This is a genomic window from Sphingomonas azotifigens NBRC 15497 (assembly GCF_002091475.1).
Lineage (GTDB): Bacteria > Pseudomonadota > Alphaproteobacteria > Sphingomonadales > Sphingomonadaceae > Sphingomonas > Sphingomonas azotifigens.
In genome coordinates this window covers 1-56,417 of the sequence record NZ_BCTR01000011.1, presented here as the reverse complement: position 1 = coordinate 56,417, position 56,417 = coordinate 1, and the positions used below count along the sequence as shown (strand labels likewise).

The window sequence follows — 56,417 nt, the reverse complement described above, 5'->3', positions numbered from 1 at the left end:
GTCGAACGGCAGCGTGCGGCCAAGCTTTTCGGAGAGCGCGCGCAGGATCGTCCAATCCTCGCGGGCCTCGCCCGGTGCGAACACCGCGCGATCGGCGCGCTGCACGCGGCCTTCCAGGTTCACATAGGTGCCCGGCTTCTCGGCATAGGTGGCGCCCGGCAGGATCACATCGGCATGATGCGCGCCCTGGTCGCCATGATGGCCGATATAGACCTTGAAGCTGCCGGCGAACTTCGAGAAGTCGACCTCGTCGGCGCCCAGGAAGAAGGCGAGCTTCGGCGCGGCCGCAACGATGTCGGCAATGCCGCCCTTCTGCGCATAGCCGAGCATCAGGCCCGCCATCCGCGCCGCCGCGGTGTGGACGACGTTGAAGCCATTCCACGCCGCCTCGGTCTCGGTCGCGGCGCGCTGGAAGGCACCCGCGATCGCGAGCGCGGCACCATGGCCGTTCTTCAGGGCACCCGGGCCGAGGATCAGCGCCGGCTTCTTGGCATTGTCGATCGCCTGGGCGAGATTTTCCGGCAGGCTGTTCAGCAGCCCCAGATCGTCGCCCAGCCACTCGACCTTGTAGGTGAGATCCACCTGCGGGCCGATCGCGAACACCTTGGCGCCGCGCTTGATCGCCTTGCGCACGCGGGTGTTCACCAGCGGCGCTTCCCAGCGCAGGTTGGTGCCGACCAGCAGGATCGCATCGGCCTCTTCGAGCGCCGCGATGGTGGTGTTGAACGCCACTGCCGCCAGGCTCGACGTGTCGTAGGCCATGCCGGTCTGGCGGCCTTCGAGCAGGTCCGAACCGAACGCCTTCACCAGCGCCTTGGCGGCATACATGGTCTCGGCATCGAGCAGGTCGCCGGCGATCGCCGCGACGCTCGAGCCCGCCGTGGCGGCCACGCCCGCAATCGCGTCGAACGCTTCTTCCCACGTCGCCGGGACCAGCTTGCCGTCCTTGCGGACGAACGGGCGGTCGAGACGGCGGCGGACCAGCGCGTCGACATGGTAGCGGGTCTTGTCGTGCGCCCACTCCTCGTTCACGTCCTCGTTGATGCGCGGCAGGACGCGCATCACCTGGCGGCCGCGGCTGTCGAGGCGGATGTTGGTGCCGACCGCATCCATCACGTCGATCGACAGGTTCCGCTTGAGCTCCCAGGGGCGATATTCGAACGCGACCGGCTTGTGGGTCAGCGCGCCGACCGGGCACAGGTCGGCGACATTGCCCGAAAGCTCGCTCTTGAACGCCTTTTCGAGATAGGTTGTGATCTGCATGTTCTCGCCGCGATAGATCGCGCCGATATCCTCCACGCCAGCCACTTCCTCGCCGAAGCGAACGCAGCGGGTGCACTGGATGCAGCGGGTCATCACCGTCTTGATGATGGGACCCATATACTTCTCGGTGACCGCGCGCTTGTTTTCCTCATAGCGCGACTGGCCACGGCCATAGGCGACCGACTGGTCCTGCAGGTCGCACTCGCCGCCCTGATCGCAGATCGGGCAATCGAGCGGGTGGTTGATCAGCAGGAATTCCATCACGCCTTCGCGCGCGGCCTTCACCATCGGGCTGTCGGTGCGGACTTCCTGGTTGTCGGCAGCCGGCAACGCGCACGAAGCCTGCGGCTTGGGCGGTCCGGGCTTCACCTCGACCAGGCACATGCGGCAATTGCCGGCGATCGAAAGCCGTTCGTGATAGCAGAAGCGCGGGATTTCCTTGCCCGCGGCCTCGCAGGCCTGAAGCACGGTGGCGCCCTGGGGCACCTCGACTTCGATTCCGTCTACTTTGAGCTTGGGCATTATTCCGTCTCTTCCGTCAGATCGAGGCGACGCTCGATCCGATCGAGCCGATGGTTGATAGCGGTAATCTCGGCCTGCATCCCGAAGATCGACGTGGTGATCCCACGGGTGAAATCCTCGAGCGCGGAAACGCGAACCGCCAAAGACGTCATGTCACGCCGCACCGACGCCAGATCGCCCTGCATCCGTTTCAGGATCTCGAGCATCAGGTCGGCGCGGTCGTCGGTCACTCGGCGGCCTCCATCAGCGGCGCCGCGCCGCCCGCCTTGCGCTCGGTGATCCGGCGCTCGATCTCGGGGCGGAAATGGCGGATCAGGCCCTGGATCGGCCAGGCGGCCGCGTCGCCCAGGGCGCAGATGGTGTGGCCTTCGACCTGCTTCGTCACCTGCTGCAGCGTGTCGATCTCGCTGATGTCGGCGTCGCCGGTGCGCAGCCGCTCCATCACGCGCCACATCCAGCCGGTGCCTTCGCGGCACGGGGTGCACTGGCCGCAGCTCTCATGCTTGTAGAAGTAGGAGAGCCGACTGATCGCGCGGACGATGTCGGTCGACTTGTCCATCACGATGACGGCAGCGGTGCCGAGGCCGGAGCCGAGCGCGCGCAGACCGTCGAAGTCCATCGGGCAGTCCATGATCTGGGCTGCCGGCACCAGCGGCACCGACGAACCGCCCGGGATCACCGCGAGCAGATTGTCCCAGCCGCCGCGGATGCCGCCGCAATGCTTTTCGATCAGCTCGCGGAACGGGATCGACATGGCCTCTTCGACCACGCACGGCTTGTTCACATGGCCCGAGATCTGGAAGAGCTTGGTGCCCTTGTTGTTCTCATTGCCGAAGCTGGCGAACCACTCCGGCCCGCGCCGCAGGATCGTCGGCGCGACCGCGATCGACTCGACATTGTTGACCGTGGTCGGGCAGCCATAGAGGCCCGCACCTGCCGGGAACGGCGGCTTGAGCCGCGGCTGGCCCTTCTTGCCTTCCAGGCTCTCGATCATCGCGGTCTCTTCGCCGCAGATATAGGCGCCGGCGCCGCGATGGACGAAGACGTCGAAGTCATAGCCCGAACCGCAGGCATTCTTGCCCAGCAGGCCGGCGGCATAGGCCTCGGCGACCGCCGCGAACAGCGTCTCGGCTTCGCGGATATACTCGCCGCGGATGTAGATATAGGCCGCCCGCGCGCGCATCGCGAAGCCCGCGACCAGCGCGCCTTCGATCAGCAGGTGCGGATCGTGGCGGATGATCTCGCGGTCCTTGCACGAGCCGGGCTCGGACTCGTCGGCATTGATGACGAGGAAGCTCGGACGCTCGGGCGTCGGGTTCTTCGGCATAAAGCTCCACTTCATGCCCGTCGGGAAGCCGGCGCCGCCCCGCCCGCGCAGGCCCGAGGCCTTGATGCGGTCGATGATGGTGTCCTGCCCAAGCTCCAGCAGCGCCTTGGTGTTGTCCCACGCGCCGCGTGCACGCGCCGCGTCGAGATGCCACGACTGGTAGCCGTAGAGATTGGTGAAGATGCGGTCCTTGTCTTCCAACATCAGCCTTCAGCCCCGTCGCGGAGTTCGAGACGCCGTTCGATGCGGTCCATCCGCAGTTCGAACCGGTCCATCCGCTTGATCAAATTACTCATCTGCACTTCCACTCCGGCGACGCGATGCGACGCCGTCGCCACCAGATCCTCGACACCCGCCACGCGACCCTTGAGATCGCTGAGATCCAGGCCGATCGCGTCCACCTTCGCGCTGATCCGCTTCAGCAGCTCCAGCGTGTGGCTCGCAATGTCCTGGGGTATGGCGGTCATCAGCGCCCCTTCCCTACCAGCTTCTGGACGAACAAGTAGAAAATCACCGCAAGCCCGATCAGCACGGCGATGCCGATCAGGTGAAACGCCAGCTTGAGCACCCATCCCAGCACGACGATACCGCCGATGATCGCCAGGATGGTAATGATCAGGCTGTTCGATCCACCCATTACCATTCGCCCCGATAGTCATGGTTCTCGCCGACCATCGCGGTAAGCGTCGTCGGTCCGCCCAGCGGCTCGACGGTGTGGCGGCCCGGCTCCTGCGTGCCGGTCTTGGGGCTCTCGCCCTTGGCCAGCGCGTCGAGGATCGCGAGGGTGCGATCATAATCGAGATCTTCGAAATTGTCGTCGTTGATCTGCACCATCGGCGCCGACGCGCAATTGCCCATGCACTCGACCTCGGTGAGCGTGAACAGCCCGTCCGCGGTGGTGTGGCCCTTCTTCAGCCCGCGCGACTTGCACGCGGCCATCACGTCGTCCGACCCGCGCAGCATGCACGGCGTCGTGCCGCAGACCTGCACATGGTAGCGGCCGACCGGCACCAGATTGAACATGGTGTAGAAGGTCGCGACCTCGAACACGCGGATATAGGGCATGTCCAGTTCGCGGGCGACGAACTCGATCACCGGAACCGGCAGCCACCCTTGCGTGTTCGTCTCGGCACCCACCTGGCGCTGCGCCAGATCGAGGAACGGGATGGTGCACGACATCTGGCGGCCCGCCGGATAGCGCGCCATGATCTCGCGCGCCTTCTCGGCATTGGCCGGCGTCCAGGCGAAATTGCCCCAGCGCGCGCGCACTTCGGCTTCGTCGGGGAGTTGAGGAGCGTCAGCCATCAGCGGTCACATTCACCGAAAACGATATCCATGGCGCCCAGGATGGCGGTGATGTCCGCCAGCATGTGCCCCCTGGACATGAAGTCCATCGCCTGCAGGTGGCTGAACGCGGTCGGGCGCACCTTGCAGCGATAGGGTTTGTTGGTGCCGTCCGACACCAGATACACGCCGAATTCGCCCTTGGGGCTTTCGGTCGCGACATACACTTCGCCCGCCGGCACGTGATAGCCTTCGGTGAAGAGCTTGAAGTGATGGATCAGCGCTTCCATCGACTGCTTCATCTCGCCGCGCTTCGGCGCACCGACCTTGCGATCGAGCGTCAGGACCGGGCCTTCCGGCATGTCCTGGATGCACTGCTTGATGATGCGGGCCGACTGGTAGACTTCCTCGACGCGGACCATGAAGCGATCATAGCAGTCGCCGCGGGTGCCGACCGGGATCTCGAAGTCGACGCGGTCGTACACGTCGTACGGCTGCGCGCGGCGGATATCCCAGGGGATGCCGGCGGCGCGGATCATCGGGCCGGAGAAGCCCCACTTGATCGCGTCCTCGCGGCTCACGATCGCGATGTCGACGTTGCGCTGCTTGAAGATGCGGTTCTCGGCGACCAGGCTGATCGCGTCGCCGAACAGCTGCGGCAGGCGCGTGTCGAGCCATTCCGCGATGTCGTTGAGCAGCTTGACCGGCACGTCCTGGCGAACCCCGCCGACGCGGTAATAGTTCGAGTGCATGCGCGCACCCGAAGCCCGCTCGAAGAAGTTCAGGCAGTCCTCGCGGATCTCGAACATCCACAGGTTCGGCGTCATCGCGCCGACGTCCATCACGTGCGAACCCAGGTTCAGCATGTGGTTGCAGATGCGGGTCAGCTCGGCGAACAGCACGCGCAGATACTGGCCGCGCAACGGCACCTCGAGATCGAGCAGTTTCTCGACCGCGAGCACATAGCTGTGCTCCATCGCCAGCGGCGAGCAGTAATCGAAGCGATCGAAATACGGCAGCGCCTGGGTGTAGGTCTTGTACTCGATCAGCTTTTCGGTGCCGCGGTGGAGCAGGCCGACATGCGGATCGATGCGCTCGATGATCTCGCCGTCCAGTTCGGTGACGAGACGGAGCACGCCGTGCGCCGCGGGATGCTGCGGGCCGAAGTTGATCGTGTAGTTCGCGATCGAGGTATCGCCCGTCGCCGGGTCGATGTCGCGCTCCATGATCTTGTCGACGGTATCGCTCATTTGTTCTGCCCTTCGCCCTTGGTCGGGACGACGTCCGGATCCTTGGGCTTTTCGCCGGGCTGGTTGCCCGGGTGCGGCTGACCGGCGCCGGTCTGGGCCGGGGTATCGGTGGTCTTGGCTTCCTTGACCGGCGGCGTCGGCACCGGCGCGGCGGGCGCCTTCTCGTCGCCGGGGAGGACGTACTTGGCGCCTTCCCACGGGCTCATGAAGTCGAAGTTGCGGAAGTCCTGCGCCAGGCTGACCGGCTCATAGACGACGCGCTTCGCCTCTTCCGAATAGCGCACTTCGACATACCCGGTCATCGGGAAGTCCTTGCGCAGCGGATGCCCCTGGAAGCCATAGTCGGTCAGGATGCGACGGAGATCGTCATTGCCCGAGAACAGCACGCCATACATGTCGTACGTCTCGCGCTCGAGCCAGCCGGCGACCGGCCAGATGTCGGTCACGCTAGGCACCGGCTTTTCCTCGTCGGTGGTGACGCGGACGCGGATGCGGTGGTTCCGGGTGAACGAGAGCAGCTGGTAGACGACGTCGAAGCGCTCAGGCCGCTGCGGATAGTCGACACCGGCGATCTCGCTGAGCTGCTGATATTCCAGGCCCGGCGTGTCGCGCAGCGCGATCATCGCGTCACACAGCTTCTCGCGGACGACGGTGAGCGACACCTCGCCCACGGCATCCTTCGCCTCGACCAGCATGTCGCCGAGCGCGGCCTTGGCCGCCTCGATCACGCCGTCGTTGGCGGCATAGCGGGGAGCCGGCGCCCTCACCGGTCCAGGCTCCCGATGCGGCGGATCTTCCGCTGCAGCTGCATCACGCCGTAGAGCAGCGCCTCGGCGGTCGGCGGGCAGCCGGGGACGTAGATGTCCACGGGCACCACGCGATCGCAGCCGCGCACGACGCTGTAGCTATAGTGGTAATAGCCGCCGCCATTGGCGCAGCTGCCCATCGAAATCACGTATTTCGGTTCCGACATCTGGTCATAGACCCGGCGCAGCGCCGGCGCCATCTTGTTGCACAGCGTGCCCGCGACGATCATCACGTCCGACTGGCGCGGCGATGCGCGCGGGGCGGCACCGAACCGCTCCATGTCGTAGCGCGGCATGTTGACGTGGATCATCTCCACCGCGCAGCACGCCAGACCGAAGGTCATCCACCAGAGCGAGCCGGTACGGGCCCATTGGAACAGCTCCTCGGTGGAGGTGACCAGGAAACCCTTGTCCGAAATCTCGGCATTGATGTCGTTCAGGAAGCCGACGTCCGGGAGCGTACCGGCCGGGGGCGGCGCCGAAAGCTCTACTCCCATTCCAGGGCTCCCTTCTTCCAGGCATAAATCAGGCCGAGCGCCAGCTCGGCGACAAAGATCATCATCGAAAACCACGCGGTCCAACCGAGTTTGAACACGCTCACCGCCCACGGATACAGGAAGGCGGCTTCCAGATCGAACACGATGAACAGGATCGCGACGAGGTAGAAGCGCACGTCGAACTGGCTGCGCGAATCCTCGAAGGCGGGGAAGCCGCACTCATATTCGGTGAGCTTTTCCGGCGTCGGCTTGTTCGTGCCGGTGAGGCGCGACACGAGCATCGGCAGGAACACGAACGTGCCCGAGAGCAACAGGGCGATCCCAAGGAATATCAGGATCGGCAGATATTGTGACAGGTCGACCAATGGCCTTCTCTTCTCGCGACTGCGGAATCTTGGGGGGCTTCTAGGACCATGAAACCAGTGCGGCAAGGCCCCGAACCGGTGAGAATCATTCGCAATTGTTAAGCCGCGCTGAATGGGTCCGAAGCGGCTTCAGCCAAGCGTATGAATTCGGATGGAATGCGCGGTTCCGTCGACCGGCGCCTGGGCCGGTCACTGCCATGCTCACGCTCCCCCGCCCTGCTTCGCACGGCGTGACAACCCAGGCATTTCAATGTCTTACGAACAAAGACTTCGATAACGCGACGGGAACAACGTACATTTCGGCCTCCGTACGCGCACGGAGATGCCTCAGCGCAGCGCGTTGGCGACCAGCTTGTGGAGCTTCGAATGGAGGCCGTCGTTCGCCGCGAGGAACTGGTTGCGCTGCATCGCCATGTCCTGGCCGCGATAGTCCGTGACGAAGCCGCCGGCCTCCTTGACGAGCAGCATGCCCGCCGCGACGTCCCACGGCTTCAGGTCCGATTCCCAGTAGCCGTCGAACCGGCCCGCCGCGACCCAGGCGAGATCGAGCGCGGCCGAGCCGAGCCGGCGGATGCCCGCCACTTCGGGTGCCACCGCACCGAAGATGCGGCTCCACTCGGCGAAATTGCCATGGCCCATGAACGGGATGCCGGTCGCGATCAGGGCCTCGGACAGGTCGCGGCGCGACGAGACGCGCAGCCGCTGGTCCTGCAGCCAGGCGCCGCGGCCCTTCTCGGCCCAGAAGCTCTCGTCGGTCAACGGCTGGTAAACGAGACCATGGGTGATCTCGGGCTTGCCCTGGCTGCCGTTCGGATCCTCGACCGCGATCGCGATCGAGAAATGCGGGATGCCGTGGAGGAAATTGGTGGTGCCGTCGAGCGGATCGACGATGAAGCGCGGCTTGTCGGGATCGCCCGGCAGCTCGCCGCCCTCTTCGGCGAGGATGCGCCAGTCGGGACGCGCCTTGCGCAGTTCCTCGATCAGCGTCTGCTCGGCGCGCTTGTCGGCCATGCTCACGAAATCGGCCGGGCCCTTGCGGCTGACCTGCAGGTGCTGGACCTCGTTGAAGTCGCGACGCAGCCGCGGGGCCGCCTTGCGTGCGGCACGGTCCATGACGGTGAGAAGGCCGGAATGCGCTACCATATCAATCTCTCTCCCTGCCGCTGCTGCGGGGGACTAAGGAAGGCCTGACCCGAAAACGGGAAAAGGGGACGCAGGCCTGCCGTCCCCTTCCCTTCGCATGTTCGGCCGAAGCCGGCAGATCAGTCCGCGCGGCGGACGTAGGTCTGCTCGTACACGTCGACGACGATGCGCGTGCCCGATGCGATGTGCGGCGGCACCATGATGCGCACGCCGTTGTCGAGCACAGCCGGCTTGTACGAGGACGAAGCCGTCTGGCCCTTCACCACCGCATCGGCCTCGACGATCGTCGCTTCGATCGTGTCGGGCAGCTGCACGCTGATCGGCTCTTCGTCATAGAGCTCCATCAGCACGTCCATGCCGTCCTGCAGGAAGGCCGCCGCCTCGCCGAGCAGGTCGCGCGGCAGCGTCGTCTGGTCGTAGGTTTCCTTGTCCATGAACACGAGCATGTCGCCTTCCGGATACAGGAACTGGAAATCCTTGGTGTCGAGGCGCACGCGCTCCACGGTCTCGGCCGAGCGGAAGCGAACATTGTTCTTGCGGCCGTCGCGCAGGTTCTTGAGTTCGACCTGCATATAGGCACCGCCCTTGCCGGGCTGGGTGTGCTGGATCTTGACGGCGCGCCAGATGCCGCCCTCATATTCGATGATGTTGCCGGGACGGATGTCCACGCCGCTGATCTTCATGGATCGTGCCTGTATGTGAGAAAGAGCTGAGCGGGGCCCTTTAGCTCCGCCCGGGCTTTCCCGCAAGCAGCGGATAGGGATCGACGTTGGTGCCCTGCCACCAGCCCTCGCCGGGCGCCATGTGCTTGACCTCGAAATGCAGGTGCGGCGCGCCGCCATCGGCGCTGCCGCTGGTGCCGACGGTGGCGATCGGCTGGCCTTGGCGGACGGCCGTGCCTTCTTGCACGCCGATCGTGTCGAGATGCGCGTAATAGTGCACCGTCCCACCGTCGGGGGTGCGGACATAGAGCGTGTGGCCGCCGAGATCGCTCTCGAACTGCTTCTCGACCGTGCCCGACGCCGCGGCGAGCACCGGCGTCCCCTTGGGCGCGAGGATGTCGATCGCATGGTGCTCGCGGCTGCCGTCGCCGCGGGGCTCGCCCCAATTGTCGCGCAGCGCCGACGCGGGGACGCCCTGCACCGGGAGGATCAGCCCGGAAGACGCTGCCGGCGCGGCCACCGGCTTCGGGGCCGCAGCCTGGACGCGCGGCGCCTGCCCCGCCGGCAGGAAGCGCACGCGCGACACCAGCAGCGCGAGCAGCGCCACCACCACCAGCCCCGCGATCAGGCCGAAGCGACTCATGGCCTTGCTCCGAACAGCCGCGACAGAAGAGCACCGCCCACCTGAACGCCGTCATCCCGGCGAAAGCCGGGATCCATTGGGGTCACCGTCGCAGCGCCAGCTTCGACCGAAAGGCGAATGGATCCCGGCTTCCGCCGGGATGACGATCGCGAGGCGGATGGCTTGGCCGCACCGCGCACGGCGCTATTCCTGGAAGATCGCCGGCGTCCCCGGCTTGACCATCAGCGCAACCCGGGCGGCATCCCAGTTGGTCAGGCGGATGCAGCCATGGCTTTCGGTGCGGCCGATCGTCTGCGGCTCGGGGGTGCCGTGGATGCCGTAATGCTCCTTGGACAGGTCGATCCACACCACGCCCACCGGCCCGTTCGGCCCCGGCGGCAGCATCGCCGGGTCGTCGCCCTTCTTGGCGTCCCAGAACAGCTTGGGATTATAGTGGAACTTGGGATTGGTATCCACGCCGTTGATTTTCCACCGGCCGATCGGCAGCGGATCATGCGCGCTCCCCATGGTGGCGCTGAACTGCGCGAGCAGCCGGTTGCCCGCGCCATAGACCTTCAGCACCCCCTCGGACTTGTCGACGACGAGGTGATCCGCCTGGGGCTGGCGCGGATCGACGTTGAGCATGTTCAGCGTCTGGCGCCATTCGGGCTTCCAGTCCGCCGGATAGCTGCGCGAGCCCGGCAGCGCGTTGGGCAGCCGCAGCATCGTCCCGATCTTGATCGTCGTCACGCCGGGGTTGAGCGCGGTGATCACCTCCGGCGTTGTGTGGAACATCTCCGCCAGCTTCTCGAGCGGATTGCGATAGCCGAGCGTCGTGAGCCTGGCCTGCTGATCGAGATCCTTGGGGATCGGATCGACGAACGGCCCCTGCATCGTCGCCGCGCCGACCGCGAGCGTGCGCACCGGCCGCAGCGCGCGATACTGGTGGAGCACCGCCAGCGTCGCCGGGTCGATCACCCCGGTCACCTTGAGCCCGCGGGCTTCCTGCAGTCCCCGCACCGCCGCGGTCAGCGACTGGCCCGCGCGCCCGTCCAGGATACCCGGCCCGAAGCCGAGATGGTCGAGGATCACCTGGGCATGGAGGAGGTTCATGTCGATCGGGGGCTTCGGGGCGGGTGCCTGCGCCAGCGCGGGCGATGCGGACAGCAGTGCAAACCCCAGGACCCATTTTCGCACGCAACCTCTCCCAAGCCGTCCATCGATCGGCGCTAAACGTTCGCACGCGCGCGCTGGTTGCGGACCGGGCAAACCCCGATGGACAAGCGGCGCTTGCCATGGCCTTATCAACGCAATGCAGGGGATTCTTTCAGAAGCGGAACAAGTGCTCGGCTCGCCGGTGCGCAACCTCGTTTCGATCCTGCTGTTCGTGCTCGCCGTCGCGGTGCTGGCGACGATCGGCTATATGGCCGCCGGCTGGAGCTTCGCCGACGCAAGCTACATGGTGGTGCTGACCATCTACACCGTCGGCTATGGCGAAGTCCGCCCGATCGACACGCCCTATCTCCATGCGCTGACCATGGGTACGATGGTGCTCGGCTGCACCGGCATGATCCTGCTCACCAGCGCGCTCGTCCAGTTCTTCACCGTCCTGCAACTGCAGAGTATTTTCGGAGCAACCCGCATGCAGAGCCGCATCGACAAGCTCGCCGACCATGTCGTGATCTGCGGCTATGGCCGGATCGGGGTGATGCTCGCCCGCGAACTGTCACGCGCCGCCGTGCCGGTGGTGGTGATCGAGCGCGGGCCCGAGCGCCGCGCCGAAGCCGAAGCGGCGGGCCTGTGCACGCTGCCCGGCGACGCCACCGAGGAGGACGTGCTGATCGCCGCCGGCATCCAGCGGGCGCGGGCGCTGGCGACGGTGCTGCCGGACGATGCCGCGAACGTGTTCATCACGCTGAGCGCGCGCAATCTCAACGCCGGGCTGGAGATCATCGCGCGCGGCGAGGCCCCCACCACCGAGCGCAAGCTGATCCATGCCGGCGCCGATCGCGTCGTCTTCCCCACCCATATCGGCGCCGAGGCGATGGCGCGGATGATCCTCTACCCGCACAGCCAGCAGGTGCATGGCGATGCGCAGCTCGCCCGGCTGCGCGGCGAGCTCGAGGCACTCGGGCTCGACGTCGAGCTGATCGAGGTCGCGCCCGGTGCCACCATGGCCGGGCTGAGCGTCGAGGAAGCCGAGCGGCGCGCCGAGGGCAGCGTGTTCATCGTCCAGATCGACCGCGCCGACGGCCGCTCGATCCCCCGCCCCGCCCGCGACGAGCGGCTCGAGCCCGGCGACAAGGCGCTGGTGGTGATGCGCGACGTCGCCGCCGGCGCCCGCGCGCTGTTCACCACCCGGCAGGAGATCCGGGTGGGGAGGAACAAGTTTTGAGGGGCCTTCTCCTTAGCCCCTCCTCCTGGGAGGAGGGGTTGGGGGTGGAGGGATCCCAGAACGCATGTTGGTCTCGGTGAGACACAGCCCCACCCCAACCCCTCCCCTGAAGGGGAGGGGCTTTTGCCTACCTAGCTTCAGCCCCCCTTCAGCTTCGACCCCATAAAGGCGCACCGATGGCGACATCCTCCCCCCGAACGACACGGCTCGCCTGGAAGCGCTGGGCTGCCGCCCTCGCCGGTCTGCTCGCCGCGATCGTGTTCGGGGTCTATTGGAGCGCCGGGTTCCTCGATCGCGATCCGGTCCATCTCTACGGCATGCCCGATCGCCCGGGCACCACGCGGGTCGCGGCGGTGTTCCTGTCCGGGGACATGGGGATCCGCTTCGGCATGGGCTCCTATGTCGTCGAGGCGCTGTCGGGCGCCGGGGTGCCGGTCTATGCCGTCGCGAGTTCCACTGCCTTCGCCCGGCGACAGACCCATGCCGACGTCCAGGCGCTGCTCGAAACCGCGATTCGAGAGGTCACCCGCCGGTCGGGCGCGACCCGGGTGGTGGTGATCGGCCAGTCGTTCGGCGCGGACATGGCGCGCGTCGGCGTCGCCGCGCTGCCGCCGGCGCTGCGGGCAAAGGTGGCGGCCCTGGTCCTCGTCGTGCCAGGGTCCGCTGCCTATTTCCGCGCCGATCCGCTCGGCTTCGCCTATGTCGGCGCGCCGGATGCCGACGCGGCCTCGGCGCGGAAGCTCACCTGGCTGCCGGTCACCTGCATCCGCGGCGCCGACGAGACCGACAGCCTGTGCCCCAGCCTGCTCGCCCCCAATGTCCGCCGGATCACCCTGCCCGGCGGCCATTTCCTGCGCATGGACCATGACCTGCTGGTGCGCACCGTGTTCGCCGCGCTCGCGCCGGTGCTCGACACGCATTTGGACGCCCCTGCACCCTAAGCGGCCGGGCCCGCGCCGCTCGATTGCCCCCCGCCCCGCGCGGCGATAAAGCCTTGCCGGACCAGTACCCTGAGGTGCCGGCCGGGGAGATCGATGCAGGCGAAAGCGAACGCGGTGGCGGAAGACGAGGGCAAGCCGGTGCGCGACCTGCGCGACTGGCTGCGCGGCCATCGTCGCGCGATCCTGATCCTGCTGGTGCTGGCGCTCGCGCTGCTCGGCTTCGAGGCGATGCGCGCGATCCTCCGCGAGGTGCGCCTGCGCGACGTCCGCCACGCGCTGCACCAGATCGAGGGCATCCGCCTGGCGCTTGCACTGGGCCTCACCACCGCCTCCTATCTGGCGCTGACGCTCTACGACTGGTTCGCGGTGCGCGCGATCGGCTACCGGCTGCCATGGCGCACGGCGGCGCTCGCCTCGTTCACCAGCTACACGATCAGCCACAATCTCGGCCTGTCGCTGCTCACCGGCGGCACCGCGCGGCTGCGCGCCTATGCCGCGGCGGGCCTGGACTTCGCCGATGTCGCCCGAGTGACGCTGATCGCCAGCGGCACCTTCTGGGGCGGCGTGTTCGCGGTAACGGCGGTGGCGCTGCTCGGCGCCGAGCATCCGCTCGCGCTGTTCGGCCAGACCGCGCCGCTGGCGCTGCTGCACGTCGCCGGGGCCGGTCTGGCGATCGCCTTCGCTCTGCTGTTCGTGGCGCGAGCGCGCGGCCTGACCGAGCTGCGCCTCGGCAGCGCCACCCTGCCGCTGCCGCTCCCGTCGCTGATGGCCGCCCAGATCGGCGTCGCCGCGATCGACCTTGCCTGCGCATCGGGCGCGCTGTTCGTGCTGGTACCGCATGCCGATCCGGCACTGATCGGCAGCTTCTTCCTCGCCTATGCGCTCGCCATCGTGATCGCGCTCATCACCCATGTGCCCGGCGGCATCGGCGTGTTCGAGGCCGTGATGCTCGCGCTGGTGCCGATCGGCCGCGGCGACCTGTTCGCGGCGCTGCTGCTCTACCGGCTGATCTACTATCTCCTGCCGTTGCTGGTCGCGGGTACGCTGCTCGTCGGCATCGAGGGGCGACGGCTTCGCCGGCCGATCGCCTCCGGGCTCGGAGTCGCGCACCGGATCGGCCAGGCGTTGGTCCCGCCGCTGCTCGCGCTGCTGGTGTTCGGCGGCGGACTGGTGCTGCTCGTCTCCGGCGCGCTGCCGCCCGCCCATGGCCGGATGCATCCGCTCCACGGCATCCTGCCGCTGCCTTTCGTCGAAGGCTCGCACTTCGCCGCGAGCCTGGTCGGCACCGCGCTGCTGCTGATCGCCCCGGCGGTGCAGGCGCGGCTGAAGAGCGGCTTCTACGCCGCGCGGTTGCTGCTGGTCGCCGGCGCGATATTCTCGATCGCCAAGGGCATCGACTACGAAGAAGCGACGGTGCTGCTGATCGTCGCCGGGCTCCTCCAATATGCCCGGCCCGGCTTCTATCGCAGCGCCGGGATCGGCTCGGCGCCGGTCGCGCGCTGGTGGTGGGCGGCGGCGCTGATCGCGCTGCTCTTGAGCGCCTGGGCCGGCTTCTTCGCCTACAAGCGGGTGCCGTACAGCGACGACCTGTGGTGGGACTTCGCCTGGCGCGGCAACGCCCCCCGGTTCCTGCGCGCAACGCTGGGCGCGACGATGCTGCTGGTCGGCTGGGCCTTCTGGCGGCTGATGTCCGCAGCCCCCCGGGTGCGCGAGCATCAGGCGCTCGATCCGCAAGTGGCGGCGCGCGCGATCGCGGTTACCAGCCGGGCCGATGCGATGCTCGCCTATACCGGCGACAAGGACTTCCTCGTCTCCACCTCGGGCGACGCCTTCCTGATGTACCGCGTCCAGGGCCGCACCTGGGTGGTGATGGGCGATCCGGTAGGCCCGGAAGAAGCCTGGTCCGAGCTGATCTGGGAGATCCGCCGCCGCTGCGATGCCGCGCGCGGGCGGCTCTGCCTGTTCCAGGTAAGCGCCGCGATGCTGCCGCTAGTCGTCGAGCTCGGCCTCCAGCCGCTCAAATATGGCGAGGAGGCCGTGGTCGATCTCCGCCAAGGCTATGATCTCAAGGGCGGCCAGTTCAAGTCACTGCGCTATTCGGTCAAGCGGGCGACCAGCGAAGGGCTGGTGTTCGAGGTGGTGCCCGCCGTGCAGGTTCCCGCCATTCTCCCCGAACTCCAGCGCGTCTCCGATGCCTGGCTGGCGGACAAGCCCGGTGCCGAGAAGCGCTTCAGCCTCGGCCGCTTCGACGCCGACTATCTCTCGCACTTCGATTGCGCCGTGCTGCGACTGGACGCCGAGATCGTCGCCTTCGCCAATCTGTGGGAGACGCCCAATCGCGAGGAAATCTCGGTCGACCTGATGCGCCACCGGCCGGACACCCCCTATGGCGCGATGGACCTGCTGTTCGTGCGGCTGCTGCAATATGGCGCGGCGCAGGGGTTCCAGCGGTTCAACCTCGGCATGGCGCCGCTATCGGGCCTCAAGCCCGGCCCGCTCGCGCCGATCTGGTCGCGGCTGGGGGCGGCGGTCTATGGCCATGGCGAGCGGATCTACGGCTTTTCGGGGCTGCGATCGTTCAAGCAGAAGTTCGGACCCGCCTGGGTGCCGCGCTATATCGGCACCTCCCCGGGCGTATCGGTGCCGCGGGCGCTGATTGACGCAGCGGTGCTGATCGGCGGATAGGCCCTTGGGTTCGGCGCCCAGCACCCCACATGCTGCGGCGCAACCAGGGAGACACGCATGGACCTCGCATTTCTCGGCCTCGGACAGATGGGCATCGGCATGGCCGGTGCGCTGCTCGATGCCGGCCACACGCTCACCGTCTGGAACCGCTCGCCCGACAAGGCCGAGCCGCTCACCAACCGTGGCGCCCGCCTCGCCCGTACGCCGCGCGAAGCCGCCGACGGCGCGCAGGCCGTGCTGACGATGGTGGCGGACGACGCCGCGCTGGAGGCGATCCTGGCGGGCGAGGACGGCATTCTCGCCGGCATGGCGCCGGGCGCGCTGCACCTGTCGCACAGCACCATTGCGGTGGCCACGGCCGACGCACTGGCGGCGCGGCATGCCGATGCCGGGCATCGGTTCGTCTCGGCGCCGGTGTTCGGCCGGCCGCCGGTCGCCGCGCAGGGCAAGCTCGCCATCGTCGCCGCCGGGGCGCCCGAGGCAATGGAGGCCGCCGCGCCGATCCTCGATGCGCTGGGCCGCGTCACCTATCCGATGGGCGACAAGCCCTCGGCGGCCAATCTGGTGAAGCTCGCCGGCAATTTCATGATCATGGCCACCGTCGAGACCTATGGCGAGGCGATGTCGCTCGGCGAGAAGGGCGGCGTGTCGCGCGAGAAGATGCTCGAGGTGTTCGCCGGCACGATCTTCGACGGCGCGATCCACAAGGTCTATGGCCCGCCGATCGCCGAGCGCCGCCACCGCCCGGCCGGCTTCGCTGCACCGCTGGGCCTGAAGGACATCCGTCTCGCGGGCGAGGCAGCCGAAGCGGTCGGCGCCAAGATGCCGCTGCTCGACCTGGTGCGCGCGCACCTTACCGAGACGGTGAAGACCGAAGGCACCGACGTCGACGTGACCGCGCTGGCCGAGACGATCGCCAAGCTTTGACCATTCTCCCTCCCCCCTCGCGGGGCAGGGAGGGGCCCGCCGCCGCAAGGCGGTGGGAGGGAGAGGGAGCGATTTGCATTCCGCAAATCGCGCGGCTGCTCCGCAGCCGCTCACCCTCTCCAAGCTTCGCTAGGCAGCAAGCTGCCAAGCTCCGCTATCCTCCCCCGTCAAGGGGGAGGAGCACGCGCTGCTGAGACGTGGCAAGTTCCGAATGCGAGGCGCCCTCCGCTACCGCGCCAGAGGACCTGAATTCAGGACAGGACACCCTTCCCCCCTGCCCCGATCCCGCGTACATTTCCCAGATGATCACTCGGCTTTTCCTCGCCCATCCCCGCAGCGTCGGCGAAAGCTATGGCGAGCATGCCGCCACTGCGGCCCGGTTCGGCGTGACGATGATGGTCGGCGGCGCCGCCTGCATCGTCCATGCGGTGCTGCCCTTCCTGTTCGTCCGCACCGCGAGCGACTCGGTGAAGCGGCTCTATGCCCAGATGAAGGCGCGCCAGCCCGCCTTTGCCGAACAGCAGCCCGCCTTCCGCCAGCCCGAGTGGCAGCTCGACTACGAAATCTGACGCCGGCATCGGGGGAGCCGCAACCATGATCGAACACGTCGCCATCATCGGCGCGGGCTTTTCGGGCACGCTCCAGGCGATCAACCTCATCCGCCACGAAGGCCCGCGCGCGACGCTGATCGAGCGCGCCCCGGTGGCGGGCACCGGCCTCGCCTATGGCGCCGCCCACCCGTCGCACCTGCTCAACGTCCGCGCCGCGAACATGAGCGCCTTTCCCGACGATCCCGCGCATCTCGTCCGCTGGCTCGAAGCGCGCGGCGTGGAGGACGCCGCCACCAGCTTCGTGCCGCGCCGCGTCTACGGCGAATATCTGCGCGAGATGCTGGACGAGGCGCTCGCCCGCTATCCGGACCGCCTGCGCCTCGTCCGAGGCGAGGTGGAGGACGTGACCTTCGACGGCGAGGGCGCGACGCTTCAACTGACCGACGGCACGCTGCGCGCCGATGCCGCGGTGCTCGCGGTCGGCAACCTGCCGCCACACGACCCGCCGGGCCTCGACCCCGCCACGCTTTCCGCCGAACGCTACAAGGGCGATCCGTGGGACCCGAGCGTGCCCGAGGGCCTTTCCGACAGCGAAACCGTGCTGGTGATCGGCACCGGCCTCACCATGGTCGACGTGGCGCTGCTGCTGGAGGCACGCGGGTTCAGCGGCAAGATCGTCGCGGTGTCGCGCCGCGGCCTGCTGCCCCGCCCGCATGGCCCGGGGCAGGACTGGGACAAGCTCCGCGAGCGGCCCCGCACCAGGGCATCCGCACTCGTCCGCGCGGTGCGCGCGCGGGCCGAGCAGGTCGGCTGGCGCAACGCGGTCGACGAACTTCGCCCCTTCACCCAGCCGATGTGGGCCAATGCCAGCGGGGACGAGCGCGCCCGTTTCCTCCGCCACTTGCGCCCCTGGTGGGACGTCCACCGCCACCGCCTCGCCCCCGAGGTCCATGCCCGGCTCCAGGCGCTGATCGACCGCGGCCAACTGGAGATACGCGCCGCCAAAACGCTGGGCTTCATCGAGGGCCAGGACGGCATTGCCGTCACCCTCCGCCCGCGTGGAGAGGATGCGCCGGAGACGATCCTCGCCCAGCGCATCGTCAACTGCACCGGCCCGCTCGGCGACCTCGCCCGCAGCCGCGAGCCGTTGCTCCAGCGCCTCGCCGCCCGCGGCGTGATCCGCCCCGATCCGGCGCATATCGGCATCGACGTCGACAACCAGGGCCAGACCATCGCCGCCGACGGCACTGCCAACGCGACTCTCTACGCGCTGGGACCCATGACCCGCGGCGCCTTCTGGGAGATCGTCGCGGTACCCGACATCCGCACCCAGACCTGGGCGGTCGCCCGCCGCCTCTCCAACGCACATTGGGTCGGCGGCGAGGGTCTGTGACGAACTGGTAACATTTGACACTAAATCGGGAAGTGCGGTATCAGGTCGGCCATGACCGATACCGCCAATCCGCTCGGCCTCAACGGCTTCGAGTTCGTCGAGTTCACCTCGCCCGATCCGGACGCAATGGCGCGCCAGTTCGAGCAGCTGGGCTTCGTCCCCACCCATCGCCACCCGCGCAAGAACATCACCCGCTACAAGCAGGGCCGCATCAACCTGATGCTCAACCGCGACGATGCCGGCCGCGTCGCCGCCTTCCGTGGCGAGCATGGCCCCTCGGCGAGCGCGATGGCGTTCCGCGTCTCGGACCCGGTGGAAGCGATGAAATGGGCGCTCGCCCATGGTGCCAAGCCGACCGACGAAGACGATACCGTCATCCAGGGCATCGGCGGCTCCTATCTCTATTTCATCCAGGACGGCCATGACCTCTATGCCGACTGGGCCGAGTTCCCGGGCTGGCGCGAAGCCGAGGCCGAGAACAGCGTCGGGCTCGACCTGCTCGACCACCTCACCCACAATGTCCGCCGCGGCCAGATGCGGGTGTGGAGCGAATTCTACCGCACGCTCTTCGGCTTCGAGGAGCAGAAGTATTTCGACATCAAGGGCAAGGCAACCGGCCTGTTCAGCCAGGCGATGATCGCGCCGGACAAGGCGATCCGCATTCCGCTCAACGAGAGCCAGGACGACAACAGCCAGATCGAGGAATTCCTCCGCGAATATAATGGCGAAGGCATCCAGCACCTGGCGCTCACCACCGACGACATCTACGACACGGTCGAGCGCCTGCGCGCCCGTGGCGTGCGGCTGCAGGACACGATCGAGACCTATTACGAGCTGGTCGACAAGCGCGTCCCCGGCCACGGCGAAGACCTCGAGCGGCTGCGCAAGAACCGCATCCTGATCGACGGTTCGGTGGAAAACGACGAGGGCATCCTGCTCCAGATCTTCACCGAGACGATGTTCGGCCCGATCTTCTTCGAAATCATCCAGCGCAAGGGCAATGAAGGCTTCGGCAACGGCAATTTCCAGGCGCTGTTCGAGAGCATCGAGCTCGACCAGATCCGCCGCGGCGTGATCAAGGTCGACGCCTGACAAGTTCGGAGAGGGAGAGAGCCGGGGGTGCCGCCGCAGGAACAGCATGGCATACCCCGGCCCCACCGAACGAACCAAAGCCGTGGTCGTGGCGTAGCTACCGCAGTTGCGCCGTTGTCCCCCTCACCCTTCCGCCGCTTCGCGGCTCCCTCCCTCTCCCACAAGGGGAGAGGGAGAAGTACGCCAAAACTCCCTCTCCCCTTGTGGGAGAGGGAAGGGGCCCGCCGCCGAAGGCGGTGGGAAGGGTGAGGGGGACGGCGGGTCAAATGCGACACCCTGCGTCCAGGGGTAGGAAAATGGAGTAGGATGCGATCGGCATGACCCACTATTTCCCCGGCTTCGGCAACCACGTCTCCACCGAGGCCGTGCCCGGCGCTCTGCCGATCGGCCGCAACAGCCCGCAGCGGCCGCCTTATGGACTGTACGCCGAGCAGCTCTCCGGCACCGCCTTCACCGCGCCGCGCGCCGAGAACCGCCGCAGCTGGCTGTACCGCCTGCGCCCCAGCGCCGAGCATCCGCCCTACCAGCCCTATGCGGGCGCCCCCCTGTTCTCGCCCCACACCCCGGCGAAGCCGCTCGCGCCCAACCGCCTTCGCTGGGACCCGATCCCCGCCCCCGCCGCGCCGGCCGACTGGATCGACGGCATGGAGACGATGCTCGCCACCCGCGATCCCGCCGATCTGGAGGGCGTGGTCGTCCACCGCTACGCCGCCAATCGCGATATGGACGCGCGTGCGTTCGTCAACGCGGACGGCGAACTGCTCTTCATCCCCCAGGCCGGCGCACTGGCGCTGCTGACCGAACTCGGCCGCATCGACATCGCCCCCGGCCAGATCGCCGTCATCCCCCGCGGCGTCCGCTTCCGCGTGCTGCTGCCCGAGGGCGCCGCCACCGGCTATGTCGCCGAGAATTTCGGCGCACCGTTTCGCCTGCCCGATCTTGGGCCGATCGGCGCCAATGGCCTCGCCAACCCGCGCGATTTCGAGACCCCCGCCGCCTGGTTCGAGGACCGCGACGAACCGTTCGAGCTTGTGCAGAAGTCGTTGGCAAATCTGTGGATAACCACCCTGTCGCACAGTCCGCTCGACGTCGTGGCGTGGCACGGCAACCTCGCCCCCTATCGCTACGATCTCGCCCGGTTCAACACGATGAACACGGTGAGCTTCGACCATCCCGACCCCTCGATCTTCACCGTGCTGACCTCTCCGACCACCGTGGCGGGCCGCGCCAACGCCGATTTCGTGATCTTCCCGCCGCGCTGGATGGTGGCGGAAGACACGTTCCGCCCGCCCTGGTTCCACCGCAATGTGATGAGCGAGGCGATGGGGCTGATCCACGGCGCCTATGACGCCAAGGCCGAGGGCTTCGCGCCCGGCGGCCTCTCGCTCCACAACCTGATGGCGGGCCACGGCCCCGATGTGGCCAGCTGGCGCGGGGCGACCGAGGCCGCGCTCCAGCCGCACAAGATCGACGGTACCATGGCGTTCATGGTCGAGACCTGCTGGCCCTATCGCCCGACCGAACATGCGCTGGCGCACGCCCAGCCGGACTATGACGCGGTGTGGGAAGGATTCCCCAAGGCACAGCTGCCGTGATCTGCTCTACCGCCGCAGCAGACGCTCCCCTCCCGCTTGCGGGAGGGGTAGGGGGAGGGACTGACGTGGCAGCAGCGCTGATAGCGCTCAGCCCCTCCCCTAACCCCTCCCGCAAGCGGAAGGGGAACGCAGACTTGGAAGTTTCCCCCACCGCATGACCGATCGACTGACGAAAACCCCCGCCGGCGTGACGCTCGGCCCGCTCGACCTGATCCCCGACGGCACCGCGCGCAACTTCGTGCTGGAGATGCGCGCCGGCCGCTTCCACGGCTTCGTCGTCCGCCGCGGCGGCCAGGTCTATGGCTATGTCGATCGCTGTGCCCACATGCCCGTGCCGCTGACCCAGCAGCTCGACGCCTATCTCACCCCCGACGCCAGCCATATCCAGTGCAGCTGGCACGGCGCGCTCTACACCGTGGAGGAGGGCCGGTGCGTCGGCGGCCCTTGCGTCGGCGCGCGACTGCTTCCATGGCCCGTAACCATAATCGACGGCATGATCGTGACCGTTGGAGAGGACAAAGCATGACCCCCGACTTCGACTTCGCCCTCGGCGATTCCGCCGACATGATCCGCGACACCACCGCGCGCTTCGCCCGCGACAAGATCGCGCCCTTGGCCGCGCGGATCGATGCCGAGGACTGGTTCCCGCGCGACGAACTCTGGGCCGCGATGGGCGAACTCGGCCTGCACGGCATCACCGTGCCGGAGGCCGATGGCGGCCTCGGTCTCGGCTATCTCGAACATGTCATCGCCTGCGAGGAAGTCGCCCGCGCCTCCGCCTCGATCGGGCTCAGCTACGGCGCGCATTCGAACCTCTGCGTCAACCAGATCGCCCGCTGGGGCAATGAAGCGCAGAAGGCCAAGTACCTGCCCAAGCTGATCTCGGGCGAGCATGTCGGCAGCCTGGCGATGTCCGAGGCCGGTGCCGGCTCCGACGTCGTCTCGATGAAGCTCAAGGCCGAGAAGGTTCAGGGCGGCTATGTGCTGAGCGGCACCAAATTCTGGATCACCAACGCGGCGTACGCCGACACGCTGGTGGTCTACGCCAAGACCGGCGAAGGCTCGCGCGGCATCACGACGTTCCTGATCGAGAAGGACATGCCCGGCTTCGCGATCGGCCAGAAGATCGACAAGATGGGCATGCGCGGCTCGCCCACCTCGGAACTGGTGTTCACCGATTGCGAAGTGCCCGAGGCGAACGTGATGGGCCCGCTCAACGGCGGCGTCGCGGTGCTGATGAGCGGGCTCGACTATGAGCGCACCGTGCTCGCCGGCATCCAGCTCGGCATCATGCAGGCCTGTCTCGACGTCGTGCTGCCGTACCTGCGCGAGCGCAAGCAGTTCGGCCAGGCGATCGGCAGCTTCCAGCTGATGCAGGCCAAGGTCGCCGACATGTATGTCGCGCTCAATTCCGCCCGGGCCTATGTCTATGCCGTGGCGCGCAGCTGCGACGCGGGCAAGACGACGCGCTTCGACGCGGCCGGCGCGATCCTGCTGGCCAGCGAAAACGCCTTCCGCGTCGCCGGCGAGGCGGTGCAGGCGCTGGGCGGCGCCGGCTACACCAAGGACTGGCCGGTCGAGCGCTTCCTCCGCGACGCCAAGCTGCTCGACATCGGCGCGGGGACCAACGAGATCCGCCGCATGCTGATCGGCCGCGAATTGCTGGGGGCGGCGGCGTGAGCGCGCTTCTTCTTAAGCCCCTCCCCTTCAGGGGAGGGGTTGGGGTGGGGCACTTCGCCCCCAGCCGCGGATTCGCTCGTCGGTCATCCCCCACCCCAACCCCTCCCCTAAAGGGGAGGGGCTAAGCAGCATGACCGCCCCCATCCTTCCCACCGCCGTCAACCCCGACAGCGACCAGTTCCGCGCCCAGGCCGCGCACCACCGCGCGCTCGCCGAGAAGCTCCGCGCCGATGTTGCGCAGGCCGCACTCGGCGGCAGCGAGTCCGCCCGCGCCAAGCATGTCGCGCGCGGCAAGTTGCTCCCCCGTGAGCGAGTCGAGCGGCTGCTCGATCCGGGCAGCCCCTTCCTCGAGATCGGCCAGCTCGCCGCCTGCGACCTCTATGACGGCGAGGTCCCCGGCGCCGGCATCATCGCCGGCATCGGCCGCGTCTCGGGCCGCAGCTGCATGATCGTCTGCAACGACGCCACCGTGAAGGGCGGGACCTACTACCCGATGACGGTGAAGAAGCATCTCCGCGCACAGGAGATCGCCGAAGCCAACCGCCTGCCCTGCATCTATCTGGTCGACAGCGGCGGCGCCAACCTGCCGCACCAGGCCGAGGTGTTCCCGGACAAGGAGCATTTCGGCCGCATCTTCTTCAACCAGGCGACAATGTCCGCGCAGGGCATCCCGCAGATCGCCTGCGTGATGGGCAGCTGCACCGCGGGCGGCGCGTACGTGCCGGCCATGTCCGACGAGAGCGTGATCGTCCGCAACCAGGGCACGATCTTCCTCGCCGGCCCGCCGCTGGTGAAGGCGGCGACCGGCGAGGAAATCAGCGCCGAGGATCTCGGCGGCGGCGACCTCCATGCCCGCCGCTCGGGCGTGGTCGATCATCTGGCCGAGAATGACGAGCATGCGCTGACCATCGTCCGCGACATTGTCAGCCATTTGCCCGCCGACCGCGTCCCCGATATCGCGCTGAAGGCCCCGCGCCCGCCCAAATACGCGGCCGAAGAGCTGTACGGCATCCTCCCCGCCGATGTCCGCGCGCCCTATGACGTGCACGAGGTGATCGCGCGGCTGGTCGATGCTTCCGAGTTCCACGAATTCAAGGCGCTGTACGGCAGCTCGCTGGTCTGCGGCTTCGCGCATATCTGGGGGATGCCGGTCGCGATCCTCGCCAATAACGGCGTGCTGTTCTCCGAAAGCGCGCAGAAGGGCGCGCATTTCATCGAGCTGGCCTGCCAGCGCCGCATCCCGCTGCTCTTCCTCCAGAACATCTCCGGCTTCATGGTCGGCGGGAAATATGAGGCGGAAGGCATTGCGAAACATGGCGCCAAGCTGGTGACGGCGGTGGCGACGGCAACCGTGCCCAAGCTCACCATCCTGATCGGCGGCAGCTTCGGCGCCGGCAATTACGGCATGTGCGGCCGGGCCTATTCGCCCCGCTTCCTGTTCAGCTGGCCCAATGCCCGCATCAGCGTGATGGGCGGCGAGCAGGCGGCGAGCGTGCTGGCGACGGTCCACCGGGATGCCGCGGGCTGGTCGCCGGAGGAAGCCGAGGCGTTCAAGGCGCCCATCCGGCAGAAGTATGAGGACGAGGGCAATCCCTGGCACGCCACCGCGCGGCTGTGGGACGACGGCATCATCGATCCGGCGCAAACCCGCGACGTGCTGGGCCTCGCGCTGGCGGCGACGCTCAACGCGCCGATCCCGGAGCGGCCGCAGTTCGGCGTGTTCCGGATGTGAGGGGCGAACCGGCCCCTCCAATTCCTCCCCGGCACGGGGAGGGGGACCGCGCGGCGCAGCCGCGTGGTGGAGGGGAAATGCCCGAAATCCTCCGCACGCCCCGCCGAGCGGTCGAACAGGCCCGCGAGGATCGCGCCAAGCTGGAGTTGCCGGAAGTTCTCCTCTGGCAGCAGTTGCGCAAGCGCCCGGGCGGGTTCAAGTTTCGCCGCCAGAACCCACAGCTCGGCTATCGGATCGATTTTGCCTGCCTGGAGGCCCGGCTCGCGATCGAAGTAGACGGCGAGGCCCATGCACGTGGCGACCGGCCAGAACGCGACGCTCGCCGCGATAGCAGCCTCGAGCAACGCGGCTTCGGTACGCTTCGCATCCCCGCCAGCGAGATCCTGCGCGACCTCGACGCCGTCCTGGTCCATATCGTTCGCGCCTGCCGCGCGCGGCTTCCCCTCCACCACCGGCTTTCGGCCGGCGGTCCCCCTCCCCGTTCCGGGGAGGAATTTCAAGGCTGAAACGCATGCTCCTCCCCCTCCTCGCCCTCACCCTGGCCCCGCAGACCGCCGGGCTGCCCCCGCCCGCTGCCAACCCGCCGCGCAGCGTGCCGTCGCCGAGCAAACTGCCCCCGGCCAACCCGCTCGCGCCGCCAGACGGCAGCGACGAACGGGCGGTGCTCGCGACGGTCGAGCGCCTGCTCGCCGGGATCAACACGCGCGATGCTGCGGCGGTGCGCAGCGTCTTGCGTGCAGAGGGCGGCGCGACGATCGTCACGGAAGCGGCGGATGGCGCCTCGGTCCGGTTCATGGCGTGGCCGGAATTACTGGCGCGCTTCGAGCCCGGGTCCGATACCTTCGAGGAGCGTATTTCCACGCCGGCGGTCGAAATCGACGGCGACCTCGCGATGGTGTGGGCGCCCTATGTCTTCCGGCTCAACGGCAAGGTGCACCATTGCGGCACCGACCATTTCAGCCTGGTCCGCGAGAACGGCGCCTGGAAGATCGCCAGCCTGAGCTGGAACCAGCGCACCACCGGGTGCCCGGCATGACGGCCCGCGACACGCTGTTCGTCCTCGACACCGACTGGGCCGACCCGGCCTATGGCGGCACGCGGCGCTTCTACTGCAAGGACTGCATCACCGTGGAGGGCCTGCTCGCCGCCTTCCCGGAGCGCGCCGCGAACATCGCGGTGATCCGCGTCGCCTGGCCGCGTCCCCGCGCCGCGGTGATCGCGCGGCTTGGCGAGGAAAACCAGAACCTCCCCGCGCTCGCCTTTGCCGAGGGCGGGTTCGCGAACGACATCGAGGGCGTGCTCGCCGCGCTCCACACCCGCCATGGCTTTCCGGAGCGCCACCCGTGAGGGGCTGTCCTACACAAGCGAAATCTGCCTAGGCTCGGCCATGGCCACCGGACCAAACATCGCCGTTATTTTCTTGATCGACATGCGCGACTTTCATCAAGTTCGCGCCGGCCGGGAGTGCCTATCATGCTGAAATCGCTGCTCATCGCCAATCGCGGCGAAATTGCCTGCCGCATCATTCGCACCGCCCGGGCGATGGGTTTGCGCACGATCGCGGTCTATTCGGACGCCGACTCGAACGCGCTCCACGTCCGCCAGGCCGACGCGGCCGTGCATATCGGCCCGTCCCCAGCGCGCGAGAGCTATCTGGTCGGCGACAAGATCATCGCGGCGGCCAAGGCGACCGGCGCGGAAGCCGTCCACCCGGGCTATGGCTTCCTTTCCGAAAATGCCGACTTCGCCGAGGCGGTCATCGCCGCCGGGCTGGTCTGGGTCGGGCCGAAGCCGGACAGCATCCGCGCCATGGGCCTCAAGGATGCCGCCAAGGCGCGGATGATCGCGGCGGGCGTGCCGGTCACCCCCGGCTATCTGGGCGAGGACCAGTCGCCCGAGCGGCTCCAGGCCGAGGCCGGTGCGATCGGCTATCCGGTCCTGATCAAGGCGGTCGCGGGTGGCGGCGGCAAGGGCATGCGGCGGGTGGAAAGCGCCGCCGACTTCGCCGACGCGCTCGCCAGCTGCAAGCGCGAGGCAGCCTCCTCCTTCGGCGACGACCGGGTGCTGCTGGAAAAGTACATCCTCAGCCCCCGCCATATCGAAGTGCAGGTGTTCGGCGACACCCATGGCAATGTCGTCCACCTGTTCGAGCGCGACTGCTCGCTCCAGCGCCGCCACCAGAAGGTGATCGAGGAAGCCCCCGCGCCCGGCATGGACGGCGATACCCGCGCGGCGATCTGTGCGGCGGCGGTGCGCGCGGCCAAGGCGGTCGACTATGTCGGCGCAGGGACGATCGAGTTCATCGCCGACGCCAGCGAAGGCCTGCGCGCCGACCGCATCTGGTTCATGGAAATGAACACCCGGCTGCAAGTCGAGCATCCGGTGACCGAGGAGATCACCGGCGTCGACCTGGTCGAATGGCAGCTCCGCGTCGCCAGCGGCGAGCCGCTGCCCAGGCGGCAGGAGGAGCTGTCCATCAACGGCTGGGCGGTGGAAGCGCGGCTCTATGCGGAGGATCCGGCCAAGGGGTTCCTGCCCAGCGTTGGGCGGCTCGAACATTTCAGGGTTGGTGGGTACCGCATCGAAAGCGGAATTGTCGAAGGGGGCGCGATCTCGCCCTTCTATGACCCGATGATCGCGAAACTCGTTGCCGCGGCGCCCACGCGCGAAGAGGCCATCGCCGATCTGCAAGGCATGTGCGCGACCTGCGACGTTTGGCCGATCCGGACCAATGCTGGGTTTTTGGCGAAGCTGCTCGACGCACCACCGTTCCAGGCCGGACAAATCGACACGGGGTTCATCGCGCGAGAGCAGGACAGGCTGGTTGCCAAGCCCGAACTCAGCGCGGATGCCCTCGACGCTGCGTTATGCCTTCTTTATCCGGCTGAGGAAGCGAGAACGCTTGCCAGCTCCGGGTTTCGCTTGAACGCGCAACCCAATCTAGGCGTACGGCTGCTGATCGACGACGCGCCTGTCGAAGCAGAACTTCCGCAAGACGTTTTCCCGCACGCGAACAACGCCGCGCGCGCTATCCCTTTGAATACGGGGGTGGTGAAGTTTCATCAGGGCTATGCCTTTTCGGTGCAGCCTTGGGCGTTCCGGTCTCAAGGATTGGGCACTGCCGCCGACGGCGCCCTGCTCGCTCCCATGCCCGGCCGCGTCACCGCGGTGGACGTCACGCCGGGCGCGCACGTCGCCAAGGGCCAGCGGCTCGTCACGTTGGAGGCGATGAAGATGGAGCACGCCCTCACCGCCCCGTTCGACGGCACGATCGCCGAACTTCCGGTCACCGCCGGCGGGCAGGTCACCGAAGGCACGCTGCTCGTGCGCGTGGAGAAAGCGGCATGATCTTCCGCGACGCCACCCTTGCCGACCTGCCCGCGATCGTCGCGCTGCTCGACGACGACGATCTCAGCCGCGGCCGCGAGGACGCCTCGCTGCCGCTCGATCCGCGCTACGAAATGGCCTTCGCCGATATCGATCGGGACCCCAATCAGCGGCTGATTGTCGCAGAACGGGACGGTGCGGTGGTCGGCACGATGCAGCTCAGCTACCTGCCCGGCATCGCCTTTCGCGGTGCGTGGCGGGGCCAGATCGAGGCGGTGCGGATCGCTTCCGCCCTGCGCGGCGAAGGACTTGGCGGGCAAATGATAGACTGGGCGGTAGCCGAGTGCCGCGCGCGCGGCTGCCGCATGGTGCAGCTGATGTCGCTGCAGAGCCGCGTCGACGCGCACCGCTTCTACGAAACGCGCGGCTGGACCAAGAGCCATTTCGGCTTCAAGCGGAAACTGGACGAGGACCAGGGCTGAATGGCACGCTTTTTCGACGAATGGCAGATCGGGGACCGTATCGAGCACGCGCTGCGGCGGACGGTGACCGAGACCGACAATCTGCTGTTCACCGCGCTCACCCACAACACCCAGCCGCTGCACCTCGATGCCGAGGCGGCGCGCGCGTCCGAATTCGGCCAGATCCTGGTCAACGGCACCTATACGTTCAGCCTGATGATCGGCGTCACCGTGGCGGACACGACCGCAGGATCGCTGGTCGCCAATCTCGGCTATGACAAGCTCGTCATGCCCAAGCCGGTCTTCCTCGGCGATACGCTGCGCGCCAGTTCCGAGGTGGTCGAGCTGCGACCGAGCAGGTCGCGCCCCGGTCAGGGCATCGTCACCTGGCGCCACCAGATGCACAACCAGCGCGACGAATTGGTCTGCGAATGCCTGCGATCGGCATTGCTGCGCAGCCGTTCGGCCTGACGCGCGTTTCGACCCGCGATGCAAGCTTTCGATGTGATCGTCATTGGCGGCGGGGCTGCCGGTATCGGCGCCGCCCGCACCCTTTTCGACGCCGGCAGGAACGTGCTGCTGGTGGAGGCCGATGCGCGCCTCGGCGGCCGTGCCCGGACCGAGCATGTCGACGGCATGGCGCTCGACCTCGGCGCCGGCTGGCTGCACTCGGCCGAGCACAATCCCTGGGTGGAGATCGCCGCCCTGCACGGTTTCGTGCTGGATCGCACGCTGCCGCGCTGGCGCGAGCAGTGGCGCGAGATCGGCTTCTCGCATGCCGATCAGCGCGACGCGGCCAAGGCGTTCGCTGCCTTCGAGAAGCGGCTGCGCAAGGATCCGCCGCCGGGCGACCGCGCCGGTGCGGCACTTGTGCCGGGCAGTCCGTGGGGGGCATGGATCGACGCAGTCAGCGGCTTCGTCAATGGAGTCGATACCGCCAAACTGTCGATTGCCGACTATCTCGCCTATGAAGACGCTGCGACCGAAACCGACTGGCGCGTCCCCGCCGGCTATGGCGCGCTGGTGGCGGCACAGGCGGCAGGCCTGCGCGTCGCGCTCGCCACCCCGGTGACGGCGATCGATCGCGCGGGCACGGCGCTCAAACTGCACACGCCGCGCGGCACGCTGGTGGCGGGCCAGGCGATCGTCACCGTCTCTACCGATATCCTCGCGCGCGGCGACATCGTACTCGGCGGCCATGACGACATCCTCCACGCCGCGGCGGCGCTGCCGCTCGGGCTGGCCGACAAGCTGTTCCTGGCGATCGATCTGGGCGCGGACGAGCTGGAGGCCAATGCCCATCTGCTCGGCGATCCGCGCAACGTCATCACCGGCACCTATACGCTCCGCCCGTTCGGCCGCCCGGTGATCGAGGCGATGTTCGGCGGCGAGGGCGCGCGCGAGATGGCCGAGCGTGGCCTGCAGGGCGCCGCCGACTTCGCGATCGAGGAACTCTGCGCGCTGCTCGGCGGCAAGTGGCGGCGGCGGCTGCGGCTGCTCGCGGGATCGGCATGGAGCCGCGAGACGCATGTCCGCGGCGGCTACAGCCACGCGCTGCCGGGTCGTGCCTCGGCCCGGGAGGTCCTCGCGACCCCCGTCGATCCGCGCATCCGCTTCGCCGGCGAGGCGTGCTCGGCAACGGAATTTTCAACCGTGCACGGCGCCTACAAGACCGGCGTCGCCGCCGCTCGCGCGCTGCTTGGCTAAGCCGCGCGGCGCTTCGCCGGCTCCGGATTGGAAAATTCCATCTCGTCGTCGATGCCGCCGAAGCTGAGCGCCATCAGGTCGCGCGTATAGCTCTGGTGCACCCGCCACGGCTTGCGGTGCCCCTGGCGGGGCAGCAGGGATAGCGCGCGCCGGACATAGCCCGAGGTGAAGTCGAGGAAGGGCTGCGCCTCCACCGGCCCGGCAGGCTGCGGCGTCACCTGCCGGATGCCGCGCGACGCCATCGCGTTCAGCAGCCGCGTGACATAGCGCGCGGTCAGGTCCGCCTTCAGCGTCCAGCTCGCATTGGTGTAACCGAAGGCGATCGCGAAATTGGGTACGCCGGAGAACATCATGCCCTTGTAGGTCAGCCGCTCCGACCAATCGACCAGCCTCCCGTCGACCATCACCGGGATGCCGCCCATCAGCTGGACCTCGAGGCCCGTCGCGGTGACCACCAGGTCGGCCGCGAGTTCGCGGTCGGATGCGAGCCGGAGACCGTCGGGCGTGAAGCGCTCGATCTGATCGGTCACCACCTCCGCGCGGCCTTCGCGGAGCGCGGCAAACAGATCGGCGTCGGGCACCAAGCAGAGGCGCTGGTCCCAGGGATTGTAGCTGGGGGTGAAGTGGGTGGCGACGTCATAGTCATGGCCCAACTCGCACCGCACCATCTCGACCAGCCGTTCCTTGGCCTTGGCAGGATGCCGCCGCGCCAGTGCGTAGAAATACTGGCCGAGCAGCACGTTCTTCCAGCGGGTGAGCCCATAGGCCAGCTTGGCGGGGAGCACGCGCCGCAGGGCATTGGCGATCCGATCCTGCGATGGCCGGGCGACGATATAGGTCGGCGAGCGCTGCAGCATGGTGACGTGCGCCGCCTGCTTGGCGAGTTCGGGCACCAGCGTCACCGCCGTCGCACCGCTGCCGATCACGACGACGCGCTTGCCCGCATAGTCGATATCCGGCGTCCAGAATTGCGGATGCACCACCCGGCCGCGGAACGCCTCGCGCCCCGGGAAGTCCGGCAGATGCCCGCGCGCGTAATTGTAGTAGCCCGCGCAGAGGAACAGGAAGCTGCAGCTGAACTGGCGTCGGCGGCCTGCGGCCACTACCGTCACCGTCCACAGCGCTTCTTCAGTCGACCAAGCGGCCTCGGTCACCTTGTGCTGGTAGCGAATGTGGCGATCGATCCCGAATGCCTGCGCGGTATCCTGCAGGTAGCGGAGGATAGCGTCCCCGTCGGCGATGGCTTTGGCGTCGGTCCAGGGCCGAAACGAAAAGCCCAGCGTGAACATGTCCGAGTCCGATCGGATACCGGGGTAGCGGAACAGGTCCCAGGTACCACCCATCCGCTCGCGACCTTCGAGGATCGCATAGGTACGGCCAGGGCAATGGGTCTGCAGGTGATACCCCGCAGCGATCCCCGACAGCCCCGCGCCCACGACGAGTACGTCGAAATGTTCGCGCATTGTTTGCCTCTCCTGCGAGGCATGGTTGCACGCCCTTCGACGTTCGCCAATCAATAATCCCGCGAATAGCGCAGCGTCGCCCCCGATCCGCCGAACGAACTCGTCTGCGACAACACGCTGAGCGCGCGCGACAGCGAGATTTCCAGCTGCGTCGCGGTGAAGCCGCGGGCATCGGTGATGATCTCGATATAGATATTGTTGGTGATGTACTTGCCCGCCGCCAGCGAGGTGCCGCGTCCGGTGGTATCGTCGGCACCGAGCACGCGCAGCCGATCGATACCCGTCGCCGACTTGAGCTGTCCGAGCGGGTTGAGCCCGCCGCCCGTTGCCCGCAGCGAGTTGAGCGCCGCGGCGAGCTGGATCGCCTCGGTCGCCGAGAGATTAGTCACGTTCGTCCCGAAGAACAGCCGCGACAGCACCTCGTCCTGCGGCAAGGCCGGGTTGGAGGTAAAGGCGATCTGCGGCTTCTGCGCGGTGCCGGTGATGTTGAGGATCGCGGTGACGCCCTCCGCCGTCGTGTTGGCCGAGATGTCGATCGTCGGGTTGGTCAGCTCCGCCCCCTGGAAGCTGATCACGCCCTTGGTCAGGTCGAAGCGACGGCTGGCGAAGCTGTAGGTGCCGCGCACCACTTCCATCGTGCCGCGGATCTGCGGGTTTAGCGTCGTGCCGCCGATCGTGATGTTCGCCTGCCATTCGGATTCGAGGCCCATCCCGCTCACCATCAGGCGATTGTCGGCGCGCACCCGGATCGCGAGGTCGAAATTGCCGAAGGCACGCGGCGGCTTCTTGGCCTGGGCCTGCTGGCTGGGATCGGCATCCCCCTTGCGCCGCACGCCGGTCAGCTCGGGAATTTCGGCCGCGCCCTGGCGGATGATCTGGTAGTTCGCCTCGGGGATGTTGATCTGCCCCTCGATCCGCTGGACATCGGCGCTCTTGGTGATGGTGAGCGTGCCGCTCGCCGTCGCGCCCAGTGCCTCGCTGCGGGCGAGACGGGCGTCGTCCAGCTTCACCGAGATCGCCATCGGAAAGCCCTCGGCCGAGGACAGGCCGACGCGGCCGCTGGCGCTGACGCTGCCGTCGCCCGCCTTGGCGCTCAGCTGGTTGAGCACAAAGGCGTCGTTGGAGAACTGGCCGTCGATCTTGAGATTGGTCAGCCGCGTGCCGGTGCCTTCATTGTCGTAGGTCAGGTTGTCGGCGCGCACGACGCCGTTGAGCTGCGGGCGATCGACCCGTCCGGTAAAGTCCGCCGCCATGCCGATCGCGCCGGTGAGCTGCTGGTTGGGCAGCCCGGCAAAGGCGAAGGGCAGTGCCGCCGGTCCGTTGTAGCGAATGCCGCCGGAGAGCGGCGCCGCCATCAGCCGCTCGGTCCAGCTGCCCGCGCCGGGCCCGAGCGGACGCAGCGTCGTGACGACGCGGCCGATGGTGGCGGTACCGCGGCGGATCAGCGCGCGCAGGTCGCCGCCATCGGGCAGCAGCTTGCCGACCACGCTGATATGCACGGGCGTCGAGACGCGGACGAGGCTGGAGCGGGTGAGATCGTCGATCTCCAGCCGCATGTCGGCGCTCGGGAACGCATCCGGCGCGGTCTGGGCGAAGTCGAGGCTGCCGGTCGCGGTGCCGCCAATGCCGAGGTCCGGCACGAAGGTGTTGACGATCGCCAGGTCGAGCTTGTCGAGCCGCGCCTGCAGCACGGTGCCGTCGCCATAGCGGCCGGCGAGGCGCAGGCTGCCCTGGTCGAAGTCGATCTGCGTCGGCAACAGCCGGTAGGTGCCATTCTCGATCGCAATCCGCGCGGCCTGGGGCGTGCGGAACTTGACCCCGCTCGCCTGCCCCTGGAGCGCCGCCGTCCACAGGGTCGGCGTCATCCGCCCATTGAGGGCGACATCGAACGCCACGCCCGACGAGCCGCTCGCGACCGCCTGCACGGTGCCGTTGCCGCCGCGATAGTCGATCTTGGCGCGCGCGGTGCGCAGCAGGAAGTCACCGCGCTTGAGATTGGCGACCTGCACGTCGGCGACGACCTGGGGCTGCTCGGCCAGCACGATGCTGGCATTGGCGATCGCGCGACCGATCGTAAGCTCGGCGACGCCCGGGATCGCCGCGTTGGCCGCGGTCGCCTGGATATCGGCACGCTGGAATTTGCCCTCGGCGCCGAGATTGGCGACGCCATCGACGCCTGATCCCCGGAAGCTCAACTGGCCGGCGAACGGTCCCGCGGGCGTTGCCTGCAGCTGGCCGGCGATGTCCATGCCCGCGAAGCGCGCGGCATTCACCTGGATCGCCAGCGCCTTGCCGGTCCGCACCAGCACATCGGCGTTGAACGGCCCGTAATTGCTCTCGCCGGTGGCGGTCACCGCATAGGCATCCCCGCGCCCGACCACCTTGGCCTCTACCTTGGCGAGCCCGACGCCAAGCCCCGGCTTCTCGGCACGCAGCAACAGCTGCGGCGCGTTGAGGGTCCCGCTCACCTGCGCGCTCAGCGGGCCATATTGATCGGAGACGGCGTCCGCCGTGATCCGGATCGGTCCCGCGGGGTCATAGGTCCCCTGCCCCCGCAGCACCCGGAATTGCGGCGCCTTGAGGCGAACATCGGCGATGCCGATCACCCCGCGCGGATCGAGGTTCAGCCGCGCCGAGGCGACCGTGTTGCCGCCCAGGAAGTTGCGGACGCCTTCGTTGAACAGCTTGCGGGTGCGCCCCGCGACTTTCCCGCGGATCCCCCAGCCGCCGCCCGGGGCGGTGTAGAGCTCGGCATCGGTGTTGAGGTCGACCACGCCGACCCCTGCGATCGTGTAATCGTTGATCCGCCCCTTGAGCGCGCCGGTATAGCGCCCCTTGGCCATGTCGGCAGCGACGATCGCGGTCGCGTCGATCTTGTCCGACTTCAACCGCAGATTGTCCGAGAGGATGCGGCTGCCCGAAATGGCGAGATCGCCATTGACCGTCACGTTGGTGACCAGCCCACCCGCCGCGGCATTCAGCCCCGAGACCCGCGCCGCCCGCGCACGCACTGGCACCAGGATGCGATCCGAATCCACGCGGGCGCGGCCCTCGGCATAGAGCTGCTCGACCACCGTCTCGCCAAAGCCGATCGCGCCGGCGGAGAGCTTGTAGTCGACCATCGGCGTCGCGAAGGCGCCTTCCAGCGCGAGCGAGGCGCGCACCGATCGGCCGACCAGCTTCGGCGCGATCGTACCCGGCTTCAGCAGCAGCGCGTCGACATGCACGCCGTGGAATTGGTTGTTGCCGAGATCGACAAGGCCCCGCGCCTGCGCCGAAAGCGCATCCGACTTGAGCTTGATCACGCCATCGGCCTTGCGATCGGCCCAGCGGAAATCGGTGTCGAGCCTCAGCCCCGGCGCGGTCAGCCGCTCGACCGGGCCTTGCAGATAGCGCCCGGGATGCGTCATGCCACGGATCTGGAACCGGCCATTGTCCGCCGTCACGTCCAGGTCGGCGAGGCTTCTGCCACCCAGCGTCGCGATCCCCTTGCCCTGCCAGTGCTTCCAGTCGCCCGCACCCTGCACGCTTGCCACCAGCGGCGCCTGCAACCTGGCGAGCCCCGCGACCAGACCGCCCTTGGGCGCGCTCAGCCGCAGATCGATGTCGAGGCGGTTAGCCGCCGGCACGGCGTCGAGCTTCAGTGCCAGCCGATCGCCGCCTGCCACGCCGCGTGCGGCGATGGTGCCGGCATCGGCGACGATCTGCGCACGCCCGTCGGAGAGATGCGCCGAACCGCGCAGCTGCGCAATGTGCCGCTGACCGTCCACCGCCGGCGCGATGTCGATCCGCGCGACGGCCAGCCGCGCCACGTCGATATTGAGGTCCGGCAGCAGCGGCGCGTTGGGATCGCCGGACGGCTTCAGCTCGGGGAGCCGCGCGAGGCGGATCTCAGGGCTCTCCAGATTGCGGATGTCGATGCGGTTGTTCAGATAGGAGAGCGGCCGCCAGTCGAGCCGGATCTCCTGCGCCGTGGCGAACACCCCCTTGGTATCGCTCACGCGCACGTCGCGCAGGATCATGCCGCCATAGATCGAGCCATCGATGCGCCCGATGCGGAAGCCCAGGCCGGATTCGAGCTTCAGCCGCGCGAGCTGGTCGGCGATGAGCCGCCGTCCCGGTTGGGTATCGAGCCCGAGCACGGCGAGCCCCGCCAGCGCGGCGAGCGCCGCCAGCCCCGTCGCAACCCACAAGGCGACTTTCGCCCAGAGCGGCCTGCCGGACCGCACTACCGTCACCGTCTCGATTTCGGGCACGTTGTCCGCCATTAAAATGCCTGCCCGATCGAGATGTAGAGCGCGATTTTCGACTCGTTCTTCTTGCGTGCGATCGGCGTCGCGACGTCGATGCGCAGCGGGCCGAAGTTGGTGTAGAGCCGGCCGCCGATACCCGCGCCGAAGCGCAGGTTGCGGCCGGTCGGCGTGGTGCCTTCATAGACCTGGCCGGCGTCGAGGAAGGGCACGATGCCGTAGTTGCCGAAGCGATAGCGCGCCTCGATCCCGAACTCGTTGAACGAACGGCCGCCGACCGGCTTGTCATCCGGCGATCGAGGCCCGAGCTCCTGATAGCCGAACCCTCGGACCGATCCGCCGCCGCCGCCATAATAGCGGCGCGACGGCGGCAGATCGTCGCGCGAGATACCGTTGATCGAGCCGGCGCGCGCGCGGCCGGCGATGACGATATTGCTGGTGACCGGGTAATAGCCGTCCACCTCCAGCATCATCCGCGCATAGGGCCGCGCCTGTCCGCGCACCGAGGTTTCGGCGCTCAGATTGCCCTTGATGCGATAGCCGCGGGTCGGGTTGAGCAGGTCGTCGGACGTGTCATAGCCGAGGAAGGTCGGAATCGCCGCGATCAGCCAGGTGCCGCGATCACGCTTGCCGCTATTATAGTTGTAGCGGTCCTCGTTCGAGCCGACCAGTTCGGCGCCGTAATAATAGGTCCAGCGCTTCTGCCAGATCGGCGTCGAATCGCGCGAGATGCGGGCCGAAAGCGTGCTGGTGAACGCCTCGAACGCGTCATAATCCTGGTGGTTGAGCGACGCGGTGACCAGGAAGGTGCGATCGCGCCTGCCGGCGTTGGAGCGGCGAAAGGTCGTCGTCAGTGCCTGTTCCTGCGTACCAAGGATGCTGCTGATCGTCAGCGCGCCTTCGGGCGGGAACAGGTTGCGGTGCGCCCAGCTCGCCTGGAGCTTGATGCCCTGCCCCGTGCTGTAGCCGAGTTCACCCGCCAGCGTGCGCGCCTTGCCGGCCACCTGCCGCACCAGCAGATCCACCTGCTCGGTGCCGTCCGGCCCGGGCCGGCCGGTGCGCTGCGGCTCGACCGAGACGGTGGAGAACAGCCCGGTCGCGATCAGTGCCTGGCGCAAATCGTCGACCTTGCGGCTGTCGTAGATCGCGCCCTCCCGGTAGCGACGGAAGATGTCGATATGGTCCGGCGTGAACACCTGGCGATTGCCCGCCGTCTGGATCTGGCCGAAGCTCGCGCGTGGGCCGAGCGTTACCGGCAGCGTATAGTCGCCGGTGTGGGTGGCATCGTCGAGCACGATGTCGCGCTGGCCCAGTTCGATGAACGGATAGCCCTGTTGCGGCATGCGCAGCGAGACATTGGCCTCGGCCGCCAGTACCCGATTGGCCTGGATGGGATCGCCCGGGTTGAGGTTGAGCTCGCGATCGAGCAGCCCCGGCGGCACCGTCGGATCGCTCTCGATGCGGATCGTGCCGAGCCGGTAGAGCCGCCCCGGCGACGCGACGATGGTGGCCTGCACGCTGCCGGAATTGGGCGGATCCTGGGTGATCGAAAGCGCGGCGGTTGCGTCATAATAGCCGAGCGACTTCATCAGCCGCAGCGCCAGCTTCTCGTCCTCGCGGCCACGCGCCGAGACCATCGCGGCATTGGCAGCCTTGCCCTTGCCATGCTGGAGCGCGGATAGCTGGCGGAACTGGCCGTCGAGCCGCAGTTCCTCGAGGCCGGACACGCGCGTGGTGTAGCGAATGGCCGGCGCCTTCTCCGAGTCGTCGGCGGTGTCGGCGACGGGCGCCACCTTGAAGTCCGCGAGCGGCGGCAGCGGTGCCGCCATCTCGGGCGCTTCCGCACCCGCGGGCGCAAAGCCCTGTTCGGCGGCCTGCGCCGGGACAGTCGCGGACGGCTGCACTGTCTGCGCCGCCGGCTTCGATGCAGCAGCGGCGGGCGCAGCCGGCTTCTGGAAGCCGCCCAACGGCTCGAGCGGCGCATTGATGTCGTCGCTCAGCTTGGGCAGCGCAGCGTCGAACGCGGCGTCCGGTACGATCGGCGTGGTCGCCTGGGGATCGGCGGGCGCGGTGGCCTGTGCCGGCAGGCTCGGCTGCGGCGCGCCCTGCCCAGGCTTGGGATCGTTTAGCTGGGCATGGGCGATGGCGGGCACGAAACCCGCCCCCGCAAGCGCGGCGACCCAAACCACCCGAACCCCTTTACCCACGCGCCTCCTTCTGGAGCCGCGATTGAATCCGGCCCGCACGACTTCGTAACGGTCCGTAGCCGATTTGGCTCCCCCGTTGCGGCGCTCCAAGCAATGCGCGCGATCAAAGGCAAGGCTCGAGCGCCTTGGCGCGCGTACGATATCGGTGCAGTAACGGCTCGGTATAGCCGTTGGGCTGCGCCACGCCTTCGAAGATCAGCGCGCGCGCCGCCTGGAGGGCGAGGCTCTCCGTCTCACGGCCGGCCATCGGCTGGTAGAGCGGATCCCCGGCATTCTGCGCGTCCACCTTGGCCGCCATGCGCCGCAGCGCCGCCTCCACCTGCTCCACCGTCGCGACGCCGTGGAGCAACCAGTTGGCGATGTGCTGCGACGAGATACGCAGCGTCGCGCGATCCTCCATCAGCCCGATGTCATGGATGTCCGGCACCTTCGAGCACCCGACGCCCTGGTCCACCCAGCGGACGACATAGCCGAGGATGCCCTGGGCATTGTTGTCCAGCTCACGCTCAACCTCGTCGGTGTTCCAATTGCGTCCGCCGGCGAGCGGCACCGTCAGCAGATCGGCAAGCGGCGGCACTTCGGGGGCAAGCGCGCGCTGGCAGGCGGCGACATCAACCTGGTGATAATGCGTCGCGTGCAGCGTCGCTGCGGTAGGGCTTGGCACCCAGGCGGTGGTGGCACCGCTTTGCGGATGGGCGATCTTCTGCGCGAGCATATCGGCCATGCGATCGGGCGCCGCCCACATCCCCTTGCCGATCTGCGCGCGACCGGCGAGGCCGCAGTCGAGCCCGATGCGGACATTGCGCGCTTCATAGGCAGCGATCCAGCGCGCCGCCTTCATCTCGGCCTTGGGCACCATCGCGCCCGCGCGCATGCTGGTGTGGATCTCGTCGCCGGTGCGATCGAGGAAGCCGGTATTGATGAAGAACAGCCGGTTCTTCAGCGCGTGGATGCACGCTGCGAGATTGGCGGAGGTGCGCCGTTCCTCGTCCATCAGGCCGATCTTGATCGTATGCGGCGCAAGGCCGAGCAGCGCTTCCACTTCGCCATAGAGGCGATCGGCAAAGGCGCATTCCTCGGGGCCGTGCATCTTCGGCTTGACCACATAGATCGCGCCTTCGCGGCTGTTGCGAAGCGTGCCCAGCCCCCGCACATCATGCAACCCGATCGCGCCGGTGACGATCGCGTCCAGAATGCCTTCGGGCGCCTCGCTGCCGTCGGCCAGCAGCAGCGCCGGGGTCGTCATCAGATGGCCGACATTGCGGACCAGCAACAGCGCGCGGCCCGGCAGCGTCGATCCATCGGCGAGCACCCGATCGGGCGCGAGCGTGCGCGTGAGCGCGCGGCCGTTCTTGGCGAACGTCTCGGTCAGATCGCCGCGCATCAGCCCCAGCCAGTTGGCGTAGCCGAGCACCTTGTCCTCGGCATCGACCGCGGCGACCGAATCCTCCAGGTCGATGATCGCGGTCAGCGCCGATTCGAGCAGCACGTCGGCGATGTGCTGGGGATCGTCTTTGCCGATCGGGTGGCCGGGATCGCGAACGATCGCGAAATGCAGCCCGGCCGCGCCGCGATAATAGATCGTCTGGCGTACGCCTTCCGCGGTGCTGCCGATTTCGACGGCGTCCGGCAGCACGCGGTCGAGAAAGGCGCGCGCCCAGGCGATGACCTGCTGCCCGCGCTTCGCGTCATACCCCCCAGGCTGGGGCGTGCCCGGGATCGCGTCGGTGCCGTACAGCGCATCGTAGAGGCTGCCCCAGCGCGCATTGGCGGCGTTGAGGACGAAGCGCGCATTGAGCGCCGGCACGACCAATTGCGGCCCCGCCAGCGCGGCGATCTCGGCGTCGACGCCGGACGTCGCAATGTGGAACGGTGCCGGCTCGGGCACCAGATAGCCAATCTCGCGGAGAAACGCCTCGTCGGCAACGCCGCCGCCCGCAAGCTCTGCGTCTATCCGGGCTTGCAGATCGTCGCGCTTGTCCAGCAGCGCGCGATTTTCCGGGGCGAACTGCGCAAAGATCGTCGCGGCGCCGGCCCAGAAATAGGCAGGATCGATGCCGACCGGCGGCAGCACGCTGGTCTCGACGAAGTCCGCCAGCGGCGTTGCAACCTTCAGCCCGGCACGCTCAACATACATGGTCACGCAGTCCTCCTCGCGGTTCTTCGCTACACGCCTGGGGAGGGCTCCACCTGCTTACGCGAGCCGATGCGCGCCGATCAACCCCCGTCGAGTGCCGTAACCGCCGCTTCGATCCGCGCGAGCATCGCCGACAGCTGCGCCTGCTCCTCCTTCGAAAAGCTGGCGAACAGCGCCCGCTCCATCTCCAGCGCCTTGGGAGCGATCTGTTCGTAGAGCTGCCAGCCATCGGGGGTCAGCGCGACGAGGTGGGAACGCTGATCGCTCGGATTGGCGGCACGGGCGATCAGGCCCCGCTCGGCAAGCCCGATCGCGGCGCGACTCACCGTCACCTTGTCCATGCGCGTGCGGCCACACAGCGCCTGCTGGCTCATCGCCCCCCCCTCTGCCAGCACCGCGACGAGTCGCCATTCAGGGATGCGCAAGCCAAACAATGTCCGGTAGGCGCTCGCAATCGCGTCCGACACCGCATTGGAGGCAATCGAAAGGCGGTAGGGCAAAAAATCGTCCAATTTCAAGCTATTCATCGATCCCCACGCTCCTCGATTAACCAATCCGTAGCTGACAACGCTGGCAGGTTGCAATTTTTGCAATGATACCGGTAACAGTTCGCACTTGCAGCAGATGGGTGCGCGGTGCAGAAAGATCGGGCCTTTCAGGCATCCTCTCCTAAGACTTTCATAGGCCGCCCCACGGGGTGGCCTTTTTTTTGGCCCCGCTGGCGCCGCGGATCAATGCCCGGTTGTCATCAGCCCTCCCAGCCAAACCGCCCAGGCGCCTGCGGCGAGCAGCACGCCGAACGGCAGACGGTCGGTTGCCCGCACCTGCCGTCCCGCCGCCAGTTTCAGCACGACGAGCGCCAGGCCGAGAAGGCTTGCGACGAGCAGCACCTCGGCCAGCGGCTCCCAGCCCAGCCAACAACCGATTGCGCCGAACAGCTTGGGATCCCCGCCCCCCAGGCCTTGCCGTCCCCGCAGCGCCTTGTAGCCGCGTGCGACCAACCAGAGGGCGAGAAAGCCCGCGGCACCGCCAATCAACCGCGCGCCCAACGGCACGCCTAACCCTAGCGCGCCGACGGCCAGGCCCGTCGCGACCAGGACGCCGTTGAGCATGTTCGGCAGCCAGAAGGCGGATAGATCGAGCGCCGCGAGGGTGAGCAACAGCCAGCCGAACACGGCGCCTGCGGCGCCCTCCCCACCCGGGGCCGCAATGCCGGCGACCACACCGATCGCCAGGCCCAGCACCTCGGTGATCCAGTGGCTCGGCGCAATCCTGCCACCGCAATGGCGGCAGCACCCACGTTGAAGGAGGAAGCTGGCCACCGGCACCAGTTCCACCGCCTTCAGCGACGCACCGCACGAATCGCACATGGATCGTCCGCGGGCGACGCTGCGCCCCTCCGGCCAGCGGATCGCGATCGTAGCGATGAAGCTGCCGAACACCGCGCCCAGGACCCCGAGCAGGATCGGCCAGCCCCAATGGTCCATCGGTGTCATGCGGCGATCGCGGACGGATCGCGTCCCGTTCGAAGGCTTTCACGATATTCCGGCACGCGCTCCTCCTGCGGGAGTGCGCGCGCTTTTGCAAACCCGCCCTCGGCCCCCTAGATCGCCCCCAACCACTCGAGAGGAGCCTGTATGTCTGCCGACCCCGTCGTGATTCTGTCCTATGCCCGCACACCGATGGGGAGCTTCCAGGGCGCCCTCGCCGACGCCACCGCCACCGATCTTGGGGCGACCGCCGTCGGCGCCGCGGTCGAGCGGGCCGGTCTCAAGGGCGAAGCGGTCGAGCGAATCTATATGGGCTGCGTGCTCCCCGCGGGGCTCGGCCAGGCGCCCGCCCGCCAGGCGGCGCTCAAGGCCGGGCTGCCGCAGCACATCGAAGCAACGACGATCAACAAGATGTGCGGATCGGGCATGCAGGCGACGATCATGGCCGCCGAGTCGCTGGCCGCCGGATCGGTCGACCTGCTGATCGCCGGCGGCATGGAGAGCATGACCAATGCGCCGTACCTTTCGATGCGCCACCGCAGCGGCGCGCGGATCGGGCATGACGTGCTCAAGGACCATATGTTCCTCGACGGGCTTGAAGATGCCTATGAACCGGGCCGTCTGATGGGCAGCTTCGCGGAGGAGACGGCCAAGGAGTATCAGTTCACCCGCGAGGCGCAGGACGCCTTCGCCATCGCCAGCCTGGAGCGCGCCAAGGCGGCGCAGGCCAGCGGCGCTTTTGATCGCGAGATCGTTCCCGTCGAGCTGCAGGGCCGCAAGGGCGTGGTGACGGTGGCGCTCGACGAACAGCCGACCAAGGCCGATCCCGCCAAGATCCCGACGCTCAAGCCCGCCTTCGCCAGGGACGGCACGATCACCGCCGCCAACGCCTCGTCGATCTCGGACGGCGCGGCGGCGCTGGTGCTGGCCCGCGCCTCGGTGGCGGAGAAGCTGGGCCTGAACCCGATCGCGCGAATCGTCGGCCATGCCGCCCATGCCCACGCACCCGCACGCTTCACCACCGCACCGGTGTTCGCGATGCGCAAGGCGCTGGAGAAGGCGGGCTGGGAAGCCGGCAGTGTCGACCTGTTCGAGGTCAACGAGGCCTTTGCCTGCGTGACGATGATCGCGATGCAGGAACTCGGCCTAAGCCATGACGTGGTGAACGTGCATGGCGGCGCCTGCGCGCTCGGCCACCCGATCGGCGCCAGCGGCGCGCGGGTGCTGGCAACGCTGCTGTCGGCGCTGGAGCGCAACGGCCAGAAGCGGGGCCTGGCCTCACTGTGCATCGGCGGCGGGGAAGCGACCGCCGTGGCCGTGGAACTGATGGATTGAAGCGAACCGTAGCCCCTCCGCTTCAGGCGCATCAGGTCGGCACTGCCCCCGGCAGCGCCTGAACAGCGCCGGGCGCTGTTCACCTGATGCGGGGTTGGGGTGGGGCAGTGTCTCACCGAGACCGACGGACGTTCTGGAATCCCTCCACCCCAACCCCTCCTCCAAGGAGGAGGGGCTTGAGAGTCGTATTTTACCGCAGCGTCTCGCCGGGATCCGTCCCCCAGATCCGCGCCTGCTCGACATAGCCCGCGCGACCGCCGGCATCGAACCAGCACCAGCCGCCGCTGCACGCGCTGATCTTCCCCACCACGCCCGGCGCCGCGCGCCAGCTGATGTGCGACTCGGCGGAGGGGCTGCTGTGCAGCTCCGCGACGCCGCCTGCCACGATCGCGGTGCGCTTGTCCTCCAGCAGATTGGCTTGCATCCAGCCCTCTGCCCCGTCCGGATCGCGCACCTTCAGCCAGGCACCGTAACTGGCGATCACCTTGAGCGGCAGCCCGCGCCGCTGGTAGAACCAGTTGGTGGGATAGTTGCGCCCCGGCCCGGTGCGCATCCGCGCCTTGCTCGCCTTGAGCGACGCGAAATAGGGCGGCTTGCGCTCCGCATGGGCGGGGGCGGCCAGCGCGACGAGCGCCAGGGCCGAAAGTCCGATCGATAAACGCCGCTGCTGCATGCCTCGTCTATCGGCCAGCCGCCGCCACGCTTCAACCGTTGACTGCGCCCCCGCCACCCGCCAAGCCATGCATATGGCCGATCCCAAGCGACCGTCCCGCCCCCGGGTGATCATTACCCGCGCGCTGCCGCACGCCAGCGAAGCGCGGATGGCGGAGCTGTTCGACTCGGCCCCGAATCCCGCCGACACGCCGATGGACATCGCCGCGCTCGCCGCCGCGATGGCCGATGCCGATGTGCTGGTCCCCACCGTCACCGATCGTATCACGGCCGAACTGCTGGCGGCGGCGCCCGATCGTCTGCGGCTCATCGCGAATTACGGCGCGGGGGTCGGGCATATCGACCTCAAGGCGGCACGTGCCCGCGGGATCGTCGTCACCAACACGCCCGGCGTGCTGACCGACGATACCGCCGACATGGCGATGGCGCTGATCCTCGCCGTGCCGCGCCGGCTGGTCGAGGGCGACAAGCTGGTCCGCTCGGGCGACTGGCGCGGGTGGAGTCCCACCAGCATGCGCGGTCACCGCATCGGCGGACGCAAGCTCGGCATCCTCGGCATGGGGCGGATCGGCCAGGCGGTGGCGCAGCGCGCGCGCGCCTTTGGCCTGCAGATCCATTATCATGGCCGCCACCGCGTGCACGAGGTGCTCGAACACCAGCTGGGCGCGACCTATCACGACGATCTGGATGCGATGCTCGAAGCGATCGACATCCTGACCATCCACACACCGCATACTGCCACGACGAGCGGCCTGATCGACGCGCGACGGCTCGATTTGCTGGGGCCGGACGGCTGGCTGGTCAACACCGCGCGGGGGGAGATCGTCGACCCCGAGGCGCTGGTGGTGGCGCTGCAGGAACGCCGCATCGCCGGCGCAGGGCTGGACGTCTATGTCGACGAGCCCAAGGTCGATCCGCGGCTGATGGCACTGGAAAATGTCGTGCTGCTGCCGCATCTCGGCTCGGCGACCTTCGAGGCGCGCGAGGCGATGGGGATGAAGGTCATCGCCAATATCCGCAGCTGGGCGGACGGGCACCGCCCGCCGGATCAGGTGTTCGAGGGGTGGTTGTGATCCACCATTTCTAAGCCCCTCCTCCTGGGAGGAGGGGTTTGGGGGTGGAGGGATTCCAGAACGCTGGTTGGTCTCGGTGAGACGCTGCCCCACCCCAACCCCGCATCAGGTGAACAGCGCCCCGCGCTGTTCAGGCACTGCCGGGGGCAGTGCCGACCTGATGCGCCTAAAGGGGAGGGACTAGGAGCGCCGCTCCATCAATCCCCGGTCAGGATCCGGTCGACCAGCTGTTTCACCGTCGGCACGAAGCCGTTCGAATAGAACGGATCGCGCTTGAAGTTGTACGCGGCGTGGCCGGCGAACATCAGGTTCTGGTCGGTATCGCCGCCATGGGCGATATCCTGCAGCGTCTTCTGGATGCAGAAGCTGCGCGGATCGGCCAGGCGGCCGGTCGAGTTGGTCTCGGTATCCGCCCAGGACGAGAACTGGCACTGGCTGAGGCAGCCCATGCAGTCGGCCTGGTCCTTGCGGATGATCTGCTGGTCCTCGGGCGTCACGAAAACCAGCGTGTTGTCCGGCGTCTTGAGCGCGCTGGTGAAGCCCAGGCCGTGCCATTCGCGCGCGCGCAGCAGGTCGTTGCGGGTCACCCAGAAATTCTTGCCCTTCACGCCCACGTCGAGCTGGAAGGTGTGGTCGCCCGCCGCCTCGGTCGAGTACGGGACCTGGCGCTCTGAACGCGCTTCGAGGTGACGGAGAAACGGATTGCGCACCGCGCTCGAATAGAAGCCGGTTGGCGAGAAGCGATGCAGCAGCACCTCCCCTTCCTCGATCTCCATCAGCTTGGCCTTCCAGCCCTCGGGGATCGGGCTCTCCTGGGTGAGCAGCGGACGCGTGCCGAACTGGAAGGCGATCGCACCGAGTTCGGGATTGTCGATCCAGTCGTTCCAGTCGCGCAGATACCAGACGCCGCCAGCCATCACGATCGGCACGCTGTCCGGCAAGCCGCCTTCGCGCATCACGTCGCGCAGCGCCTTGACCCGCGGATAGGGATCCTGCGGCGCGCGCGGGTCCTCGGCATTGGACAGGCCGTTATGGCCGCCGGCGAGCCAGGGATCCTCATAGACCACCGCCGCCAGCCATTCCTGCGCCTTGGAATAGGCCCGCTTCCACAGCGCGCGGAAGGCGCGGCCGGAGCTGACGATCGGCAGGTAGCTCACCTCGTGGTGCGCGGCGATCTCGCTGAGCTTGTAGGGCATGCCCGCACCGCAGGTGACGCCCGCCACCATGCCCTTGGTCCGCTCCAGCACGCCCTGGAGGACACGCTGGGCGCCGCCCATCTCCCAGAGCACGTTGATGTTGATCGCGCCCTTGCCGCCGGCGATCTCGAACGCGCGCTTGACCTGCTGGACGGCGCCTTCGATCGCGTACTGGATCAGCTCTTCATGGCGCTCGCGACGCGTGAGGGCACGGTAGATCTGCGGGATGATCTTGCCATCCGCATCATAGCTGTCGGCGTTGACCGCGCTGACCGTGCCGATACCGCCGGCGGCCGCCCAGGCCCCTGCGCTCGCATGGTTGGTCGCTGCGACGCCCTTCCCACCCTCGACCAGCGGCCAAACCTCACGACCGTTGTAGTTGATGGGCGAAAGACCCTTGAACACACTGCCTCCACAAAAATTGCCGCGCGACGCTAGCCGGAACGGCCGCAACAAGCGAGTAACAAATAGTACCGGACCGGTCTCAGCCCAGCACGCCCGGCCGCCCCATCGCCTGGGCGTAGAGCCGCGCATAGGCCGCGACCATCTCGGCCTCGTCGTACAACGCAGCCGCCCGCAGACGGTTCGCCTCACCCACCCGCTTCCGCTCGTCGGGGTGTTGCGCGAGCAGATCGAGCCGATCCCGCAGCGACACTTCGGTGCGGTCGGGCGAGAGATATCGCCGATTGGGCTCCGATACCATTGCCGCAATATCCCCTACCTGCGGGGATACCACCGGTAGCCCGGCCGCCATCGCCTCCAGGACCGACACGGGCGCCTGCTCGCTTTTCGAGGACAGCGCGAACAGGTCGAACAGCCCTAGATAGCGATGCGGATTGGCGATGAAGCCGGGCAGGTACACCTGGTCCTCCACCGCCATCGCCTCGGCCTGGTCGAGGATCGCCTGGCGCTCGGGCCCCTCGCCCAGGATCACCAGCTTGAAACGCGAGCTCATGCCGGCAACGGCGCGGACCAGCATCGGCAGGTCCTTCACCGGTCGAAGCCCCGCCAGACAACCGATGAACACTTCGCCCTTGCGGCGCTTTTCCAGCATCGGCAGCAGCTTGGGGTCGAGCTGGCCCGTGTAGCGCGCCGTCGGCACCCCATTGGCGATGCGCACCAGCCGCTCCGCCGGCTGCTTCCAGAACTTGGTCGCGACCTGCTCGAGCTTTTCGGAGGGTACCACCAGTGCATTGGCGGCAGGCAGCGCCATGCGACGATACATGTTACGGACGGTGCTCAGCTTTTCCGCCTCGTCGGCGTTGAAGCCGTCCTCGTGATGGATGATCGGCGGCAGTCCCTTGCCGAACACCCGCGCCGCCATCACCCCGTCGATCGCGCCCCAGTTATAGGTGAGCACCAGGTCGAAGCGCCGCATGAACCGCGCAATCGCCTCGTAGCGCTTTACCGAGGGCTTGCCGGTGAGCGGCGGCGGATCGAGCGCGATCTCGTATTTGATAGGGCGGTCGATCGCCTCGCGGGCGCCGAGCTGGTCGGGCATCGCCGAGACGATGGTGTGCCGCGCGCGATCGCCGAACGCGTTCATCAGCTGCACCGCCCGCGCTTCCTTGCCGCCGAGCGCGAAGGTGGAATGAAGATGGAGGATGTGGATCGACATGGGGGCCGGGGTTTAGCGGCGGTTTGCGGCGACGTCATCCGTTAGGATGCGGAGCACGCGTAACGGTTGCTGCGCGCGCGTGCCCTGTGGCATACCCAAAGCTCAAAAACGATATCCGGAGAGGTCCCATGGCTACCGCGCTCGCGCAGAACAATTCGGTCAGCGATGCCGAGTGGGAGGCGCGCCAGCAGCTCGCCGCCTGCTACCGCGTGTTCGACATGCTTGGCTGGTCGGAGATGATCTACAACCATATCACGGTGAAGCTGCCCGATCAGGACGGCGCCTTCCTGATCAACCCGTTCGGGTTGCATTTCAGCGAGGTAAAGGCCTCCAACCTCGTCAAGATCGACATTGACGGCAACAAGCTGGACGACTCGCCCTATCCGGTGAACCGCGCCGGCTTCGTCCAGCACGCGCTCTTCCACCGCCATCTGCCCGATGCGCATTGCATCATGCACAGCCATACCACGGCCGGCATGGCGGTCGCGTCGCTCGAGGGCGGGCTGCAGCCGACCAACTTCTATGCGTGCAACTTCATCGGCCAGATCGCCTACCATGATTTCGAAGGCGTCACCGTGCGCGACGAGGAGGGCGAACGGCTGCTCGCCCATCTCGGCGACAAGCGGGTGATGCTGCTGCGCAACCACGGCATCCTCACCATGGGTCGCACCCTGCCCGAGGCCTTTCTCAAGCACTGGGGGCTGCAGCGCGCCTGCGAGATCCAGATTGCGACGATGAGCATGGGCCGGCCGATCCAGATCGCGCCAGAGGTCGTGGCCGTACACCAGCGCGACGTCCATATGGCGCAGGTACCAGGCGGCCCCGGTGCCGCGGACTTTGCGGCGATGGTGCGGCTGGTCGATCGGATCGATCGCAGCTGGCGCGAGTGATGCGCCTTCCTTGCGAAGGCACCTCCCATCCTCTTGCCGCACTATCCGGGCCGTCGCCCGCACAGGGCCGACTGGAAAGTGCTTATCCGAAGCGGAAGCCGCTGACGGCCCAGCCGAGCACATGGTCGCGATAGTCGCACTCCGCCGGTCCCTCGCCGCCCGCGCCGAGCGCGACCATCAGCGGAAGCAGATGCTCCTCGCGCGGGTGGGCGAATTCGGCATAGGGCAGGTCGCGCCAGGCGACGAGCCGGGCCTCGCGGCGCGCGGGATCGGGATCGGTCGCCGCCGCCGCCAGCGCATCGTCCCACGCATCGGCATAGGGCGTCGCCTGCGGGCCACGGACGCGCAGATTGTGGAAGCTCATCCCCGAGCCAATGAGCAGCACGCCTTCGTCGCGCAGCGGCGCGAGCGCCTTGCCGATCGCGACATGCGCGGCGGGATCGAGATCCGCGCGGAGCGACAGTTGCGCGAGCGGGATGTCTGCATCGGGCACCGCCACCTTCATCGGGATGAACACGCCGTGATCCCATCCCCGCTCGCGCTCGACGCCGGTCGGAAAGCCTGCCTGGTCGAGCAGCGCCTTGACACGCAGCGCGACGTCCGGCGCGCCGGGGGCATCCCAGCGCAAGTGATAGGTATGTTCGGGAAAGCCGTAATAGTCGAAAAGCAGCGGCTGGCCGTTCCCGGCATGCACCGTCACCGCGCGCTCTTCCCAATGGCCCGAGACGAGCAGGATCGCCCGCGGCCGCTCCGGCAGGCTGGCGAGTATCCCCGCCAGATAGGCCTGCATCGGCTGCCACATCGGGTCGGGAGGCCCACCCGCCGGGTCCATGAAGAAGCAGGGGCCGCCGCCATGGGGCACGAAGAGCGCAGGTAGGGTCATGCGCAATATGTCGCCTGCTGCGCACGGCACCACAATGGCGGTTTCGGAAACCCGTCGTTTCCCGCTAGGGTCGCGACCATGACTCGGTTCACCGTCAACAACCAGCCGGTCCAGTATGCCATGGATCCGCAGACGCCGCTGCTCTGGGCGCTGCGCGACGCCTCCAACCTCACCGGCACCAAATATGGCTGCGGCACCGGCGATTGCGGCGCCTGCACCGTCGACATCGACGGCGCCGCGCGGCTTGCCTGTCGCGAGACGATCGGCGCGATCGAAGGCACCTTCGTCACCACGATCGAGGGGCTCTCGCCCGATCGCAGCCACCCGGTGCAGCAGGCCTTTCTTGCCGCGAACCTCGTCCAGTGCGGCTATTGCATCCCCGGCATGGTGATGGCCGCCGCGGTGCTGATCCGCACCAATCGCAACCCGTCGGAGGAAGATATTCGCCAGGGCATTCCCAATATCTGCCGCTGTGGCATCTATCCCCGCCTGGTTGCTGCCATTCAGGATGCCGCGCGGATTGCCCGCGGCGACCCGGAAGACGGCGCGTGAAAGCTTTCAATCTGCTGACAGGGCAATTCAGAACCGGCTCAGCGTCGCGCAGCTATACCGGCAGCATCGGCACGGCGACTTTGCCGCTGCCATCGGAGAATGGTTCGATGAAGAGGATGCTGTTGGCGGCGATCGCAGCCGCGACCGCGCTGGTCCCCGCCGCTGCACTCGCGCAGGACCGCGGCGAGCATCGCGGCGGCTGGTCGCGTCCAGAAGGTGCGCGCGGCGATGGCCAACGCTGGGGCGGCGGCGCGCCGCAGGGGCAGGACCGCGGCACTTGGCAGCGCCCGCAAGGTGCGCCGCCGCCGCAAGACCGTGGCAACTGGCAGCGGCCGCAAGGTGCGCCGCCGCCGCAACCGCAGGATCGCGGCAACTGGCAGCGGCCCGAGGGGAATCCCGGCTGGCAACGCCCGCAAGGCAACCCGCAGGTGCAGGATCGCGGCGACTGGCGCCGTCCGGACGGGCAGCCCCGCCCTGCCTTCCAGCAGCCGCAGGGCGGTCCGGCGCCCGTCCAGCAGCCGCGCAACTGGCAGCAGGGCGAGCGGCGGCCGGACTGGCAGAACCGCGGCGACCCGCGTCGCGACGCCGGCTGGCAGGATCGCCGCTGGAACAACCAGCCGCGCCCCGACTGGAATCGCGATCGCGGCGACTGGGATCGTCGCAACGGCAACCATGGCTGGAACGACCGTCGCGACTTCTACGGCGCCGATCGCTGGCGTGGCGATCGCGGGGTGTGGAACAGCGGCTGGCGCAACGACCATCGCTACGACTGGCGCGGCTATCGCGACTATAATCGCAGCCTCTACCGCTTGCCGCGCTACTATCCGCCGGCGCGCTGGAGCTATGGCTATCGCCGGTTCACGATCGGTTACCGCCTGGATAGCTTCCTGTTCGCGCCGCAATATTGGATCGGCAATCCCTACGCCTATCGCCTGCCCGACGTCTGGGGGCCGTATCGCTGGGTGCGCTATTATGACGACGCGTTGCTGGTCGATGTCGATACCGGCCAGGTGGTCGACGTGATCTACGGCATCTTCTGGTAAGCGTCAGGACGAAATGCACGCGACTGGGCCGGCAGCGATGCCGGCCCTTTTTCGTGTCGGAGCCGCGGTCTTGCAATCGCGCCACTTGGCGGCAATGAGTTCGGGCGTGAGCAAGACGAACGCCAACAGCAAGGGATCGCCCTCCCCCGAACGGGCACGGATCGGCCGCGAGGTAGCGGCACGGCTGGACTCCACCCCGGGCGTGCGCCGCACCAAGGTAGATCTCGCCCAAGTCTATACCTATCCCGATTTCCTCAGCGATGCCGATTGCGACATGCTGGTGGCGCTGATCGACAGCAATGCCCGCCCGTCTACGCTGCTCGCCGCCACCGACGACCCCGACTATCGCACCAGCCACAGCTCGGACCTCTATCGCTGGGCGCCGGAGGTGCAGGCGATCGACAATCGCATCGCCGATCTGCTCGGCATCCCGGTCGAGAATGCCGAGACGATGCAGGGCCAGCGCTACCAGCCGAACCAGCAGTTTCGTGCGCATTGCGACTATTTCCACGAAGACAGCGGCTATTGGGACAAGATGCTGGAAACCGGCGGCCAGCGCACCTGGACGGCGATGGCCTATCTGAACGATGTCGAGGAAGGCGGCGCCACCTGGTTCCCGCGCGCGGGCATCCGCTTCAAGCCCAAGCGCGGCCTGCTGGTGATCTGGAACAACATGCTCGCCGATGGCAGCCCCAATTACGACACGCTCCATGAGGGCATGCGCGTGGTGGAGGGCACCAAGTACATCATCACCAAGTGGTTCCGCGAGCAGCCCTGGATCAAGGCACCGATCCAGACCTATCGCTCGGGCGTGGTCGACGCCGGCGCGGATTGAGCGCCGGCACCGTCCGGCCGGTCAGAACAGCACGAGATCGTCGAAGCTGGTCAGCGCATCGTCTGCTACTTCCACGCCGACCGACTCGGTCGCCGCGCTGCGCCGACGTGGACGCCGCCGCCCCGGCTTGCCGGGCGACGCGAGGGGGTCGACCTCGCGCAGCGAGCGCTTGTCGCCATAGGTGAAGCGCAGTCCGGCGAGATCCTCGACCACCGCAATCGGCCGCTGATAGGTACCATAGGCGCCGAATGGCACCGCGGGGGCGCCTTCCAGCCCGAACCGATCGATCACATCCTTCTGGCTGAGCAGATAGGCCGTGGCGAACAGCCGCCCGCCCGCCGCCACTGCGACCACGACTTTCCAGAACTCCAGCGGATAGGCGATGCCCCGATAGACCGGGTCCGCCGCGCCGAACACCGGGCCAGTGAACACCTGCACGTCGAACCGGTTGTGCTCAGCCGTCTCCTCCAGAATATAGCGCTCCAGCCCCTGCCACAGATGGATGGCGGGATCGGGGCTCTTGTCTTGGTTGAAGATCTCATGCTGCGGTGTGCAGTTGGTCCAGGTGCAGGTGCCGTTGGCGCGTCGCACCGCCGACACCGGATCGCTGCCCCATTCCATATCCTCGCGGCGCGTGAGGTGCCCGCGGTCGAACTTGTTGTTGCGGTAATAGCTGTTGTCGACCTGGTGCTCGCGCGCGATGCGATCGTCATAGAGCCACTGGTCGCTGCGGCCGCTGATCGCCGGCCGCATCCCCCAGCTGACATTGGCGGCGGAATAGAAGGCGAAACGCCGCGCCTTGTTCATCACCACGCTGTACCGGTCATACTCCAGCACGCCGGCCGCGCGCTGCTCAGGCGTGAACGTCTGGCCATAGGCATCGCGCAGCGGCGCGATCAGCTCCTTCTGCATCACCTCCGGCAGCGGAACGCGCAGATCCCCGGTGCCGAGGAACTCGGGATCGAACCCCTTCCCCCAGTCCCTTGCCGGATCGACCGGCGCATCGATCACGTTCTTGCGCGCCTTCTCGGGCGCGACCAGCGCCGCTTCGGTCGCGCCGCCCTGGAGCAGCGACACGCTGCCATCCTCGCCGACGAGCAGGTTGAGCGTCAGATGCTGTGCCATGCTGGACTCCTTGGGGCTGATCACGGTCGAGGGCGCGGTGGGAATGGCGGCCGCCGCCGCGCGCGGCGCGTTGGCGGCAAGCAGATCGGGCAACGCCACGCCGGCACCGAAGCTTACCGGCAGCCGCACGTCCACATCGGCGAGCCCGGTGGCGAGGATCGGGGCGATGAGCGGGTGCGCGGCCATCTTGGCGTCCGCCCGCAGCGTATCGACGATGCGCGAGATTCGAATGCCCTCGTTGGCGATCCACTTGACCCGGTCCTCGCCGTCGCGGGTGGGATCATAGTCGCGGCCGTCGATCGTCTGCCACTTGCCGTCGCGCGTCTCGGGCACGCCGCTGTGATGCAGCGCGACGAGCAGCCAGTCGTTGTTGAACACCGGCGAGCCGGACGAGCCGCCCTGAGTATCGGTGGCGTACCAGAGAACGTCGTCGGCGCGCTTGATCAGCTGGTTCTCGCGGACGCAGATCTGCTTCCGCTCGCCGCCGGGATGCTGGATGATCGTCAGCCATTCGCCTTCGATCGCCTTGCCGGGCGTGCCCAGCAGCGGCAGCCAGCCCAGCCCCGTTCGGGCGAAGCCGCCGGTCCGGTCGCGCGCCGCCACCGCGACGAGCGTGAAGTCGAGCGCGGAGGAGGTGTAGAACAGCCGATCGGGCTCGAGCGCGAAGCGCCACGGCGTCAGGTCTTCGCCCGTCGCGGCACGCTCGTATAGCGCCTCCGCCTCGGACGGCCGCGCCGTCTCCGCGCTGTCCAGCACATGGTGGTTGGTCAGCAGGACGCCGTCGCCGACGAGGAAGCCGGTGCCATAGCCGCGCACCGTCCCGCCGGCACCGCGCAGCACGATCCGCACCACGGTGCGCGCCACCAGCGCACCGCGCGCAAGATAGTTCGCCTCCTGCAGCTCATTGCCGCCGATGATCCGCTCGAACGCGCGATCGGCCTCGTCGCGCGACTGGTAGGCGGCCGTAAGGAAATCGTGGCGCTGTCGCTTCGCCGCGGCGCTGGCGACTTGTTCGGGGGGCGCGCTGCGAGCGTTCGTGGCAAGATCCGCGAGATCCGTGCCGAGTTGTTCCGCCCTCGTTTCCGCCTTGCTGACGGCCTGCTGCAATTCGACCGACATCACCGCCATTCGATCCTCCCCCGAACGACTTGACCAAGGTGCACCATTAGCTTTGCAGATTTACGACGGCCAGCCCAAGCCGCCGCAGCGCTCTGCCCGGCGACGCCCCTCGACAAGCGGGGGCGTACCGGCCACATCGGGGCCATGTCCCCTGCCCTCAATGTCCATCGCTCGATCCTGGGCCAGCCCTGGCGCTGGCGCGGACTCGCCGCCGACGCGCGCGATCCGAACTTCGCCCCCGACGACCTCGTCACCCAGCTGCTGCTCACCCGCGGCGTCGACCGCACCGACCTGGAGCGCCACCGCACCCCCAGCATTCGCGCCTTCATGCCGGATCCCTCGATCTTCCGCGACATGGACGTGGCCGCCGAACGACTGGCCGACGCGGTGCAGGCGGCCGAGCGCGTCGCGATCTTCGGCGATTACGATGTCGACGGCGCCACCTCCGCCGCCCTGCTGATCCTGCTGCTGCGCGATCTCGGGCTGGAGGCCACGCCCTATATCCCCGACCGACTGATGGAGGGCTATGGCCCCTCAGGCGAAGCGCTGGTGCGGCTGAAGCAGCAGGGGCATGGGCTGATCGTCACCGTCGATTGCGGCGCCCAGGCGTTCGAGGCGCTGGCAATGGCGCGCGATGTCGATGCCGACGTGATCGTCGTCGACCATCACAAATGCGCGACCGAACTTCCCGTCGCCCATGCGCTGGTGAACCCCAACCGGCTCGACGAAGGCGAAGGCGCCGAGCACGGCCACCTCGCCGCCGTGGGGGTCGCCTTCCTGCTCGGCGCGGCGCTGATCCGGGCGCTGCGAGCCCGCGGCTTCTTCGCCAGCCGGCCCGAACCGCGGCTGCTCGACCTGCTCGATATCGTTGCACTGGGCACCGTCGCGGATGTCGCGCAGCTGAAAGGCCTCAACCGCGCCTTCGTCGCGCAGGGCCTCAAGGTGATGGCGCAGCGGCGCAACCTCGGCCTTGCCGCGCTGATCGAGGCCTCGCGCCTCACCCGGGCGCCGACTTGCACCGATCTCGGCTTCGCGCTGGGGCCGCGGATCAATGCCGGAGGCCGCGTCGGCAAGTCGGACCTCGGCGTGCGGCTGCTCACCACCCGCGATCCGGCCGAGGCGCGCGCGATCGCCGCCGAGCTCGACCTGCTCAACGAAGAGCGCCGCGCGATCGAGGCGGAGGTACAGGCAGCGGCCGAATCGCTGTGCCTCGCCGGCGGCGACCGGATGGTGGCGCTCGTCGCCGGCGACGGCTGGCACCCCGGCGTGATCGGCATCGTCGCGGGTCGGTTGAAGGAAAAGCTCGGCCGACCGGCGCTGGTGATCGCGATCGGCGAGGACGGCATCGGCAAGGGGTCCGGGCGATCGATACCGGGCGTCGATCTGGGCGCAGCGGTGCTCGCGGCGAAGGATGCCGGTCTGCTGATCGCCGGCGGCGGCCATGCCATGGCGTGCGGCGTCACCGTCGCCGCCGATCGCATCGACGCGCTCGCCGCGTTTCTGGAGGAACGGCTGGGCGATCGAATCGCTGCGGCGCGCGGGGAACGCGCGCTGCTGCTCGATGCGGTGCTGAGTCCCGGCGGCGTGAACCCGATGCTGGTCGAGGCGATGGAGGCCGGCGGCCCCTATGGCATGGGCTGGCCCGCGCCGCGAATCGCTGCCGGTCCGGTGCGCGTGATCAAGGCCGATCTGGTCGGCACCGGCGGCCATGTCCGCGCGATCGTCGCAGGGCCCGACGGGCGAAACCTGAAGGCCGTCGCGTTCCGCCAGGCTGAGACCGAGCTCGGCCAGGCGCTGCTTTCCGCCCCCAGCCACCGGCGGCTGTGGCTGGCCGGTCGCGCGAAGATCGACAACTGGGGAAGCCGCCCGGCAGCAGAATTGCACATAGAAGATGCAGCATGGGCAGAATGAGCGCTTGACGGCTGCAGAATCGCCCCCTATTCGGCCGCTCCACGCCACGCAGTTGGCCCCTTCGTCTAGCGGTTAGGACGCGGCCCTTTCACGGCTGAAACACGGGTTCGATTCCCGTAGGGGTCACCAAATTGCCTTCTCAAGGCATGCCAGAACATGCCATAAACGGCTGTTTTCTGCGGTTTTTGGTGGTATAACTCTATCATTCAAGCTGGCAAAATGCCACTACATACCAGCAAGCTGATGGTATTTTTGATGGCATGTGCCGGTCGCTTCGACGGGAGATACCATCATGGCGCTGTCGGTGGTTGCCATCAAATCCGCAGAGATTCGCGGCGAGGCGTACAAGCTAAGTGATAGAGACGGCCTCTACCTGCTCGTGACGCCATCT

Annotated in this window: 50 protein-coding genes and 1 tRNA gene (1 of these 51 running past the window's edge); 26 read left to right on the top strand and 25 right to left on the bottom strand. The window is 67.8% G+C overall.

Going from position 1 to position 56,417, the window contains the following annotated elements:
* The 14 genes from nuoG to SAZ01S_RS05135 all read right to left on the bottom strand — a co-directional run.
* Window positions 1-1,785, bottom strand: partial view of an NADH-quinone oxidoreductase subunit NuoG gene (nuoG, locus tag SAZ01S_RS05195; protein ID WP_084580731.1) — the 5' portion only. It extends 234 nt beyond the left edge of the window; 1,785 of the gene's 2,019 nt are visible here — the first part of the coding sequence; the start codon lies at window positions 1,783-1,785; the stop codon falls past the left edge of the window.
* On the bottom strand, window positions 1,785-2,015 hold the full coding sequence (locus tag SAZ01S_RS05190) for a hypothetical protein (RefSeq protein WP_084580729.1): 231 nt from the start codon (window positions 2,013-2,015) through the stop codon (window positions 1,785-1,787). The genes nuoG and SAZ01S_RS05190 overlap by 1 nt, the downstream gene beginning before the upstream one ends.
* Window positions 2,012-3,316, bottom strand: coding sequence for an NADH-quinone oxidoreductase subunit NuoF (gene nuoF, locus SAZ01S_RS05185; RefSeq protein ID WP_084580727.1), 1,305 nt, complete (start codon window positions 3,314-3,316; stop codon window positions 2,012-2,014). The genes SAZ01S_RS05190 and nuoF overlap by 4 nt, the downstream gene beginning before the upstream one ends.
* Entirely contained in the window at window positions 3,316-3,579 is a 264-nt protein-coding gene (locus SAZ01S_RS05180; protein WP_084580726.1) for a hypothetical protein, read from the bottom strand. The genes nuoF and SAZ01S_RS05180 overlap by 1 nt, the downstream gene beginning before the upstream one ends.
* Window positions 3,579-3,749, bottom strand: coding sequence for a hypothetical protein (locus SAZ01S_RS23960; RefSeq protein ID WP_167693078.1), 171 nt, complete (start codon window positions 3,747-3,749; stop codon window positions 3,579-3,581). The genes SAZ01S_RS05180 and SAZ01S_RS23960 overlap by 1 nt, the downstream gene beginning before the upstream one ends.
* Complete coding sequence (locus SAZ01S_RS05175; protein WP_084580724.1) at window positions 3,749-4,417, bottom strand: complex I 24 kDa subunit family protein; 669 nt, start codon at window positions 4,415-4,417, stop codon at window positions 3,749-3,751. The genes SAZ01S_RS23960 and SAZ01S_RS05175 overlap by 1 nt, the downstream gene beginning before the upstream one ends.
* The gene (locus SAZ01S_RS05170; protein ID WP_084580722.1) at window positions 4,417-5,646 is read right to left on the bottom strand and encodes an NADH-quinone oxidoreductase subunit D; all 1,230 of its coding nucleotides are present in this window, start codon (window positions 5,644-5,646) and stop codon (window positions 4,417-4,419) included. Before SAZ01S_RS05170 ends, SAZ01S_RS05175 begins: the two co-directional genes overlap by 1 nt.
* Complete coding sequence (locus SAZ01S_RS05165; protein WP_084580720.1) at window positions 5,643-6,413, bottom strand: NADH-quinone oxidoreductase subunit C; 771 nt, start codon at window positions 6,411-6,413, stop codon at window positions 5,643-5,645. Before SAZ01S_RS05165 ends, SAZ01S_RS05170 begins: the two co-directional genes overlap by 4 nt.
* Complete coding sequence (locus tag SAZ01S_RS05160) at window positions 6,410-6,949, bottom strand: NuoB/complex I 20 kDa subunit family protein (RefSeq protein ID WP_066718245.1); 540 nt, start codon at window positions 6,947-6,949, stop codon at window positions 6,410-6,412. Before SAZ01S_RS05160 ends, SAZ01S_RS05165 begins: the two co-directional genes overlap by 4 nt.
* Window positions 6,940-7,314, bottom strand: coding sequence for an NADH-quinone oxidoreductase subunit A (locus SAZ01S_RS05155; RefSeq protein WP_084580718.1), 375 nt, complete (start codon window positions 7,312-7,314; stop codon window positions 6,940-6,942). Before SAZ01S_RS05155 ends, SAZ01S_RS05160 begins: the two co-directional genes overlap by 10 nt.
* A 327-nt stretch (window positions 7,315-7,641) precedes the next feature.
* Window positions 7,642-8,457 carry an inositol monophosphatase family protein gene (locus tag SAZ01S_RS05150; protein WP_084580716.1) on the bottom strand — a complete coding sequence of 272 codons (816 nt, stop codon included), beginning with the start codon at window positions 8,455-8,457 and terminating at the stop codon, window positions 7,642-7,644.
* Window positions 8,458-8,576: 119 nt separating this feature from the next.
* A complete protein-coding gene (efp, locus tag SAZ01S_RS05145; RefSeq protein ID WP_010545156.1) occupies window positions 8,577-9,140 on the bottom strand; it encodes an elongation factor P in 564 nt (187 codons plus the stop codon).
* A gap of 40 nt (window positions 9,141-9,180) precedes the next feature.
* Window positions 9,181-9,762, bottom strand: a complete 582-nt coding sequence (locus SAZ01S_RS05140) for a M23 family metallopeptidase (protein WP_084580714.1) — start codon at window positions 9,760-9,762, stop codon at window positions 9,181-9,183.
* A 183-nt stretch (window positions 9,763-9,945) separates the two neighbouring features.
* The gene (locus SAZ01S_RS05135) at window positions 9,946-10,938 is read right to left on the bottom strand and encodes a L,D-transpeptidase family protein (RefSeq protein ID WP_245824621.1); all 993 of its coding nucleotides are present in this window, start codon (window positions 10,936-10,938) and stop codon (window positions 9,946-9,948) included.
* 145 nt (window positions 10,939-11,083) lie between these two features.
* Here SAZ01S_RS05135 and SAZ01S_RS05130 point away from each other — a divergent pair, with 145 nt between their 5' ends.
* The 18 genes from SAZ01S_RS05130 to SAZ01S_RS05045 all read left to right on the top strand — a co-directional run bounded on the left by SAZ01S_RS05130 (window position 11,084) and on the right by SAZ01S_RS05045 (window position 30,227).
* Entirely contained in the window at window positions 11,084-12,136 is a 1,053-nt protein-coding gene (locus SAZ01S_RS05130; protein ID WP_245824619.1) for a potassium channel family protein, read from the top strand.
* A gap of 176 nt (window positions 12,137-12,312) precedes the next feature.
* Window positions 12,313-13,077: an AcvB/VirJ family lysyl-phosphatidylglycerol hydrolase gene (locus tag SAZ01S_RS05125; protein WP_084580710.1), complete on the top strand. Its 765-nt coding sequence runs from the start codon at window positions 12,313-12,315 to the stop codon at window positions 13,075-13,077.
* Between the two features lie 93 nt (window positions 13,078-13,170).
* Window positions 13,171-15,762, top strand: coding sequence for a bifunctional lysylphosphatidylglycerol flippase/synthetase MprF (mprF, locus tag SAZ01S_RS05120; protein WP_084580708.1), 2,592 nt, complete (start codon window positions 13,171-13,173; stop codon window positions 15,760-15,762).
* 57 nt (window positions 15,763-15,819) lie between these two features.
* Window positions 15,820-16,689: an NAD(P)-dependent oxidoreductase gene (locus SAZ01S_RS05115; RefSeq protein WP_084580706.1), complete on the top strand. Its 870-nt coding sequence runs from the start codon at window positions 15,820-15,822 to the stop codon at window positions 16,687-16,689.
* A gap of 302 nt (window positions 16,690-16,991) precedes the next feature.
* The gene (locus SAZ01S_RS05110; RefSeq protein WP_010545163.1) at window positions 16,992-17,258 is read left to right on the top strand and encodes a DUF6356 family protein; all 267 of its coding nucleotides are present in this window, start codon (window positions 16,992-16,994) and stop codon (window positions 17,256-17,258) included.
* A 25-nt stretch (window positions 17,259-17,283) separates the two neighbouring features.
* Window positions 17,284-18,633, top strand: coding sequence for an FAD/NAD(P)-binding protein (locus SAZ01S_RS05105; RefSeq protein ID WP_084580704.1), 1,350 nt, complete (start codon window positions 17,284-17,286; stop codon window positions 18,631-18,633).
* A gap of 51 nt (window positions 18,634-18,684) precedes the next feature.
* Window positions 18,685-19,725 carry a 4-hydroxyphenylpyruvate dioxygenase gene (hppD, locus tag SAZ01S_RS05100; RefSeq protein WP_084580702.1) on the top strand — a complete coding sequence of 347 codons (1,041 nt, stop codon included), beginning with the start codon at window positions 18,685-18,687 and terminating at the stop codon, window positions 19,723-19,725.
* Window positions 19,726-20,042: 317 nt separating this feature from the next.
* Window positions 20,043-21,320, top strand: coding sequence for a homogentisate 1,2-dioxygenase (gene hmgA, locus SAZ01S_RS05095; RefSeq protein ID WP_084580700.1), 1,278 nt, complete (start codon window positions 20,043-20,045; stop codon window positions 21,318-21,320).
* Between the two features lie 154 nt (window positions 21,321-21,474).
* The gene (locus SAZ01S_RS05090; protein WP_084580698.1) at window positions 21,475-21,846 is read left to right on the top strand and encodes a Rieske (2Fe-2S) protein; all 372 of its coding nucleotides are present in this window, start codon (window positions 21,475-21,477) and stop codon (window positions 21,844-21,846) included.
* Entirely contained in the window at window positions 21,843-23,000 is a 1,158-nt protein-coding gene (locus SAZ01S_RS05085; RefSeq protein WP_084580696.1) for an isovaleryl-CoA dehydrogenase, read from the top strand. Before SAZ01S_RS05090 ends, SAZ01S_RS05085 begins: the two co-directional genes overlap by 4 nt.
* A gap of 130 nt (window positions 23,001-23,130) precedes the next feature.
* Window positions 23,131-24,732 carry a carboxyl transferase domain-containing protein gene (locus SAZ01S_RS05080; RefSeq protein ID WP_084580694.1) on the top strand — a complete coding sequence of 534 codons (1,602 nt, stop codon included), beginning with the start codon at window positions 23,131-23,133 and terminating at the stop codon, window positions 24,730-24,732.
* Between the two features lie 77 nt (window positions 24,733-24,809).
* Complete coding sequence (locus tag SAZ01S_RS05075) at window positions 24,810-25,238, top strand: endonuclease domain-containing protein (RefSeq protein ID WP_139809948.1); 429 nt, start codon at window positions 24,810-24,812, stop codon at window positions 25,236-25,238.
* A 5-nt stretch (window positions 25,239-25,243) separates the two neighbouring features.
* On the top strand, window positions 25,244-25,768 hold the full coding sequence (locus SAZ01S_RS05070; RefSeq protein WP_084580693.1) for a nuclear transport factor 2 family protein: 525 nt from the start codon (window positions 25,244-25,246) through the stop codon (window positions 25,766-25,768).
* The gene (locus SAZ01S_RS05065) at window positions 25,765-26,079 is read left to right on the top strand and encodes a DUF3088 family protein (protein WP_084580784.1); all 315 of its coding nucleotides are present in this window, start codon (window positions 25,765-25,767) and stop codon (window positions 26,077-26,079) included. Before SAZ01S_RS05070 ends, SAZ01S_RS05065 begins: the two co-directional genes overlap by 4 nt.
* A gap of 126 nt (window positions 26,080-26,205) precedes the next feature.
* Window positions 26,206-28,080 (top strand): acetyl/propionyl/methylcrotonyl-CoA carboxylase subunit alpha, encoded by a 1,875-nt coding sequence (locus tag SAZ01S_RS05060; protein ID WP_084580691.1) that lies wholly within the window; start codon window positions 26,206-26,208, stop codon window positions 28,078-28,080.
* Window positions 28,077-28,541, top strand: a complete 465-nt coding sequence (locus tag SAZ01S_RS05055; RefSeq protein ID WP_084580689.1) for a GNAT family N-acetyltransferase — start codon at window positions 28,077-28,079, stop codon at window positions 28,539-28,541. Before SAZ01S_RS05060 ends, SAZ01S_RS05055 begins: the two co-directional genes overlap by 4 nt.
* Window positions 28,542-28,991, top strand: a complete 450-nt coding sequence (locus SAZ01S_RS05050) for a MaoC family dehydratase (protein WP_084580687.1) — start codon at window positions 28,542-28,544, stop codon at window positions 28,989-28,991.
* A gap of 18 nt (window positions 28,992-29,009) precedes the next feature.
* Window positions 29,010-30,227, top strand: a complete 1,218-nt coding sequence (locus SAZ01S_RS05045; RefSeq protein ID WP_084580685.1) for a flavin monoamine oxidase family protein — start codon at window positions 29,010-29,012, stop codon at window positions 30,225-30,227.
* On the opposite strand, the gene SAZ01S_RS05040 is transcribed toward SAZ01S_RS05045, so the two are convergent.
* The 6 genes from SAZ01S_RS05040 to SAZ01S_RS05015 all read right to left on the bottom strand — a co-directional run bounded on the left by SAZ01S_RS05040 (window position 30,224) and on the right by SAZ01S_RS05015 (window position 41,771).
* Window positions 30,224-31,690 carry a flavin-containing monooxygenase gene (locus SAZ01S_RS05040; RefSeq protein ID WP_084580683.1) on the bottom strand — a complete coding sequence of 489 codons (1,467 nt, stop codon included), beginning with the start codon at window positions 31,688-31,690 and terminating at the stop codon, window positions 30,224-30,226. The two genes, SAZ01S_RS05045 and SAZ01S_RS05040, sit on opposite strands and share 4 nt — an antisense overlap.
* Window positions 31,691-31,740: 50 nt before the next feature.
* The gene (locus SAZ01S_RS05035; protein WP_084580681.1) at window positions 31,741-35,958 is read right to left on the bottom strand and encodes a translocation/assembly module TamB domain-containing protein; all 4,218 of its coding nucleotides are present in this window, start codon (window positions 35,956-35,958) and stop codon (window positions 31,741-31,743) included.
* Complete coding sequence (locus SAZ01S_RS05030) at window positions 35,958-38,147, bottom strand: autotransporter assembly complex protein TamA (protein WP_167693077.1); 2,190 nt, start codon at window positions 38,145-38,147, stop codon at window positions 35,958-35,960. The genes SAZ01S_RS05035 and SAZ01S_RS05030 overlap by 1 nt, the downstream gene beginning before the upstream one ends.
* 103 nt (window positions 38,148-38,250) lie before the next feature.
* The gene (locus SAZ01S_RS05025; protein WP_084580679.1) at window positions 38,251-40,284 is read right to left on the bottom strand and encodes a malate synthase G; all 2,034 of its coding nucleotides are present in this window, start codon (window positions 40,282-40,284) and stop codon (window positions 38,251-38,253) included.
* An 80-nt stretch (window positions 40,285-40,364) separates the two neighbouring features.
* Window positions 40,365-40,811, bottom strand: coding sequence for a MarR family winged helix-turn-helix transcriptional regulator (locus SAZ01S_RS05020; protein ID WP_084580677.1), 447 nt, complete (start codon window positions 40,809-40,811; stop codon window positions 40,365-40,367).
* 204 nt (window positions 40,812-41,015) lie between these two features.
* A complete protein-coding gene (locus tag SAZ01S_RS05015; protein ID WP_084580675.1) occupies window positions 41,016-41,771 on the bottom strand; it encodes a prepilin peptidase in 756 nt (251 codons plus the stop codon).
* A gap of 150 nt (window positions 41,772-41,921) precedes the next feature.
* Here SAZ01S_RS05015 and SAZ01S_RS05010 point away from each other — a divergent pair, with 150 nt between their 5' ends.
* Entirely contained in the window at window positions 41,922-43,109 is a 1,188-nt protein-coding gene (locus tag SAZ01S_RS05010; RefSeq protein WP_084580673.1) for an acetyl-CoA C-acyltransferase, read from the top strand.
* Window positions 43,110-43,299: 190 nt separating this feature from the next.
* Here SAZ01S_RS05010 and SAZ01S_RS05005 read toward each other — a convergent pair whose 3' ends face one another.
* Window positions 43,300-43,782 carry an SH3 domain-containing protein gene (locus SAZ01S_RS05005; RefSeq protein ID WP_084580671.1) on the bottom strand — a complete coding sequence of 161 codons (483 nt, stop codon included), beginning with the start codon at window positions 43,780-43,782 and terminating at the stop codon, window positions 43,300-43,302.
* 73 nt (window positions 43,783-43,855) lie between these two features.
* Here SAZ01S_RS05005 and SAZ01S_RS05000 point away from each other — a divergent pair, with 73 nt between their 5' ends.
* Window positions 43,856-44,854, top strand: coding sequence for a 2-hydroxyacid dehydrogenase (locus SAZ01S_RS05000; protein WP_084580669.1), 999 nt, complete (start codon window positions 43,856-43,858; stop codon window positions 44,852-44,854).
* 197 nt (window positions 44,855-45,051) lie between these two features.
* Here SAZ01S_RS05000 and SAZ01S_RS04995 read toward each other — a convergent pair whose 3' ends face one another.
* Together SAZ01S_RS04995 and SAZ01S_RS04990 are read right to left on the bottom strand one after the other, a co-directional pair.
* Window positions 45,052-46,455 (bottom strand): NAD(P)H-dependent flavin oxidoreductase, encoded by a 1,404-nt coding sequence (locus tag SAZ01S_RS04995; RefSeq protein WP_084580667.1) that lies wholly within the window; start codon window positions 46,453-46,455, stop codon window positions 45,052-45,054.
* A 79-nt stretch (window positions 46,456-46,534) separates the two neighbouring features.
* Window positions 46,535-47,668 carry a glycosyltransferase gene (locus tag SAZ01S_RS04990; protein ID WP_084580665.1) on the bottom strand — a complete coding sequence of 378 codons (1,134 nt, stop codon included), beginning with the start codon at window positions 47,666-47,668 and terminating at the stop codon, window positions 46,535-46,537.
* A gap of 128 nt (window positions 47,669-47,796) precedes the next feature.
* On the opposite strand from SAZ01S_RS04990, the gene SAZ01S_RS04985 reads away from it, so the two are divergent.
* The gene (locus SAZ01S_RS04985; RefSeq protein WP_084580663.1) at window positions 47,797-48,558 is read left to right on the top strand and encodes a class II aldolase/adducin family protein; all 762 of its coding nucleotides are present in this window, start codon (window positions 47,797-47,799) and stop codon (window positions 48,556-48,558) included.
* A gap of 82 nt (window positions 48,559-48,640) precedes the next feature.
* Here the strand turns inward: SAZ01S_RS04985 and SAZ01S_RS04980 are convergent, their stop codons facing one another.
* Window positions 48,641-49,441 carry a DODA-type extradiol aromatic ring-opening family dioxygenase gene (locus tag SAZ01S_RS04980; protein ID WP_084580661.1) on the bottom strand — a complete coding sequence of 267 codons (801 nt, stop codon included), beginning with the start codon at window positions 49,439-49,441 and terminating at the stop codon, window positions 48,641-48,643.
* 78 nt (window positions 49,442-49,519) lie between these two features.
* Here SAZ01S_RS04980 and SAZ01S_RS04975 point away from each other — a divergent pair, with 78 nt between their 5' ends.
* The 3 genes from SAZ01S_RS04975 to SAZ01S_RS04965 all read left to right on the top strand — a co-directional run bounded on the left by SAZ01S_RS04975 (window position 49,520) and on the right by SAZ01S_RS04965 (window position 51,871).
* Complete coding sequence (locus tag SAZ01S_RS04975; RefSeq protein ID WP_084580660.1) at window positions 49,520-49,993, top strand: (2Fe-2S)-binding protein; 474 nt, start codon at window positions 49,520-49,522, stop codon at window positions 49,991-49,993.
* Between the two features lie 107 nt (window positions 49,994-50,100).
* The gene (locus SAZ01S_RS04970) at window positions 50,101-51,036 is read left to right on the top strand and encodes an RcnB family protein (protein ID WP_084580780.1); all 936 of its coding nucleotides are present in this window, start codon (window positions 50,101-50,103) and stop codon (window positions 51,034-51,036) included.
* A gap of 106 nt (window positions 51,037-51,142) precedes the next feature.
* On the top strand, window positions 51,143-51,871 hold the full coding sequence (locus SAZ01S_RS04965) for a prolyl hydroxylase family protein (RefSeq protein WP_245824615.1): 729 nt from the start codon (window positions 51,143-51,145) through the stop codon (window positions 51,869-51,871).
* Window positions 51,872-51,892: 21 nt separating this feature from the next.
* Here SAZ01S_RS04965 and SAZ01S_RS04960 read toward each other — a convergent pair whose 3' ends face one another.
* Window positions 51,893-54,124 carry a DNA/RNA non-specific endonuclease gene (locus SAZ01S_RS04960; protein WP_084580656.1) on the bottom strand — a complete coding sequence of 744 codons (2,232 nt, stop codon included), beginning with the start codon at window positions 54,122-54,124 and terminating at the stop codon, window positions 51,893-51,895.
* Between the two features lie 135 nt (window positions 54,125-54,259).
* On the opposite strand from SAZ01S_RS04960, the gene recJ reads away from it, so the two are divergent.
* Both recJ and SAZ01S_RS04950 read left to right on the top strand, forming a co-directional pair.
* Window positions 54,260-56,026, top strand: coding sequence for a single-stranded-DNA-specific exonuclease RecJ (recJ, locus tag SAZ01S_RS04955; RefSeq protein WP_084580654.1), 1,767 nt, complete (start codon window positions 54,260-54,262; stop codon window positions 56,024-56,026).
* A 54-nt stretch (window positions 56,027-56,080) separates the two neighbouring features.
* Window positions 56,081-56,155: transfer RNA gene (locus SAZ01S_RS04950), tRNA-Glu, on the top strand.
* The last annotated feature ends 262 nt before the right edge of the window (window positions 56,156-56,417 follow it).

What these genes read in the sequence shown, in the direction of transcription:
- SAZ01S_RS05005 (WP_084580671.1), bottom strand. Translation starts at nt 43,782, where the DNA reads ATGCAGCAGCGGCGTTTATCGATCGGACTTTCGGCCCTGGCGCTCGTC.
- efp (WP_010545156.1), bottom strand. Translation starts at nt 9,140, where the DNA reads ATGAAGATCAGCGGCGTGGACATCCGTCCCGGCAACATCATCGAATAT.
- SAZ01S_RS05065 (WP_084580784.1), top strand. Translation starts at nt 25,765, where the DNA reads ATGACGGCCCGCGACACGCTGTTCGTCCTCGACACCGACTGGGCCGAC.
- SAZ01S_RS05180 (WP_084580726.1), bottom strand. Translation starts at nt 3,579, where the DNA reads ATGACCGCCATACCCCAGGACATTGCGAGCCACACGCTGGAGCTGCTG.
- nuoF (WP_084580727.1), bottom strand. Translation starts at nt 3,316, where the DNA reads ATGTTGGAAGACAAGGACCGCATCTTCACCAATCTCTACGGCTACCAG.
- mprF (WP_084580708.1), top strand. Translation starts at nt 13,171, where the DNA reads ATGCAGGCGAAAGCGAACGCGGTGGCGGAAGACGAGGGCAAGCCGGTG.
- SAZ01S_RS05070 (WP_084580693.1), top strand. Translation starts at nt 25,244, where the DNA reads ATGCTCCTCCCCCTCCTCGCCCTCACCCTGGCCCCGCAGACCGCCGGG.
- SAZ01S_RS05025 (WP_084580679.1), bottom strand. Translation starts at nt 40,284, where the DNA reads ATGTATGTTGAGCGTGCCGGGCTGAAGGTTGCAACGCCGCTGGCGGAC.
- SAZ01S_RS05000 (WP_084580669.1), top strand. Translation starts at nt 43,856, where the DNA reads ATGGCCGATCCCAAGCGACCGTCCCGCCCCCGGGTGATCATTACCCGC.
- SAZ01S_RS05035 (WP_084580681.1), bottom strand. Translation starts at nt 35,958, where the DNA reads ATGGCGGACAACGTGCCCGAAATCGAGACGGTGACGGTAGTGCGGTCC.
- SAZ01S_RS05105 (WP_084580704.1), top strand. Translation starts at nt 17,284, where the DNA reads ATGATCGAACACGTCGCCATCATCGGCGCGGGCTTTTCGGGCACGCTC.
- SAZ01S_RS04960 (WP_084580656.1), bottom strand. Translation starts at nt 54,124, where the DNA reads ATGGCGGTGATGTCGGTCGAATTGCAGCAGGCCGTCAGCAAGGCGGAA.
- SAZ01S_RS05020 (WP_084580677.1), bottom strand. Translation starts at nt 40,811, where the DNA reads ATGAATAGCTTGAAATTGGACGATTTTTTGCCCTACCGCCTTTCGATT.
- SAZ01S_RS04990 (WP_084580665.1), bottom strand. Translation starts at nt 47,668, where the DNA reads ATGTCGATCCACATCCTCCATCTTCATTCCACCTTCGCGCTCGGCGGC.
- SAZ01S_RS05045 (WP_084580685.1), top strand. Translation starts at nt 29,010, where the DNA reads ATGCAAGCTTTCGATGTGATCGTCATTGGCGGCGGGGCTGCCGGTATC.
- SAZ01S_RS05060 (WP_084580691.1), top strand. Translation starts at nt 26,206, where the DNA reads ATGCTGAAATCGCTGCTCATCGCCAATCGCGGCGAAATTGCCTGCCGC.
- SAZ01S_RS05175 (WP_084580724.1), bottom strand. Translation starts at nt 4,417, where the DNA reads ATGGCTGACGCTCCTCAACTCCCCGACGAAGCCGAAGTGCGCGCGCGC.
- SAZ01S_RS05160 (WP_066718245.1), bottom strand. Translation starts at nt 6,949, where the DNA reads ATGGGAGTAGAGCTTTCGGCGCCGCCCCCGGCCGGTACGCTCCCGGAC.
- SAZ01S_RS05090 (WP_084580698.1), top strand. Translation starts at nt 21,475, where the DNA reads ATGACCGATCGACTGACGAAAACCCCCGCCGGCGTGACGCTCGGCCCG.
- SAZ01S_RS05115 (WP_084580706.1), top strand. Translation starts at nt 15,820, where the DNA reads ATGGACCTCGCATTTCTCGGCCTCGGACAGATGGGCATCGGCATGGCC.
- SAZ01S_RS05170 (WP_084580722.1), bottom strand. Translation starts at nt 5,646, where the DNA reads ATGAGCGATACCGTCGACAAGATCATGGAGCGCGACATCGACCCGGCG.
- SAZ01S_RS05015 (WP_084580675.1), bottom strand. Translation starts at nt 41,771, where the DNA reads ATGGACCATTGGGGCTGGCCGATCCTGCTCGGGGTCCTGGGCGCGGTG.
- SAZ01S_RS05125 (WP_084580710.1), top strand. Translation starts at nt 12,313, where the DNA reads ATGGCGACATCCTCCCCCCGAACGACACGGCTCGCCTGGAAGCGCTGG.
- SAZ01S_RS05080 (WP_084580694.1), top strand. Translation starts at nt 23,131, where the DNA reads ATGACCGCCCCCATCCTTCCCACCGCCGTCAACCCCGACAGCGACCAG.
- SAZ01S_RS05140 (WP_084580714.1), bottom strand. Translation starts at nt 9,762, where the DNA reads ATGAGTCGCTTCGGCCTGATCGCGGGGCTGGTGGTGGTGGCGCTGCTC.
- SAZ01S_RS23960 (WP_167693078.1), bottom strand. Translation starts at nt 3,749, where the DNA reads ATGGGTGGATCGAACAGCCTGATCATTACCATCCTGGCGATCATCGGC.
- recJ (WP_084580654.1), top strand. Translation starts at nt 54,260, where the DNA reads ATGTCCCCTGCCCTCAATGTCCATCGCTCGATCCTGGGCCAGCCCTGG.
- hmgA (WP_084580700.1), top strand. Translation starts at nt 20,043, where the DNA reads ATGACCCACTATTTCCCCGGCTTCGGCAACCACGTCTCCACCGAGGCC.
- SAZ01S_RS04970 (WP_084580780.1), top strand. Translation starts at nt 50,101, where the DNA reads ATGAAGAGGATGCTGTTGGCGGCGATCGCAGCCGCGACCGCGCTGGTC.
- SAZ01S_RS05075 (WP_139809948.1), top strand. Translation starts at nt 24,810, where the DNA reads ATGCCCGAAATCCTCCGCACGCCCCGCCGAGCGGTCGAACAGGCCCGC.
- SAZ01S_RS05010 (WP_084580673.1), top strand. Translation starts at nt 41,922, where the DNA reads ATGTCTGCCGACCCCGTCGTGATTCTGTCCTATGCCCGCACACCGATG.
- SAZ01S_RS05055 (WP_084580689.1), top strand. Translation starts at nt 28,077, where the DNA reads ATGATCTTCCGCGACGCCACCCTTGCCGACCTGCCCGCGATCGTCGCG.
- SAZ01S_RS05040 (WP_084580683.1), bottom strand. Translation starts at nt 31,690, where the DNA reads ATGCGCGAACATTTCGACGTACTCGTCGTGGGCGCGGGGCTGTCGGGG.
- SAZ01S_RS05110 (WP_010545163.1), top strand. Translation starts at nt 16,992, where the DNA reads ATGATCACTCGGCTTTTCCTCGCCCATCCCCGCAGCGTCGGCGAAAGC.
- SAZ01S_RS04975 (WP_084580660.1), top strand. Translation starts at nt 49,520, where the DNA reads ATGACTCGGTTCACCGTCAACAACCAGCCGGTCCAGTATGCCATGGAT.
- SAZ01S_RS05085 (WP_084580696.1), top strand. Translation starts at nt 21,843, where the DNA reads ATGACCCCCGACTTCGACTTCGCCCTCGGCGATTCCGCCGACATGATC.
- SAZ01S_RS04980 (WP_084580661.1), bottom strand. Translation starts at nt 49,441, where the DNA reads ATGACCCTACCTGCGCTCTTCGTGCCCCATGGCGGCGGCCCCTGCTTC.
- hppD (WP_084580702.1), top strand. Translation starts at nt 18,685, where the DNA reads ATGACCGATACCGCCAATCCGCTCGGCCTCAACGGCTTCGAGTTCGTC.
- SAZ01S_RS04985 (WP_084580663.1), top strand. Translation starts at nt 47,797, where the DNA reads ATGGCTACCGCGCTCGCGCAGAACAATTCGGTCAGCGATGCCGAGTGG.
- SAZ01S_RS05150 (WP_084580716.1), bottom strand. Translation starts at nt 8,457, where the DNA reads ATGGTAGCGCATTCCGGCCTTCTCACCGTCATGGACCGTGCCGCACGC.
- SAZ01S_RS05050 (WP_084580687.1), top strand. Translation starts at nt 28,542, where the DNA reads ATGGCACGCTTTTTCGACGAATGGCAGATCGGGGACCGTATCGAGCAC.